Raw genomic sequence first — 56,800 nt, 5'->3', positions numbered from 1 at the left:
ACCGTGGACGCGTGGATCACGCCGTCCGGGGTGCGGCGCCATTCCAGTTCGGTGCCGCCTGCGATCAGTTCGTCGTGTTCGACGTACGTCGCCGGCGTGGCCGGGCCGAGCAGGACGTGGACCGACTCGGGGACCTCGTGTTCCTCGCCCTGTGTCGTCACCTCCGCCGTGACCGTCTCGCTCAGCCGGCGGACCTGGAACAGTTCCGCCAGTTCCGCGGCGCGCGACGGCGTCACCGGGAGCAGCGCGACGCCCGCGGTCAAGGGGAGCAGGTCCGGCGCGTCCGCGACCACCGCGTCCGCCGCGTCGACGACGCGGACCTCGCCGTCCACGACCGCCCGCAGGTCGTCCGGGAGGGTGACCTGCTCCGGGTCGAGATCCGCCAGCGCCGTGTACAGGGCGTGGAGTTGGGCCGCCCGCACCGGGCGCGAAGGGTCGGCCAGGCGGCCGAGGAGTTCCGCCGCGCCGCCCGGCTCGTCGAGGAGTGCGGCGACCGAGGTGCGGACGCCGAGGGCCTGCAGCACCTGGGCGTCCTCGAAGCCCGTGGTGTCGGCGGACTCGTACAGGCCCCGCAGCAGCGGGTCCGCGCCCGAGGCCCGCAGGCCCGCAGGGCGGCGGCCGTCCAGGACCGGATGGTCCCGCAGCCACCACGCCGTGTACGGACGGACCGTCTCCGTCGTGCCGTCCGGCAGCAGGATCCGTACGGACTGGGTGAGCGCGTCCCGCAGCGGCGGCTGTGCCAACAGCGCCAGTGCCTGCGGCCAGCAGTCGTCGTCGACCAGGTCCAGGTCACGGACGGCGACGACCTCCGTGGCGACCGGCGGCACCGGTGTGTCCGGAAGCCGGTCGAGGACGTCCTCGCACCACACGTCGACCGCGTCGAGCAGCCCCGCGTCGTCGGGCTCGGCGAAGTCCCCGTCGCGGGGCTCCAGTTCATCGGGGTCCAGGACGACATCCGTGGCCCGTACGAGCGCGAAGTTCGCCAGCACGCCGCAGGCGGCGAGCGGCTGCTCGCCCCAGCGTTCGGCCAACTCGGCGTCGCAGAGCGCGAGTTCGTCCTCCCGCATGATCGACGCGAACGGGCTGCCGGGCAGCACCAGTTCACCCGCGGGCGCGAGTTCCCCGTCCTCGTCGGACAGGGCCAGCGCCCCCAGCCACGGCTCGTCCCCGGGTTCGAGGCCCGCGTCCCGTACGAGCGCGAGCACCGTCTCCGCGAGCTCGTCCGCGTCCAGCGCGTCCTCGTCCCAGACCTCGCCCGCGTCCAGCGAGCCCGCGACCGCCGCGCGGACCTGCGGCGTCGTCAGTACGGCGCGCGGTGTCGCGGGCAGTGCGCCCAGCTTCTCCAGGAGGGGGTGCGCGGCATCGGGATGGACGACCTTCAGGCCGAGCCGGGCCAGCTGCGGCGGTGTCTCGGCCAGCGGCAGCAGCGTCTGGCGGGGCCCGATCGTCGTACGGCCGTCGGCGAGGGGCACGGGAAGCCCGGACAGCCGGTCGGGATCGACCCCGGCGAGGCTGTCGTACAACCGCTGCCACCAGCCGGGCTCGCGCTCAAGACCCGCGAGCCGGTCGACCGCCTCTGTCAGCGGCACCCGCGCGACACCGAGCGTACGCAGCTCGACACGGCGCTCAAGACCCGCGGGCAGCAGGCTCGGCAGCACCTCGGCCAGCACCTGGACCGTCTCCGTGCCCGCGCCCTCCAGGACCTCCGCCTCGATCGGTCGCAGCCCCGCGGAGATCTCCCGGTCCGGCAGACCGGTGTCCTCGCCGGACACGTCCCGGGGAGCGGCCGCCTCCAGGAACGCCGTACGCGGGAGACGCTCAAGGATCTCCGCCCGCAGCTTGCCGTCCAGCTCACCCTTGCCGAGCGGACCGGGCACCAGGTCGATCGTGCCGACGGTCACCGGCTGCCAGCTGCCGAGCAGTTCGGCGTACGCGTCCGCCGCCTTGCGCACCAGGAAGTCGGTGAGCGGCCCGGGCGCCGGGTGGCGGCGGGTGGTGTCCAGCGGGAGGGACGCGATCAGCAGCGCGGGCACACCGAGGGGTTCGTCGGTGGGCGTGGGCGCGTGCACCACGGGGGCGGTACGCGGCCGGGCCGGCGCGCCCGCATCGTCCACGGGCACGGCCCAGGTGACCGTCCAGTACGGCCGCAGCCGCTCCTCGACCGGCCGGTCCGCGAGCAGTGCGGGCTCGATGCCGCCGCCGTGACTGACGACGCGCCAGCGCCGGTCGCCCTGCACACTGTCCTCGACGTGTACGTACGCCCCGCGCACGGAGCGCCTCAACTCCCGTACGCCGCCCGGAGTTTCGACAATGATCTCGGAGAGTCCGGCCAGCGTGAGCAGCAGCGCGTCGTCGATCCCGGCGAGCAGCCGCTCCACCAGGTCGACCGCGGCACCGTCCCGCAGCGGCAGGACGACCACGGTGTCGTAGCCCTCGGGGGCCGTGCCCTCGGCGGGCAGCGGCAGCCGCAGCAGCGGTACGTGCCCGTCCCGGCGGCGCAGCTCGTCACCGAGGCCGGGGCTCGCCTGGGACGCCTGCTCGGCCAGTCCCCTGGCCTCCGCGAGGGACCAGCGCACGCCGCCGTGGCGTCCGACGACCGCGGGCTCGTCGCTCACCGCGAGGACGGCCGCGAAGCCGACGCCGAAGCGGCCGACTGCGGACTCGTGGCCCTCACGCTTGGCGCTGGCGCGCAGGGTGCTCAGGGACTCGACGCCGGTCGCGTCCAGCGGCGCGCCGGTGTTCGCGGCGGCGAGGACGGCGGGCTGGTCGCCGGTGCCCGGCCGCAGCGTCAGCCGCAGGCGGCCCGGCACCTTGGCGCGGGCGGCCGCGTCGGCGGCGTTCTGGGCGAGCTCGACGACGAGGCGGTCCCGGTAGCCGCCGAGCGCGAGGTCCTCCTCGGCGTTGGCGTCCTCCCGGAAGCGGGCGGGCGAGGCCCCCCACGCGTCGAGCACCCCGCGCCGCAGCCGCGCCGTCCCGAACGGGTCGGCCCACTCGGTCGTCCTGACGCTCACGCTGTGACTCCGCTCTCTCCAGTTGCGGGCGTTTGCCGCGCATGCCTGTGCGGCCGAAGGTACCTCGGTGCGGGGGGTTGTGGTGCGGTGCGGGGCGGGTGCCGCTGCGCGGGGCTGTTCCCCACCCCGCCCGTTCCCTTAACCGGGGCTCCGCCCCGGACCCCGCTCCTCAAACTCCCCCAGACTTCGTCCGGGGGGACCCCCAAGGGGCTGAATTTCAGCCCGTCCGGCGATTGAGGACACGCGCGAAGCGCGTACGGGGGCCTGGGGGCTTGCCCTCAGTTCGGGAAGGGGCGGGCTGGGGAACAAACAAGGCCCGCGCCACGGCCCCGGTGACGTCAGGAGTGGCCCAGGTCCTCAGACGCGCCGTCCGGCTCGGACACCGAGCCGCCGTCCCGCGCCGGGCGCAGCGGGAACTCGTCCGCGCCCATCGTGTCCAGCACCGGCGGCGGCGGCACCGGCGGCTTCGGCATCACGGCCGCCTCGGAGTGCCCTCCGCAGCCGTACGCCAGGGAGACGATCCGCCCGTCCGCCGGCGAGAACTCGTTCGCGCACACGCCGAAGGCCTGCCGCAGCGAGCCCGCGATCGGGACCAGGAAGCCGCATGTCACGCACGCCGCGGGGGCCGCCTGTGCCATCGGGGTCTTCGCGCCGAAGGACTCGTCCCAGCGGTCCGCGGCGATATGGAGCCCGTACCGGGACAGCACTCTGGCCCGGCGCATGCCGAGCTCCTCGGCGAGCGCCGAGATCGAGCCGCGGGAGGGAGCCAGCGGCAGCGAGGCCGGCGGGCCCGCGGTGAGCTCCGCGTCCTCCGCCTCGACCAGTTCGGCCATCTCCTCCGACACCGCGGAGTTCGGCGGCGGCGCGTCCTCGCCGGAGAAACCGGGCTCCAGCCGCAGATCGTCCGCCTCGGTGGGCAGCAGATCCCCGGGGCCCATGTCGCCGGGCCGCAGCCGTTCGCTCCACGGCACCCACTCGGGCGCCAGCAGTGCGTCGGGGCCGGGCAGCAGGACGGTTTCGTCGAGGGTGACGACCTTGGCGCGCGAGGCCCGGGCTACGGTCACCGCCCAGCGCCAGCCCCGGTAGCCGAACTCCTTGCACTCGAAGAAGTGCGTGACGACGCGGTCTCCCTCCGAGACGAGGGACACATGCTCGCCGACCACCCCCGGGGCCGCGGCCTCCTCGGCCGCCGCCCGGGCGAGGTCTACCGCCTCGACGCACAGACGGTCAGGGGTACGGCTTCGCGTCGTCGCAGCACTCACAGGTCTCGCTTCTCTCCTACGCCGTATCACGGGTGCGCCGGCCGATTCGCGAGGTACGGGCCGCAGGCGGAGCGGACCAAGGGGCCGCATCGACGTCCGCGCCCAGACCAACCGTGTCTCGGGCACACCTACCGTCATCCATTCTGCGGGATGCCGAAGAGGCGCGCGGCCGAGAACAACCGCCGGTGGCGCGCTACGCACGCTACCCCCTCCGCCGCCCGCCGCCCACCTGCCCGCCCCAACAAGGGGCTAACAACACCGCATCACCGTTCGCGTGGGCGGTGCTTGGGGCACTATGACGGAGTGGCAGCCGTACGGTCGTCCGAAGGCGCCGGGCAGCTCAGAAGAGCAGGCCGGGCGGTCGGGCGTGCCCTGCATCTCCCTTTCACGGGCACGGCGCGCGGCATCCGCAAGGCGACGCACGCGCACGGCGCGGGCGAGTCCGGCCTCGGCAAACTGATCGAACTCCACGCCGTGAACGGCGCCGGAGATGTCATGATCACCGTCGCGCTCGCGTCGACGGTTTTCTTCTCCGTACCGACGGACGAGGCACGCGGCCGCGTCGCGCTCTACCTCGCCGTCACGATGCTGCCCTTCACCCTGCTGGCCCCCGTCATCGGGCCGCTTCTGGACCGCATCCCGCACGGCCGCCGGGCGGCGATGGCGGCCTCGATGCTCGCCCGTGCGGTGCTCGCGCTCGCGATGTCCGGGGCGGTGGAGACGGGCGGCCTGCAGCTGTATCCGGCCGCGCTGGGTGTGCTGGTCGCCTCGAAGGCGTACGGAGTGGTGCGCAGCGCGGTCGTGCCGCGGCTGCTGCCGCCGACGTTCTCGCTGGTGAAGGCGAACTCCCGGGTGACGCTGGCCGGGCTGCTGGCGACGGGGATCGCGGCGCCGATCGGTATCGGACTGCAGAAGGTCGCGCCCCAGTGGCCGCTGTACGGGGCGTGCGCGCTGTTCCTGCTGGGCGCGTACTGGGCGTTCACCATGCCGCACAAGGTCGACTCGGCGAAGGGCGAGCGCAAGGCGCACATGCTGACGCACGGCGAGACGAAGCCGAGTCTGCGCACGGTCGGGCCCTCCGTACTGCACGGGCTGCAGGCCAATGCGTCCCTCCGCGCGCTGTCCGGCTTCCTGATCTTCTTCCTCGCCTTCCTGCTGCGGGAGCATCCGCTCAACGGGCAGAGCCCTGCCGTCTCACTCGGGATAGTGGGCGTCGCGGCGGGCGTGGGCAACGCGCTGGGCACGACGGTCGGGGCGTGGCTGAAGGCCCGCGGGCCGGAGATGATCATCGCGACGGTGCAGTGTGTGGTGCTGCTGGCCGCGATCAGCGCGGCGCTGTTCTTCGGCGCGGGCATGGTGGCCGTGCTCGGCGCGACGGCGGGTCTGTGCCAGGCCCTCTCCAAGCTGTCCCTGGACGCGCTGATCCAGCGGGACGTCCCGGAACAGGTCCGCACCTCGGCGTTCGCGCGCTCCGAGACGCTGCTGCAGATGGCCTGGGTGGTGGGAGGCGCGATCGGCATCGCGCTGCCGCTGATCGGGACGTTGGGGATGTGGGTGGCGGCGGGGATCGTCGGGCTGGGCCTGGTGTTGTCGGCGCGGGGGCTGGTGGCGGCGCGGCATGGCGGGAGAGCGCCGGCGAAGGTGGCGTAGCGGGGTGCGGTGCCGCTGCGCGGGGCTGTTCCCCCACCCCGCCCTCCCCCAGACTCCGTCCGGGGGGACCCCCAACCTCCGCGCGCCTCAAACTCCCCCAGACTTCGTCCGGGGGGACCCCCACGGGGCTGACATGTGCGGCTGGGCCGCACATGTCAGCCCGTCCGGCGTTGAGGACACGCGCGAAGCGCGTACGGGGGTCTGGGGGCCTGCCCCCAGTTCGGGATGGGGGTATCTCCCACGGCCGCCAGGCCGTAGGGGGAGGGCGGGTAGGGGAACAGGCCCGCCGCAGGCGCAGGGCGCGACGCGCGGTGGACCCCCGCGTGGCGGGGCCCGGCGGGCCCGATAGCCTCGGGACATGACCGTTGCGTTCTTCTCGGGCAAGCGCCGCCGGGCCGCTGCCGCTCTCGGTGCCGTCTCCGCCGGGCTCCTCGTCCTTTCCGCCTGCGACAAGCCGACCCCGCTCGCGACCGTGACGGTCGGGACGGACTCGGTCCACTCCGAGGCGGCCTGCTACAACGACGGCAAGGCGATCAAGGAATCGCTGCTGCAGGGCTGCCTCACCGAGAAGCCCGCCAAGACCATCAAGGTCGCCCTGGACGACAAGGTCCGCATGGGCGTCGACCCGGAGATCGCCGACCACGGCTGGACGCTGCTCTTCGGTGGCCAGCCCGTCGAGCAGGAGCCGTACAAGAAGGGCTACCGGACCATCCCCGGCAACGCCTTCTTCTCCTCGCAGACCGGTGAGCCGACCAGCAAGACCGCCGTCAGCATCATGGAGACCAGCGGCAAGAAGGTCATCGGCATCTGGCACTTCCAGTTCGAGAAGGAGTCCTGACAAGGACCCCGGTCCGGAGGGCAGGGCTGTGCGCGTACTGGTGGTGACCGCGGTGGCGGCGGAGGCCGACTCCGTCGCCGCGGGGCTCACCGGTGCCGGCGCGACGCCCTTCGTTGATGTGCTGGCCGCCGGTGTCGGCCCCGCGGCCGCCGCCGCGACCGCCGCCACCGCGCTCGCCCTCGGCTCGTACGACCTCGTCGTCTCCGCCGGAATCGGCGGCGGTTTCCAGCCACACGCCCCTGTCGGCTCCCTCGTCGTCGCCGACGCGATCGTCGCCGCCGATCTCGGCGCCGACACCCCCGACGGCTTTCTGCCCGTCGACGAACTCGGTTTCGGGCGCAGCGTCCACCTTCCGCCGCCCGAGCTGTCCGCGCGTATCGCCAAGGCGCTCGACGCCGTGTACGCACCCGTCCTCACCGTTTCCACGGTCACCGGCACCGCCGCCCGCGCCGCCGAGCTGAGCGTCCGTCACCCGCGGGCCGCCGCCGAGGCGATGGAGGGCTTCGGGGTGGCGGAGGCCGCCGCGGCCCACCGCCTACCGGTCCTGGAGATCCGCGCGATCTCCAATCCCGTCGGGCCGCGCGACCGTGCGGCATGGCGCATCGGCGAGGCGATGGACTCGTTGCGGTACGCCTTCCAGCTGCTCGCCCCCGTCCTCGAGGAAACGCCGTGACCTTGCAGATCGCGTACTCGCCGTGCCCGAACGACACCTTCGTCTTCGACGCCCTCGCGCACGGCCGGGTGCCCGCCGCGCCCGCCGTCGATGTGAGTTTCGCGGACATCGACATCACCAACGCGATGGCCGAGCGCGGTGAGTTCGACGTGCTGAAGGTGTCGTACGCCGTACTGCCCTGGGTCCTCGACGAGTACGCGCTGCTGCCCTGCGGTGGCGCGCTCGGCCGCGGCTGCGGTCCGCTGGTGCTCACCAAGGAGCCCGGTACGGATCTGACGGGAAAGACCGTCGCCGTGCCGAGCGAGCGCTCGACCGCGTATCTGCTGTTCCGGCTGTGGACCGCGGACGTCGTGCCCGGTGGGGTCGGCGAGGTGGTCGTGATGCCGTTCCACGAGATCATGCCCGCCGTACGGGACGGCAAGGTCGACGCCGGACTGGTCATCCACGAGGCGCGGTTCACCTATCAGAACTACGGGCTGCACTGCCTGGCCGACATGGGCGAGCACTGGGAGTCGACCACCAGCCTGCCCATCCCGCTCGGCGCGATCATCGCCAAGCGCTCACTGGGCGGGGCGACGCTGAAGCTGCTGGCCGACTCGATCCGCATCTCGGTGCGTATGGCCTGGGACGAGCCGGAGGTCTCCCGGCCCTACGTACTGGAGCACGCCCAGGAGATGGACCCGACCGTGGCCGACCAGCACATCGGTCTCTACGTCAATGAGTTCACGGCGGACCTGGGCGACGAGGGGTACGCGGCGGTGCGCGGCCTGCTGACACGCGCCGCGGCCGAGGGACTGGTTCCGCCACTGTCTCCCGACGCGCTGGCTTTCGGCTGACACCGGCGCCGACGGGCGCCGACAACGACCGACGGACGGAGTCCGGCGCAGCCGCTCGAAGCCTGCGAAGCAGTGCGAGAGCGGCAGAAAGAAACAGCTGCGGCGGTGCGCGGCCTGCTGACACGCGCCGCGGCCGAGGGGCTCGTACCTCCCCTCGGCCGCGATGCGCTCGGTTTCGTACAGGCGGCTACACGTCCAGCTGGTCCGCCACCGCCCGCAGCAGGCCCGCGATCTTCGCGCCGTGGACCTTGTCGGGGTACCGGCCGCGCTCCAGCATCGGCGTGATGTTCTCCAGCAGGGTCGTCAGGTCCTGCACGATGGACGCCAGCTCGTCGGGCTTGCGCCGCTGCGCCGCCGCCACGGACGGGGCCGGGTCGAGAACCGTCACCGAAAGCGCCTGGTCACCGCGCTGGCCTGCCACCACGCCGAATTCGACGCGCTGGCCGGGCTTGAGCGACTCGACCCCGGCGGGGAGCACCGACGAGTGAACGAAGACGTCGCCGCCGTCGTCGCGGGAGAGAAAGCCGAAGCCCTTCTCGCTGTTGAACCACTTGACCTTGCCGGTAGGCACGTCTGTCCTCGTCCTCGTACTCGTTGGGGCACTGGGGCACCGGAAATCGGGCACCAACCTGGGCACCGAAAAACGGTCTGGATAGCACTACAGCGGGTCGCCTGACCCGCCACCCCCAAGGCTAATGGTCCAGGGGCTGGTGACAAGACGTTGCCGAACGGTTCCTACGCGCAAGGAACTACCCTGGCCGGATGACTGCTACTCCTCCCGCCCCCGGTGACGGGCTGGTGCGCGTCGGCGCGATCGTCTTCATCGTCGGCGCCGTCGCCACACTGGTCACCGTGGCCCCACTGTTTCTGGGGACCGAACCGTTTCCGCCGATCGCGTACGCGGTGTGCATGCTGATGGGCGCCGGCTTCCTGATCGCCGCGGCGGGTGTGCTGCGCTCGATCGCCGCACAGCGACGACAGGCCAAATCCGCACTCTAGTTCTGGTTGTAGGCGCGCAGCCACGCCGGGAACGCCGTCAGATCATCGATGATCACGTCCGCGCCGGCCGCACGCAGCTCCGCCGCGTCGCACGGCCCCGTCGGCACCGCGACCGACAGCGCCTGAGCCGCCCGCGCACCCCGTACGTCCCCGGTGTGGTCTCCGACGTACACACTCGCGCCGTGCTCGCGCAGCGCCTCCGCCTTCGCCTCTGCCCACAGCCAGCCGATGACCTCGTCCGGGGCGATCCCGAGATGGGCGAGGTGCAGCTTGGCGTTCGGCTCGTGCTTGGCGGTGACGACTATGGCCCGGCCGCCGAGCTCCTGGACGGCTGCGACGGCCTCGCGGGCGCCGGGCAGGGCGAGCGTCGGCGTGATCGCGTACGTGGGATAGATCTCGCGGTAGCGGTCGCACATCCGCTGGATGTCCTCGCCCGGGAACCAGTGCGCCAGCTCCTCCTCCAGCGGCGGCCCCAGCCTCGTCACGGCCAGGTCGGCGTCGATCCACACGCCGGTCTCGGCGGACAGCGCGAGATAGGCGGCGTGGATACCGGGGCGGGAGTCGATGAGGGTCATGTCGAGGTCGAAGCCGACGGTGAGCGGGTGCCTTGCGGAATTCGAAGCCGAGTGCGAAGCCATAGGGGCCATTGTGCCCAGCGGGCCGCGGCGCCCGGCCGCGGTGCTCAGGACCTAGGACGCCCTCAGCCCGTCTTACGCCGCGCCCGCCACACCAGGTAGAGCGCGGAGGCGACCGCCGCCCCCTTCACCACCCAGGGCCAGGTCCCGGCCAGCGCATCACGCATCCCGTCCTGCGGGATCGGCTCGCCCCAGCGCCCGTCGACCCGGCCCCACAGCCAGACGAGGCCGCCCGCCACGACCGCCCCGGGCAGGCCCACGACCGCCCACTTCGCCTCGGCGCGGGACAGCCGGCGCGAGGCGTAGGCGAGAAGCCAGCCGAGGCCGAGGGCGAGGAAGGAGCCGAGGAGGGCGCCCCCGAGCAGCAGAGCGGCGGCGATCAGGAGGAACGGGTTGGCGAACGTGGGCGGTTGTCCTGCCTCTTCCGTACGGCGGCGAAGCCGCGGGAGCCACCGGCGGCGCCCGGTCCCGGCCTCCGCCGCCTCCTCGTCCTCGTACTCCTCCTCCGGCTCCGCCGCGTCCTCGGCGGCCGCCTGCGCCTCCAAGTCCTCCTTGGACGGCGGGGGTTTCAGTATTTCGGGGACCTCCACGCCGCCGACGAAGCCCGCGACGCTCTCGCCCGCGCCGAACGGCCCGGGCTCGACCCGCCACCAGTCGGGCTCACTGCCCGAGGGGCCGAGCTCGTCCATCCCCGCCAGATGCGGCGGCGAGGCGCCGGCCGACATCCGGGGAACCTCCGGCTGTTCCGGAGCCGCTCTGCGCGGCCGCGGGATACGGCGCCGGGCGCGCTGCTCGGGCACGGCGGCCGGGGACGCGGCTCCGGGCGCGGGCCGCTGCGCGGCGGCGCCGCTCTCCTCGAACGCCGCCGCCACGACCTCGTCCGGCGTACCGAGCCGCCCCAGAATGCGCCGTACCGACGCGGGGGTGTCGGAACCGAACCTCGCCCGCTGCCGGTCGATCTCGTTGCGCAGCGTCGACACCAGCCGCATGCGGGTGCCGGACGGCAGTTGCTGTTGCTGAGCCAGGTCCCCGACACGGCTCAGATAGTCGTAGACGAGCTGATCGCTCTCGATCCCCACCGGCGTTCCCCTGACGTTCCCTGCCCGGCCGCCCTGTCGTCCCGGGCCCGCCCTGTCCCCGACGGTAGCGCTCCAGGGACTAACGTGGTGCGGATGGGGACCATGCCCGAAGGAAGCAGTACGGCCGGCCGCGGCGGTCCGCGCACACTGGCCGAGGCCCTGCGCACCCGCGCCGACGAGGAGCTGGCCGCACTGCTGCGCGCCCGCCCCGATCTGCTGACCCCCGTGCCGGGCGACCTGACGCAGCTCGCGACACGGGCCGGTACACGCGCCTCCGTCGTACGGGCGCTGGAGCGGCTCGACCGCTTCACGCTGCAGAGTGCCGAGGCACTGGCCGTGGCCCCCGACCCCGCACCGTACGAGACCCTGCGCGGCCTGCTCACCGGCGACGAGGGCGATCCGGCCGTCGAAGCGGCCCTGCCGCACGCCGTGGATGTGCTGCGGAGGCAGGCGATCATCTGGGGCGGTGAGGACCGGCTACGGCTGGTGCGCACCGCGCGCGAGCTCCTCGCCCCCTCCCCCACCCGGCCCTCGCCGACCGGCCTCGGCCCGACCGTCGCCGAGGCCACCGCCGGGATGTCGCCGACGCGGCTCCAGGAAATCCTCGCCACCGCCGGGCTGCCGACCACGCACGACCCGGTCTCCGCGGTCGCCGCGCTCGTCTCGCTGTTCACCGACCGGACGCGGATGGCCGCGCTCCTCGACACCGCACCGCCCGAGGCGCTGACGGTCCTGGACCGGCTGGTCTGGGGTCCCCCGTACGGGGAGGTGACGGCCAGCCCGACCCCGCCCGTGCGGTGGCTGCGCGACCGTGGACTGCTGCTGCCCGCGTCACCGCGCACGGTCGTGCTGCCGCGCGAGGCGGCACTGCATCTGCGGGGCGGCCGCGCGCACCGAACGGTCGAGCCGCTGCCGCCGGAGGTCAGACCCGCCGCGACGACATCGATCACCCAGGGCCGTCCACAGGTTGTGGACAGTACGGCGGCGGGCCAGGCGTTCACCGCGCTCTCCACCGTCGAGGACCTGCTGAAGGACTGGCACGAGGGCGGGCCGGCGGTGCTGCGGTCCGGCGGCCTTTCCGTACGTGACCTCAAGCGCACCGCCGCCGCACTGGACACGAACGAGCAGATGGCCGGGTTCTGGCTGGAACTCACCTATGCAGCAGGGCTGTTGGCCTCGGACGGCGCGGCGGACGAACGGTACGCGCCGACGCCCGCGTACGACGACTGGCTCACCCTCCCCGCGGCCGAGCGCTGGGCACGGCTCGCCGCGGCCTGGCTCACCGCGACCCGCACGGCGGGCCTGATCGGCGGCCAGGACAGCAAAGGCCGCGCCCTCTCGGCCCTCGGCCCCGAGCTCGACCGCTCCGCCGCGGCCGAGGTCCGCCGCCGGGTCCTCGACCTGCTCGCCACCCTCCCGGCGGGCACCGCGCCCGACCCGGAGTCCGTCCTCGCCCGCCTGCGCTGGGAACGCCCGCTGCGCGGCAGCGGGACAGCGGACCCGGACACCAACGCGGCACGCAACGCGGCCGTGGGCCCCACCGATCTGCGCTCTCGCATCGCGGCCTGGACACTGCGGGAGGCGGAAGTCCTGGGCATCACGGGACGCGGCGCACTGTCGGCACACGGCCGGGCCCTGCTCGGCCACGACACCGCCCCGGCCGCCGGAACGGACGGGACGGGGGCCATCAGGCACGCCCGGGCCGAAGAGCTCGCCGCCGACGCCACAGCCGCACTCGCGCCGCTCCTGCCCGAGCCGCTCGACCACGTACTCCTCCAGGCCGACCTCACCGCCGTCGCGCCCGGCCCCCTTCAGCGACCGCTCGCCGAGACCCTCTCCGTACTCGCCGACGTCGAGTCCAAAGGCGGGGCGACCGTCTACCGCTTCACCCCGGGCTCCGTGCGCCGCGCGCTGGACGCCGGGCGGTCCGCGTCCGACCTGCACACCTTCCTGGCCACACACTCCCGTACGCCCGTGCCGCAGCCGCTCAGCTACCTCATCGACGACGTCGCCCGCCGCCACGGCCATCTGCGGATCGGCGCCGCATCCGCCTACGTACGCTGCGACGACGACGCACTGCTCGGCGAAATCCTCGCCGACAAGCGGTCCCAGGGCCTGCGGCTGCGCCGCCTCGCCCCCACCGTTCTGGCCGCCCAGGCCGACCCGGCGACGCTGCTCGACGGCCTGCGGACGATGGGGTACGCGCCCGCCGCCGAGTCCGCCGAGGGCGACGTCCTGATCACCCGCGCCCACGCCCGCCGCACCCCGCCACGCACCCCGCCCGCCCCCGTCCCGGACGGCCCGCCCCTGCCCGACGCCACGCTCCTCGGCGCGGCAGTGAAGGCGATCCGCGCGGGCGACCTCGCGGCCACGGTGGAGCGCAAACCTGCCCCGGAACCCGCGAAGAACGGCGAGCTGCCGCGCACCACCTCCGCCGAGACCCTGGCCACTGTCCAGGCGGCGGCGATGACGGGCGCGGCGGTCTGGATCGGCTACGTCAACGCGGACGGCGCGGCAAGCCAGCGCGTCATCGCGCCGGTGCGGGTCGAGGGCGGCTTCGTCACGGCGTACGACCACACGGCGGACGAGGTCCGCACGTACCCCCTGCACCGCATCACGGGAGTCGCCGAACTCGCGGACGACTCCGCCTGACGGGCCCCGCGGTGGCGGGCGTCAGACGCTCACATTGCCGGTGAGCAGCATCACGAGGAACACGACGATCGCCACCAGCATCAGGAGCTTCGAGTAGAAGAACGCGAGGCAGCAGGCCAGCAGCCCCAGCGTGATCCGCGTCGGACGCCGCCTCATGGTGTGCTCCGGCAGCCAACTGGCCGCCACCATGGCGAGCGGTACGAGGTAGCCGAGCGTCAGACCGTGGTCGAGCGGTATGCCGGACGAAAGGATGTCGACGTACGCCATCAGCAGCGCGAGCGGCGTGCAGAGCGCCGGTGCCACCCACCAGTACGCGTCGCGGACGACCGCCGGCGCGTACGACGGGGAGGGGACAAGGCCCCCGGCGGCCTGGGGTACGTACGGATTCGGCTGGATTTCCATGCCCTCAGCCAACCGCCCCGCCCCACTTCCCCTGCAGCGTGCGCCTACTCATCCACTCCGGTCCCGGTACTCAGGCCGCGGATCGACCGGCCAAGGACCTGAGGCGCGCCCGTGGCCGCGTACGGCACACTGGAGGTTTGGCCTCACCGAAAGGGCGCAGGTGTGAACGGACCCCTCATCGTCCAAAGCGACAAGACCCTCCTCCTCGAAGTCGACCACGAGCTGGCGGGCGACTGCCGTCGCGCCATCGCGCCCTTCGCGGAGCTGGAGCGCGCCCCCGAGCACATCCACACCTACCGGGTCACCCCGCTCGGCCTGTGGAACGCCCGGGCCGCCGGGCACGACGCCGAGCAGGTCGTCGACGCGCTCGTGGCGTACTCCCGCTACCCCGTCCCGCACGCCCTCCTCGTGGATGTCGCCGAGACGATGGCCCGCTACGGCCGGCTCACCCTCTCCAAGCACCCCACCCACGGACTCGTGCTGACCTCCACCGACCGGCCCGTCCTGGAGGAGATCCTCCGGTCCAAGAAGGTCCAGCCGCTGGTCGGGAACCGGATCGACCCGGACACCGTGGTCGTGCACCCCTCCGAGCGCGGGCAGATCAAGCAGACGCTGCTGAAGCTGGGCTGGCCCGCCGAGGACCTCGCCGGTTACGTCGACGGCGAGGCGCACGCCATCGAGCTGGACGAGACCGGCTGGGCGCTGCGCCCGTACCAGAAGCAGGCCGTCGAGGGCTTCTGGCACGGCGGTTCGGGCGTGGTCGTGCTGCCCTGCGGCGCGGGCAAGACGCTCGTCGGCGCCGGTGCGATGGCGCAGGCCAAGGCAACCACCCTGATCCTGGTCACCAACACCGTCTCCGCCCGGCAGTGGAAGCACGAGCTGGTGAAGCGCACGTCACTGACCGAGGACGAGATCGGTGAGTACAGCGGTACGAAGAAGGAGATCCGCCCCGTCACCATCGCGACCTATCAGGTGCTGACGACGAAGCGGAAGGGGATCTATCCCCACCTGGAGCTCTTCGACTCCCGCGACTGGGGGCTGATCCTCTACGACGAGGTGCATCTGCTGCCCGCCCCGGTGTTCAAGTTCACGGCGGACCTCCAGGCCCGGCGGAGGCTCGGTCTGACCGCCACGCTCGTACGGGAGGACGGGCGCGAGTCGGACGTCTTCTCGCTGATCGGGCCGAAGCGTTTCGACGCGCCGTGGAAGGAGATCGAGGCGCAGGGCTACATCGCGCCCGCGGACTGTGTGGAGGTCCGGGTCAACCTCACCGACGCCGAGCGGCTCGCGTACGCCACGGCCGAGACGGAGGAGAAGTACCGCTTCTGCGCCACCACCGCGACCAAGCGGAAGGTGACGGAGGCGCTGGTCCAGCGCTTCGCGGGCCAGCAGATCCTGGTCATCGGCCAGTACATCGACCAGCTCGACGAGCTGGGCGAGCATCTGAACGCGCCGGTCATCAAGGGCGAGACGTCCAACGCGCAGCGCGAGAAGCTCTTCGAGGCGTTCCGGCAGGGCGAGATCTCCGTGCTGGTCGTCTCCAAGGTCGCGAACTTCTCCATCGACCTGCCGGAGGCGACCGTCGCCATCCAGGTGTCCGGCACCTTCGGCTCCCGCCAGGAGGAGGCCCAGAGGCTCGGCCGGGTCCTCCGCCCCAAGGCGGACGGGCACCAGGCCCACTTCTACTCGGTGGTCGCCCGGGACACGATCGACCAGGACTTCGCGGCGCACCGCCAGCGCTTCCTGGCGGAACAGGGGTACGCGTACCGGATCGTGGACGCGGACGAACTGCTGGGCTAGCAGGACTGCCGGGCGCACCGTCCGCAGCGGTGCCCGTGCCCGGACGGTGATCAGCAGGCAGGGGACGAGCAGATACGTGTGGAGTGCCGGTTCGAGCCAGAGGCCGGCGGCGAGGGTGATGAGCACCAGCGGCGGCCGCGCAGAGCGTCTGGCGAACCGGAAGAGCGCGAGAGTGGCTGCGGAGAGTAAACGCGGGGTCACGTTCCGGAACTTCACGGCGCGACCCTACAAGGTCCTGTCCGGTCGATCAGGCCGGATCAGTGAGCGGCCCGCCGCGGAGCGGCTGATGTCACTGCGGTGCGTGCGATTGCAAGGCGGAGGAAGGAGCCGACGCGGAGCGTCGGCGACTGACGACAACGCGGCAGATGTGCGTGCCAGGGCACGCGAGCCCGGCAAGATCGGCCGGACCGGGCCTGGGGGGATCGGCAACGGCAGGGTCAGCGGCGGCGGACGCCAGCCTCCTCCGCGTACTCGCCGAGGACGGCGACGCTGAAGACGGCCTGGGCGTAGACCTTGACGACGCGCAGCGCGTTGCCGAGGCGATGCGGGGAATGGTGGGTGGAGCCGGTGGCGGTCGCGCCGTGGCTGGGATGGGGGATGTGGGCGCCTGGGGTGAAGGTTGCTGTGCTCATAACTCCATGATGGATTTCCGGCCGGCGTATGGCATCGATCTGCGGTCTGAACCCGGCGGTCGCCGGTGTACGACTCCAGGCATAGGCCGTCCCCTACGGGGAGGATGCGCGGCCTCCACCCGGGCGGGGGCCGGACCGGGCGGCGGGAAAACCATTCGCGCCCGGTGCTCGCCCTGACTAAACTCCCCGTCTTCCCCGCCTCCCTCGCAGGAGCGCCGCCGCCCGGACGGAAACCGGCCGGTCCGCCATGTCGTGATCCACCACGCCGTGATCAACCCTGTCGTGATCCACCATGCCGTGATCAATCACGCCGTGATCCACCACGCCGTGATCCACGCAGCATCCGTCCGGAGGCAAACCCGTGCCCGCGCACGCACCCGACACCGACCCCCTCGCCCGCGAGAGAGCCCATCTCACCGCGTCCCGCTCCGCGTTGCGCGCGATGCGCGAGGACGTCCAGGCCCTCGACATCCGCGACGTCACCGCGAACTGGGTCAACGCCGCCGTCCTCCAGCGCCAGATCGAGGACCGCATCAAGGCGCTCGCCGACCTCTCCCACACCCCGCTCTTCTTCGGCCGCCTCGACTATCTGCACATGGTCGGCGCGGCGCTGGCCGAGGGCGCATCAAGAGGGGCGGCGCGGAGCGCCTCGGGCAAGGGTGGTGGTGGGCGACGGGAGGGCGAACGCTTCTACATCGGCCGCCGCCACGTCCACGACGCGGACGGCGACCCGATGGTGATCGACTGGCGCGCGCCGGTGTCGCAGCCGTTCTACCGGGCGTCCAGGAAGGACCCGCAGGACGTCGGTCTGCGGCGGCGCTTCGGGTACACGGGCGGCGACCTCACGGCGTACGAGGACGAGCATCTGACCGATCCGGCGGAGCAGCAGCGCACCAGCAAACTGCTCCAGGCCGAGATCGAAAGGCCGCGTGTGGGCCCGATGCGGGACATCGTCGCCACCATCCAGCCGGAGCAGGACGAGATCGTACGGTCCGGGCTCGGCGGCACGGTGTGTGTGCAGGGCGGCCCCGGCACCGGGAAGACGGCGGTGGGGCTGCACCGGGTCGCGTATCTGCTGTACGCGCACCGGGAGCGGCTGGCGAAGACGGGGACGCTGGTCATCGGGCCGAACCGTTCCTTCCTGCACTACATCGAGCAAGTCCTCCCGGCGCTGGGCGAGTTGGAGGTCAAGCAGGCCACGGTCGACGACCTGGTCGCGCATGTGGAAGTGCGGGGCACCGACCCGGCGGACGCGGCGGTCGTCAAGGGTGACGCGCGGATGGCGGAAGTGCTGCGGCGGGCCGTCCACTCCCATGTCACGCTGCCGACGGAGCCGCTGATGGTCGTACGCGGCTCGCGCAGGTGGCGCATTCCGGCGTACGAACTCGAAGAGATCGTGCGGGAGTTGCTGGACCGTGACATCCGCTACGGCGCGGCCCGCGAGGCCCTTCCGCAGCGCATCGCGCACGCGGTCCTCGTCCGCATGGAACAGTCGGGCGAGGCCCCGGACGACCGGGTGCAGGACGCGGTGGCGCGCAACACCGCGGTCAAGGCGGCGGTGAAGGCGGTCTGGCCGCCGGTGGACCCGGCGAAACTCGTACTTCGGCTGCTGTCCGACCCGGAATTCCTCGCGGCACACGCGGACGGTGTGCTGACCGCGGACGAGCAGAAGACGATCCTGTGGACCAGGCCCGCACGCAGCGTCCGGGCCGCGACGTGGTCCCTGGCGGACGCGGTACTCATCGACGAGGCGACGGACCTGGTGCAGCGCACGCACTCGCTCGGCCATGTCGTACTCGACGAGGCGCAGGACCTGTCCCCGATGCAGTACCGCGCGGTGGGCCGCCGCTGCACCACGGGCTCGGCGACGGTCCTCGGCGACCTGGCGCAGGGCACGACCCCGTGGGCGACGGGGAGTTGGCAGGAGGCCCTGACCCATCTCGGCAAGCCGGACGCGGCTGTGGAGGAACTGACGGCGGGCTTCCGCGTCCCGCGCGAGGTCATCGCGTACGCGTCCCGGCTGCTCCCGCACATGTCCCCCGGCCTGGCGGAGGTCACATCCGTCCGTGAGTCGCCGGGCTCGCTGTCGGTCCGCGAGGTGGAGGTGGGGGACCTGGACGCGGCGGTGGTGGCGGCGTGCGAGGAGTCCCTGCGGCACGAGGGCTCCATCGGCCTGATCGCGGCGGACGCGCGGGTCCCGTCGCTGGCCGCGGCCCTGACGTCGGCGGGCCATGCGTATCTCGCGCCGGGCGAGGAGACGACGACGGAGTCCCGGCTGACGCTGGTTCCGGCGTCGCTGGCGAAGGGCCTGGAGTACGACTACGTGGTCCTCGACGAGCCGTCGGCGGTCGTTGACGGCGAACCGGACGAACGCACGGGGCTGCGCCGGCTGTACGTGGCGCTGACGAGGGCGGTGTCGGGGCTGAGGGTGGTGCATGCGGCGGGGTTGCCGGGGGAGTTGGGGTAACCGGGGCTCCGCCCCGGACCCCGCGCCTCAAACTCCCCCAGACTTCGTCCGGGGGGACCCCCACGAGGCTGGAAGTTCCGCCGGTCGGCCTGAATTTTCAGGCCGACCGGCGGAAAATCAGCCCGTCCGGCGTTTGAGGACATGCGGCCGAAGGTCCCATCCGGGGTCTGGGGCTTGCCCCAGTTCGGGATGGGGGTACCTCCCACGGCCGCCAGGCCGTAGGGGGAGGGCGGGGTGGGGAACAGGCCCGCCGCAGGCGCAGCCCTACGCGTCCAGCGCGTCCCGCCACCCCCCTACCGCCCCCGGGTCGACCCCCGCCCCCCAACCCCCCGGCCTCGCCGCCCCCCCGATGTGGAACGCGTCCACCCCCGCCCCCCGCAGCACCGGCACATGGTCCAGGCGCAGCCCGCCCCCGACCAGGATCTGCGGCTCGTAGCCCGGCTCGCCCCTCCTCGCCGCCTCCGCGGCCAGCGTCGGCAGGCCGTCGTCGACGCCCGACGCCGAGCCCGCCGTGAGGTAGGTGTCCAGGCCCGGCAGGTCCGCGAGCTGCTTGCGGAGTGCGTCGCGGTCCGCCGCGCGGTCGATCGCGCGGTGGAACGTCCAGCGGCAGCCGTCGAGTTCGGCGAGGAGCCGTTCGACCGTCACCAGGTCGGGCATGCCGTCCTCGCCCAGGAAGCCGAGGACGAATTCGTCGGCGCCCTCCGCACGCAGCCCCCGCGCGGCGCGTACGAGCGCGTCGGCGTCGCCCGCCTCGAAGCCGTCCGCGAGGCGCAGCATCACGCGCAGCGGGATGTCCACGGCCGCGCGGATGCTCGCGAACGTCTCCCTGGACGGTGTCAGCCCGTCCGACGCCATGTCGCTGACCAGCTCCAGCCGGTCCGCCCCTCCGGACTGGGCCGCGACCGCGTCCTCCGCGTCGAGAGCGATCACCTCCAGGACTGCACGGTTGCTCATGGAACCCCATTCCTCATACAGGTCTAGTCCAATGCGAAGCCTAATGCGCATGCACCGCGCAAGCAGCCGTACGAACCTCCCGCATCGGAATCGAGCCTTGCGCCACATACACCCGGGGGGTATACATGAGATCGAGAACTACCCCCTGGGGGTATAGTCCGATACGGGAGGAACCGTGCCACCCACCGCCACCCCCACCCACGTCGAACTCGCCATCGGCGGCATGACCTGCGCCTCCTGCGCGGCCCGTATCGAGAAGAAGCTGAACCGCATGGACGGCGTCGAGGCAACCGTGAATTACGCCACGGAGAAGGCGAAGGTCAGCCTCCACGCCCCGGACGTCTCCGTGGACGACCTGATCGCCACGGTCGAGGCGACCGGCTACACCGCCGCCGAACCGGCGCCCACGCCCCCGGAAGCCGTGCACGAGGACGACGGGCTGCGCGACCTCCGCGAGCGCCTCACCACCGCCGTCGTCCTCGCCGTACCCGTGATCGCCATGGCGATGGTGCCCGCCCTGCAGATCGAGTACTGGCAGTGGCTCTCCCTCACCCTCGCCGCCCCCGTCGTCACCTACGCCGCGTGGCCGTTCCACCGCGCCGCCTTCACCAACGCACGGCACGGCGCCGCGACCATGGACACGCTGATATCCCTGGGCACTTCGGCCGCGTTCCTGTGGTCCGTATGGGCGCTGTTCTTCGGGACCGCCGGTATGCCCGGCATGGTCCACCCCTTCGAGCTGACGATCTCCCGCAGTGACGGCGCCGGGAACATCTATCTCGAGGCCGCGGCCGGCGTCACGGCCTTCATCCTGGCCGGGCGGTACTTCGAGGCCCGCTCCAAGCGCAAGGCCGGCGCCGCCCTGAAGGCCCTGCTCGAACTCGGCGCCAAGGAGGTCACCGTTCTGCGTGACGGACGTGAAGTCACGCTTCCCACCGCCGAGTTGAAGGTCGCGGACCGCTTCCTCGTACGCCCCGGGGAGAAGATCGCCACCGACGGCACCGTCGTCGAAGGCGCCTCAGCCGTCGACGCCTCCATGCTCACCGGCGAGTCCGTACCGGTGGAGGTCTCCACCGGCGACACCGTCACCGGCGCCACTCTCAACGCCGGCGGCCGCCTCGTCGTCGAGGCCACTCGGGTCGGCGCCGACACCCAGCTGGCCAGGATGGCCCGGCTCGTGCAGGACGCGCAGAACGGCAAGGCCGCGGTCCAGCGCCTCGCCGACAGGATCTCCGCGGTGTTCGTGCCCGTCGTGATCGCGCTCGCCATGGCCACCCTCGGCTTCTGGCTCGGCACCGGCGCCGGGCCGGGTGCCGCGTTCACCGCCGCCGTCGCCGTACTGATCATCGCCTGCCCGTGCGCGCTCGGCCTGGCCACACCGACCGCGCTGATGGTCGGTACGGGCCGCGGCGCCCAGCTCGGCATCCTCATCAAGGGCCCCGAGGTCCTGGAGAGCACGCGCCGCGTCGACACGATCGTGCTGGACAAGACGGGCACGGTCACCACCGGCCGGATGACCCTCCTCGCGGTCCACACCAGCCACGACGAGGCCGAAGTGCTGCGCCTGGCAGGGGCGTTGGAGCACGCGTCCGAGCACCCGATCGCCCGTGCCGTCGCCGACGCGGCTCTGCGCAGGACCGGCACACTCCCCGCGCCCGAGGACTTCGTGAACATCCCCGGCCTCGGTGTTCAGGGCAGGGTCGAGGGCCGGGCCGTGCTGGTCGGCCGTGCCCGACTGCTCGACGACCGGGAGATCCGCCTCCCCGCCGCTCTGGAGCGGGCGAAGGCGGAAGCGGAGGCCGCGGGCCGTACCGCCATCGCCGTCGCCTGGGACGGCGAGGCCCGCGCCGTCCTGGAGATCGCGGACGCCGTCAGGCCCACCAGCGCCGAAGCCGTCGGCCGCCTGCGGGGGCTCGGCCTCACTCCGATCCTGCTGACCGGCGACAACAGGGCGGTCGCCGAGTCCGTCGCCGCCGAGGTGGGCATCGGTGAGGTCGTCGCCGAGGTGCTGCCCGAGGACAAGGTCGCCGTCGTCAAGCGTCTGCAGGCCGAGGGCCGATCCGTGGCGATGGTCGGCGACGGTGTCAACGATGCCGCCGCCCTCGCCCAGGCGGACCTGGGCCTCGCCATGGGCACGGGCACGGACGCGGCCATCGAGGCGGGAGACCTCACGCTCGTACGGGGCGACCTGCGGGCGGCCGCCGACGCGATCCGGCTCTCGCGCAGGACGCTCGGCACGATCCGCTCGAACCTCTTCTGGGCCTTCGCGTACAACGTCGCGGCACTGCCGCTCGCCGCCGCGGGCCTGCTCAACCCGATGATCGCGGGCGCGGCGATGGCCTTCTCGTCGGTCTTCGTCGTGGGCAACTCACTGCGCCTGCGCCGCTTCCGGGCGGCCTAGGCCGTGTCTGACAAATAGCGCCGTCCGCCCGCAGGGCGGGGTGCGCGGCGTCCGGTGCGTGCAATCGCAAGGCGGAGGATCATCCTCGTACTGGACGTACTTGGATGACTCCGACAACGCAGCGAGTGTGCGTGCCGGGCGTCGCGCACCAGGCGAGATTTGTCAGACACGGCCTAGGGCGTGTGCGGGGCGGCCTCAGCCGCCCAGGCCGCCGCTCCCGAACGCCCCGCCGCCCGCGTTCTTCCCGTGCTTCGGCCGCTCGTCGGGGCCCTTGCCGGAGTCGTGAGTGCTGTGGGTCTTCAGGTTGTACGGGAGGAGCCGCCCCTCGTGGGGGAAGTCGTCCTCGTCCTCGTCCCGGACCTCCTCGATGTGCTCACGATGGTCGGGGGTGGTCGGCTGCTCCTCGGGGCGGGGCGGAACCAATTGCTCCCGCCGCCTCGCCTCCCGCCACATGGCACCTCCGAGGAGGGCCACGATGACGATTCCGATGAGGACCAGACCGGCTCCGGCCAGGTGCGCACCCTCCGCCAGCTCGATACCCGAGCTGCTCTGGGCGATCATCACAGCGTTCATGTCGGCTGCCTCCGCACAGGGAACGGCACGGCACACATGCCCTTTGCTGCCATTATCGCCCGTTACCGCCACTTCAGCCGAAGTAGACGAGGTCCTTCTCGACGGCACCCGTGAGCTCGTAGCGCGTCCCGGTCAGCGGGCGGCCCGCCACCAGCCGGATCAGCGTGGAGGCCGGTCCCGTGTACGTGGCGGGGTCGGGGCTGTCCGCGCCGAGGACGAGCGGTGCGTCGTGGCCGTCCAGCCGGGCCAGCAGCGGCTGGCTCCTGCGGACCCGGGTCAGCGCGGCGAGCAGCTCCAGCGCGTACGGCAGGCCCTCGCCCTCGTACGCCCCCGGCTCGCCGAAGGCCTCCCGTACATCCCCGGCATGCACCCACTCCCCGAGCGCGACCGCGTCCAGCCTCCCGTGCACCGCCTTCTCGATGACCGGGCCCGCCTCGGTCATGCCGCGCTCCAGCTCGTCCACGACACGGGAGTTGGACCACTCGGCCCGCTCGGCGATGTCGCGGTCGTTGGCCTCGGGGCTGAACACCCCCTCCTCGAACCGCGTCTCCACCACCCGCATCAGCGCCGAACTGCAATGCGCGAGCACATGACGCACGGTCCAGCCGGGGCAGCAGCTACGGAGCGCGAAGTCCTCGTCGGGACGGGCGCGCAGCAAGGGGATCAGGACGTCGCGCTCGGTGCGCAGCAGCCGTCCGGGAAGCTCGGGGTCGCGTACGGATTCCATGGCGCCCAGCCAACCGCATGGAGACGGCCGCCGACAGCTGTCTGCCCGCCGCTTTAGGCTCGCCGTATGACCGCCGCATCCGTGGACCTCCGCGACCGCTGGACGAAGACCCTCATCGCCGCCCGCGGCGGCGCGAGCGCGCCGGATCCGGCGCCGTACGCCGAGAATCTGCTCGCCCGCTGGTCGGAGCCGCAGCGCCACTACCACACGGTGGATCACCTGACGGCGATGCTGCTCCACATCGACGCCCTTCAGGAGTACGCCGCCGACGCGGACCTGGTCCGTCTCGCGGCCTGGTTCCACGACGCGGTCTATCTCCCTGAACGCTCGGAGAACGAGGAACGCTCGGCCCGCCTCGCCGAACGCGCCCTGGCCGAGGCGGGCCTCCCCCCTGAGAGCACGGCCGAGGTCGCCCGCCTGGTCCGCCTGACGATCACCCACGCCCCTGCGCCGGACGACACCAACGGCCAGGTCCTGTGCGACGCGGACCTGGCGATCCTGGCCTCGGCCCCGGAGCCGTACGCCGCATACACCGCCGCGGTCCGCGAGGAGTACGTCTTCGTCCCGGCCGACGCCTTCCGCGCGGGCCGTGCGGCGGTGCTGCGGCAGCTTCTTGACCTGCCGCGGCTGTTCCACACGCCGTACGGGCAGACGCACTGGGAGGCGGCGGCCCGCGAGAACTTGAAGGCGGAGCTGGCGTCGCTCCTCTGACTCTGTGCGGTGATCACACGTTCGTGGGACGCTGACGTAAGCAGCCTCGCGAGGTGGTGGCCGCACCCTACGTTGCCCTGGCAGGGCCACAGAAAGGGGACCTCACGATGACCGCTGCACTGGTCGAGCCCGAGCTGTCGGAGGAAGACATGCCGTCGTGGGACTACCTGCTGAGCACGTGGCAGGAGCTGGACGTGCCAGAGGGTTGGCGCGCCGAGATCGACGAAGGGCTGATCACCTTGGTGCCGCCGCCGGACGACGGACACAATCTCATCGCTGAGCAGGTGCACTGGGCGCTGCGCAACGCCGCCCCCGAGGGCTGGGGGGTGTACCAGACCCTCGGCCTGTTCATCTACCGCCTGGAGCGGCTCTACATCCCGGACCTCGTCGTCGTCCCGAAGAAACTCCTCGCGGAACGCGCGAAGAAGAAGGAGAAGGCCCCGCTGGCCGCGGCCGAGGCAGCGCTGGCGGTGGAGATCACGTCGAAGAGCAACGCCTCGCACGATCGGTCGTCCAAGCTGAGCGCGTACGCGTCCGGGGCTGTCCCGCTGTATCTGCTGATCGACCGTTACGACGAGGGCGGGCCGTCAGTCACGCTCTTCTCCGAGCCGCGCAACGGCATGTACCGCACCGGATTGCGCAAGCCTTTCGGCGAGCCTGTCCCGTTGCCGGAGCCATTCAGCACCGAGCTGGACACCTCGGAGTTCATCGCCTGATCTCCGCCGGGGCGGCCCCTTACACGAGCCGCCCCTTCCGCCTGCGCAGCCCCGCCTTCGTCAGCAGTTCGACCACCTCGCGACTCGACACCTCCACCGCACCCGCCGCCACCGCGTCCCCGTACCGGTGCGACGGGACGTCGTAGTGGTCCCGTTCGAACGCTCGCGCCGGGCAGCCGATCGACGCCGCGAACGCGTGCAGTTCCTCGTGCGAGACGTCGCTGACCAGGTGCGACCACATCCGGCCGTGGCCCGGCCAGGTCGGGGGATCGATGTAGAGGGTCACCGAAGGCCGCCGACCGGCGCGACGACGACGCCCGCCTTCGCGCAGACCCAGTGCGGATCCGGCCCCAGTTCCGGTTCGACGTCCAGCGCGTGCGGGTCGCCCGCGTTGCAGACCGGGCAGAGCGGCCAGCGGCCGTGCCGCTCCAGGAGGGCGTCCTGGACGTCCTGGGCGACCAGGCCGGGGAGGAACTCGATGCCGTCCGGCCACTGCTCGACCCACCAGCGGCGGTGTGTCACCGCGTCCTCGACCAGCGAGACCACCCCGGCGTCGGCCACATCGCGGGCGGCCAGGTCGGCGAGGACCAGCGCGCGGGCGGCGTGCAGGGCCTGCTCCAGGGGGTTCGGGTCGTCCATACAGTCATTGTCCCCCAGCTCCCCGGCCGGGTCCCGAAGGGTTGACGGCGACGGAATCCCGAAAATATCTTTCAAGAGTGACCAATCCAGTGAAGGAAATTTTCAGCGGTGACGCCCCGCCCGCCCCCGCCGCCCTCGCGGCCAAGGTGCGGACCCTGGCGCCGTCCATGACCCGCTCCATGCAGCGGGTGGCCGAAGCCGTCGCCGACGATCCGGCCGGCTGCGCGGCTCTCACGGTCACCGGTCTCGCCGAGCTCACCGGCACGAGCGAGGCCACAGTGGTCCGCACCGCGCGCCTCCTCGGCTACCCCGGATACCGCGATCTGCGCCTCGCGCTCGCCGGGCTCGCCGCCCACCAGCAGTCGGGCCGCGCCCCCGCCGTCACCGCGGACATCGCCGTCGACGACCCCATCGCGGACGTCGTCGCCAAGCTCGCGTACGACGAGCAGCAGACCCTCGCCGACACGGCCGCCGGGCTCGACACCGTACAGCTGGGCGCGGCCGTCGCCGCCGCGGCGACCGCCCGGCGGATCGACATCTACGGCGTCGGCGCGTCCTCCCTCGTCGGCATGGACCTGGCGCAGAAACTGCTGCGTATCGGCCTCGTCGCGCACGCCCACTGCGATCCCCACCTCGCCGTCACCAACGCCGTGCAGCTGCGTTCCGGCGACGTGGCCATCGCGATCACCCACTCCGGATCCACCGGCGACGTCATCGAGCCGCTGCGCGTCGCCTTCGACCGCGGCGCCACGACCGTCGCGATCACCGGCCGCCCGGACGGACCCGTTTCGCAGTACGCCGACCATGTGCTGACCACCTCCACCGCCCGCGAGAGCGAGCTGCGCCCGGCGGCCATGTCGTCCCGTACGAGTCAACTGCTGGTCGTCGACTGCCTGTTCATAGGCATCGCACAACGTACGTACGAGACGGCGGCCCCTGCCCTCGCCGCCTCGTACGAGGCCCTGGCCCACCGGCACAGCCCGCGCAACCGCTGAGACGGCCTAGGTCGTGTCTTCAAAGTCCCGTCTGCCTGGCGACGCCTGGCACGCACCCTCGCCGCGTTGTCGTCAGTCGCCGATGCTCCGCATGGACTCTCCCCCTGCCTTCGGCGGGGGGACCCCCATCCTCCGGCCTGCGATCGCACGCACCAGACGCCGCCAGGCCCGCCCTTCGGGCGGACGACGCTACTTTGAAGACACTCCCTAGCGCACCGACCCCCCACGCAGACCGAGAAAGCAGAGCCGCTCTCCATGACCTCCACGTCCTCCGCCTCGTCGTCCGGGTCGTCCTCCCCGTCCCGGGATTCCGCCTCCTACGGTGAGCTCCGCGCCGAGCTGGCCGCCCTCACCACCGAGGCGTTCCGGCCCGAACTCGCCGACATCGACCGGCTGCCCACGCTCGAAATCGCCCGGATCATGAACGGCGAGGACGAGACCGTCCCCGCCGCCGTCGCCGCGCTGCTTCCGGGGATCGCCGCCGCCATCGACGCCACCGCCGAGCGGATGTCCCGCGGCGGCCGGCTCGTCTACGCGGGCGCGGGCACGGCGGGACGCCTCGGCGTCCTGGACGCGAGCGAGTGCCCGCCCACCTTCAACACCGACCCGGCCGAGGTCGTGGGCCTGATAGCGGGCGGACCCGACGCCATGGTCACGGCGGTCGAAGGCGCCGAGGACAGCAAGGAACTGGCCGCCGCCGACCTGGACGCGCTGCGGCTGACCGCCGACGACACGGTGGTCGGGGTCTCCGCATCGGGCCGTACGCCGTACGCCGTCGGCGCGGTGGAGCACGCCCGCACCCGCGGCGCGCTCACCATCGGCCTCTCCTGCAACGCGGGCAGCGCGCTCGGCACGGCCGCCGACCATGGCATCGAGGTCGTCGTCGGCCCCGAACTGCTCACCGGATCAACCCGGTTGAAGGCCGGTACGGCGCAGAAGCTGGTCCTCAACATGATCTCGACGATCACCATGATCCGGCTCGGCAAGACCTACGGAAACCTGATGGTGGACGTCCGCGCCTCCAACGAGAAGCTGCGCGCCCGGTCGCGGCGGATCGTAGCGCTGGCCACGGGGGCGTCCGACGAGGAGATAGAGGCCGCACTCGCCGCGACGGACGGAGAGGTGAAGAACGCGATCCTCACCATCCTCGGCGGGGTCGACGGCCCCACCGCGGCACGCCTCCTGACCGAGAGCCAGGGCCACCTTCGCGCCGCCCTGCAGTCGGCTCGTATGCACTGAACATCCCCCGGTCACCCCCGGGCACCCCCGCACCCCCCACAGCAAGGGCCCACGCACATGCCCGACGAGAAGAACAGCGCCATCGCCGCCGCCATCCTCCCCCTGGTCGGCGGCGCCCGGAACATCACCTCCGTCGCCCACTGCATGACTCGGCTCCGCCTCGGTCTGCGCGACCGCTCCCTCGTACGGGAAGAGGAGCTGAAGGCGCTCCCGGCCGTACTGGGCGTGGTCGAGGACGACACGTACCAGATCGTGCTGGGCCCGGGCACGGTCGCCCGCGTCACTCCGGAGTTCGAGGCGCTCGTGGCCTCCGTGCCGGGGACCGCGGAGGATCTGGCCGACCGGGGCGCGGCCATCAAGGCAGCCAGGTCGGCCAGGAACTCCACCCCGTTCAAGCTCTTCCTGCGCCGTATCGCGAACATCTTCGTGCCGCTGATCCCGGCACTCATCGGCTGCGGCATCATCGCCGGGCTGAACGGCGTCATGACCAACATGGGATGGCTGCCCGCGGTCGTCCCCGCTCTCACCGCCATGGCCGCCGGATTCATGTCGCTGATCGCGGTCTTCGTCGGCTACAACACGGCGAAGGAGTTCGGCGGCACGCCGGTGCTCGGCGGCGCGGTCGCCGCGATCATCGTCTTCCCCGGCATCGCGGACATCGAGGCCTTCGGCCAGAAGCTCTCCCCCGGCCAGGGCGGAGTGCTGGGCGCACTGGCCGCGGCGGTCCTCGCGGTGTACGTCGAGAAATGGTGCAGGCGCTGGGTCCCCGAGGCTCTCGACGTCCTGGTCACACCCACCCTCACTGTTCTGGTCTCAGGACTGGTCACCATCTTCGGCCTGATGTTCGTGGCCGGTGAGGTCTCCACCGCGATCGGCGGCTTCGCCAACTGGCTGCTGGCCAACGGCGGCGCGGGCGCGGGCTTCGTCCTCGGCGGCCTGTTCCTGCCGCTGGTCATGCTCGGCCTGCACCAGGCGCTGATCCCGATCCACACGACGCTGATCGAGCAGCAGGGTTTCACCGTCCTGCTGCCGATCCTCGCGATGGCGGGCGCGGGCCAGGTCGGCGCGGCGGCCGCGGTCTACGTCCGCCTCCCGCACAACACCTCGATCCGCACCACCATCAAGTCCGCACTCCCGGCCGGTTTCCTGGGCGTCGGCGAGCCGCTGATCTACGGCGTCTCGCTGCCACTGGGCCGCCCGTTCATCACGGCCTGCGTGGGCGGAGCGTGCGGCGGCGGCTTCGTCGGCCTGTTCAACATGCTCGGCGACACGGTCGGCTCCACGGCGATCGGCCCCTCGGGCTGGGCCCTGTTCCCGTTGCTCGACGGCAACAGGGGGGTGGGCGAGACGGTGGCGGTGTATGCGGGCGGGCTGGTGGTGGGTTACCTGGTGGGCTTCCTGGCGACGTACTGGTTCGGCTTTACGCGACCGATGCTGGCGGAGCTGAACGCGGAAAATCAGCCCCTCCGGCGTTTGGGGAGCGGGGTCTCGGGCGGAGCCCCCCACCCGGCGGAGCCGCACAATGTCACGGCGGGAAAGGCGGGCAGGGGCTGAATCGATGTGCGGCTCCGCCGCCCCCGTCGCGGGATCGTGGCCTTCACAGCGTCCCCGCGGACCTCCTGCGTCGCGCCAGCACCCATGCGTACAGCAGATGCGCCACCGCCTCGCCCGCCACCAGCAGAACGACCAGCCAGGGGGCGAGATGCTCCCCGAAGAGAACGACCTTTTCTTCTGGCAGGCAAGCGGCCCGGCCGGTTATGGTGCGTCCCTACGCGATCACTCAGCATCGCTCGCGGCGCCGGATCCCGGCGGCCGCTTCATGACCTGTGGGGGGTCCATTTCATGCGCCCAGCGCGCCTGTTTCCGCATGCCGCCGTGCGTGCGGCGACCGTATTCGCACTTTCGGCGGGGCTGACACTCCCCGTCCTGGCGACAGCGCCCGCCGCGTACGCGGCCGACGCGGCCGAGGTGCCGGTCACCCGTACCGACACCTTCGACGACGGCCGGCTCGATATCGGCCTTCCGTTCAACGCCCTGTGGGTGAAGGTCAATGTGCTCGCTCCCGGCGCACAGCCCGACGCCGCGCCGCTCATCTCCACCGACAAGCTTTCCTGGCACGACCACAGCGGTGGCAAGCCCGGCGGCTGGGCCACCGAACAGCCACTGCGGCTGCCCGAGGGAACCGCGTTCGGCGACTACCCGGTGACGGTGGACTACCGCATGCCCGGGGGAACGGTGCAGCACTGGGCGGGCGACGGCAGGCTCAGCTACAAGCCGCACACCGGCGTGTCCCGCCTCGCCTTCGACCGTGAATCCACCGACTACGACCACCGCGACACCGTGCTGACCGGCACCGCGACCACCCTCGACCCGTCCACCGGCCTGCGCACACCCGCGCCCGAGGGGACGAAGATCAAGGTCAACTTCCGTCTGTACGGCACCGACTGGACCGATCTCCCGAAGACGGCGGCCGTCACCGGCGCCGAGGGCGGCTTCTCGCTGCCCCTCACCCCGGGCGCGTCGGTGCGCGGCGGCGAAGCCACCGTCGAGGCGGCCCCCGGCACCGACCCGGACGAGGGCTTCCCGGTCCCCGAACTGCCGGTCTCCAAGACGAAGTACCGGATCTCCGCCGACCTCGACAAGAGGCGGGTCCACAAAGGGGATGCCGTCACGGTCACCGGACGTGCCGAGCGCCTGACCGCGGGCGGCTGGCAGCCGTTCACCGGCGCGACCGTCATCTCGACCCCGCGGGAGCCGGACACCTGGCACCACGAGACCGGCCCGGTCTGGGGCAGCTCCACGGTGCGCGCGGACGGCTCGTTCACGTACCCGGCGAAGGCGGAGTACTCGACCAGCCTCCACACGTACCTCAAGCCCAGCGTCTACTACACCGATCTGCCGTACGACCGCGGTGACGTCGCGGTCCCGAAGCCGTTCACGTACACCAACGTCAAGATCACGCTCGACCCGTACGGGAAGGTCAGGGCGAGCGGCCGGCTGACAGCCGACTGGTGCTGGGACGAGCGCCTGACCCTGCAGTACTCGGCGGACGGCAAGAAGTGGGCCAACCTGCGCACGGTCGTCGCCGGGAACGGCAATGCGGGCTACTGCCCCTTCACCATCGAGAGCTACGGCTTCGTCAACGCGTACTACCGCGTCGCACACGACGAGACCGACACCTTCCTCGCGCAGACCAGCACACCGGTCCACCTGACCCGGGTCCTGACCCGCTTCACGTCCTTCTCCGTCACCCCCACGCGCCCGGCCAAGAACGCCAGGTTCACCGCGTCGGGCACGCTCCAGCACTACACGGGCGGCAGGTGGCAGAGCTACAAGGGCGCCCAGGTGATGCTGGTCTTCAAGCCCAAGGGCGACACCAAGTGGTACTGGGTGACCAAGGGCTCCACCGGTACGAGCGGCAAGTACAGCCTCAGAGGCATCGGTTACCAGGACGGCAGCTGGGCCGTGGTCCTGCAGCCGGACGCCAAGCACTTCTACAGCGAGACGAAGGCGAAGTACGTCGATGTCCGCTGACCGCCGCACTTCCCGACGGGAGACCCTCGTGCCCAAGCGCACGCTCACCCTGCTCACCGCGGTCGCGGCGCTGTCCGTCTCCGTGCTCCCCATCGCTCCGGCCGCCTTCGCCGAGGAAGCCTCCCCGGTCGGCATCGGCCCGGCCGGCACCCTCGACACCGAGCGCGGGCTGTTCGCTGTGACCGCCTGGACCGATACCGCGGGAGCGGACATCGTTTCCGTGTCCGCGAAGGTGCGCAGCGGGCAGACCGTCGTCGCCGAGGTACCGAGCCTGACCGAACTGTCCTGGCCCAAGGGCCGGTTCCAGGTGCCCGAGAGCGCGGTGCTCAAGCTGGCCGAGGACGGTGGGACCGTCCCGGCGATCGGACGGTACTCGATCGATGTGACCGCCACCGACAGCAAGGGCGGCACGACCACCCGCCAGGACGCCGGCGTCCTCGACTTCACGCTGCGGCCGCAGTTCACGGAGATGCACCCGGACGCGCAGACCAGCCGCGAGGACCGTTCCCTGCGGATGACGACGCGGCTCGTGGGCGTGCAGCCGGGCAGCGGCGACACCGTCCCGCTGGCCAGCCGTGAGGTGAGCTTCACCCGTAAGTACGACAACGCCAAGCCGGAGCGGGACACGACGCTGAACGCGGTCACCGGTGAAACGGGCGAGGTCGCGAGCCCCGAGTTCGGTATGGAGAACTGGGCGAGCTTCGAGGCCCGGTACACCGAGGACAGCGAGGTGGCGCGCGGCTCGGCATACGAGTACGAGCGTCCCTCCATCACCCCGTACAAGGTCGAACTGACCGCCCAGGCGGACAAGACCCGCGCCCTGCCGGGCGAGACGGTCACGGTCACCGGCCGGGCGACGCATGAGGGGGTCGCGGTGCCCGGCACCTCGGTCCGCGTCAGCCTCGGCAACGACGGGCGTGGCACCGCGTGGGGCGAGACGGTCACCACGGACACCGACGGCCGCTTCACCGCGAAGCTGACCGGCACGCCCGGCATCCGGCTGAGCGGCTGGGTCGCGGAGGCCGCCGAGTTCTACGTCACCGGGCACGTCTCCGGGCCGCTCGCGCTGCCCGCCGAGTCACGGATCGACAAGGTGGTCTCCAAGCTCGCGGCAGACGGCAAGGTGACGGTCACGGGCACCTTCCGGAACACCTACGACCGGGAAGACCGCTTCGACTACGAGCCGGTCCAGCTCGACTTCTCGGCGGACGGCAGGACGGGCTGGAAGAAGGTCGCCGTCACGAAGGCGTCCTACTACTACCAGGCGATGACGCTGAACACGGGCACCACGACCGGCGGTTACTACCGGGTGCACCACGTGCTCAGTGACAACTTCACCGAGAGCTTCGGCCCGGTCGTCCGGCTCAGCCGCACCCAGACCCGCGTGGTATCTGTGAACGCCTCACCCGAGCCGGTGGCGAAGGGCGCCACGGTCACTGTCACGGGCGTGCTCCAGCAGAGCGCCGGCGGGTGGAAGGCGTACGCGTCGCAGCCCGTGAAGCTCTACTTCCTGGCGAAGGGCTACAAGACCTGGTCCCTGGTCGCCTCGGGCAAGACGGACTCCAAGGGCCGGGCCACGCTCAAGGGCAAGGCGGGCAAGGACGGTTCGTGGGTGATCCGCTACGCCGGGGACACCGCGCATTTCAACAGCACGGCGGTGGCCGACTTCGTCGACGTCCGCTGAGGCCATACCGACAGCCGAGGGCGGCACCCCACCTCGGGGGGGGCCGCCCTCTGGGACGCCCTCCTCCTGAGCCGCCTACAGGCTGAGCGCGTCCTCCGCGTTGCTCATCCAGGCAGTCACGGAGTTCTTGTCGGGCGACACGTACAGGCCGGGAGTCGACGCCTTGAGCGGCTTCTGCTCCAGGTCGGACTCGGTGTTCATGGTCATGGCGATCGAGTTGACGGTCTTGCCCTTGCCGTCGTTGGCGCCGCCCATGAGCCCGGCGTAGGCCGACTCGCCGGGCTTGAGCCTGATCGCGTCCGCGATGCCTGGGGCCTTTCCGCGCTCCGTCGCCGCGCCGTCCAGGTCGCCGAAGGTCACGATCGGGTGGCCCAGCACCTTGCACGGCTTGCCGCTCTTGTTGGTGATCTTCAGCAGGTAGCTGCTGGTCGTGGGCTCCGCCAGGGTCGCGATGAACGTCACGTCGTACGTGCTGCACGGAAAGACGGCGTAGTCGGGGTCCGCCGACGAACCGCCATCGCCGCCGGAGGCGCCCTTGCCCGGGGACTTGGACGGGGTTGCCGGCTTCGCCGGGGTCACGGGCTTCGACGGGCCGGCGGTCGCCTTGTCGGCTCCGCTCGGCTTCCCTCCCGAACCCTCGGCTGCGGGCTCACAGGCCGTCAGGGCCAGTGCCGATACGGCGGCGAGCGCGACGGCGGCTCTGCGAACGTTGGTCCTCATCTGATGTCCCCCCGATTGAGAAGCGCGAGTGCGCTGACAGAGCACGAGCTTCCCGTACGACCTTCACAGATTGGTGACGGCGTCTTGCCGAAACCACCACGAAAGCGCACGCCGGCCGGCAACTGGGGTGTGCGCCACCGCCAGGCGTTTCTCAGAAACCGTTATGGCGTCGTCCTCAGCCGCTCTCCCCTATGCCGGACCGACCGGCGGAGTACGGATGAGAGCGGAGACTCCATGCACCACCGAGACGAGGACACCCGGTTCCTGGACCCGGCGACCGGCCGCGACAGCACCCGCGAGGGCCGGGGCGGACGACGGAGAGCGGGCGCGGGGCGCCACGGGCGTCGGGGCAGGGCAGGCGGTCGACCGGTGGCCGCAATCGCGGTGGCCGGCACCGTCGCGGTCGCGGTCGTCGCGGGCGGAGTCTTCGCCCTGAGCGGCAGTGACGAAGACTCCGCCAGTACCCGGGCCGCAGCCTCCGTGCAGCAGGCGCCGGCGGATGCCTCCGTCGGCGGCGTCTCGAAGGCTTCGCCCACGCCCACGGCATCCGTCCCGCCGTCCGCCGTTCCTTCCGCAACTTCCCGTAAGACAAAGGGCCCTACCGCCAAGCCCAGCGCCGCGGCCCGCCGCACGGCCGGGCCAAGGACCGCTCCCGCGCAGCGCAGGCAGCAGTCCGCCCCGGCCCGTGCGGGCGCGGGCGCCCCCGCCGCGGGAACCCCCGCAACCGGCAAGGCCGCCGACTACGTCCAGCGGATCGCCGCCCTGGTCAACGCCGAACGCGCCAAGGCCGGTTGCTCGCCCCTGCGCGTCGACCGCCGGGTTCAGGCCGCCGCCCAGGCGCACGCCGACGACATGGCAGCCCGCAACTACTACGAGCACGTCAGCCCGGAGGGGCGGCATGCCGACGACCGGATGAAGACCGCCGGCTATCCCGCAGGCAAGTGGGGGGAGAACATACACAAAGGACCGAAGGACCCGGTCTCCGCGATGCGTGACTGGATGGACAGCCCCGGGCACCGCGAGAACATACTGGACTGCGGGTTCAAGGATCTCGGCGTCGGCGTGAACTTCAGCGCGAACGGCACCTGGTGGGTACAGAACTTCGGCGGCTGACCGGACAGGACCTAAGCACCCTGACGGACGGTGCGGGCTCAGGCCGGCGCGGCGAGGTTCTGGACCCACACCGTCCCGTCGGGACCGGGTACGGCAGCCACGCCGGTGTCCCGGTACCGGCAGTCGAGCATGTTGTCCTGATGGATCGAGCCGTCCATCCAGTCACCGACCACCGTCGCGGGTTCGCCGGGACCCTGGTCCAGATTCTCGGCCCACGGGCCCACTTCGTATCCGGCTGCCGAGATCCGCGCGTCGGCATGGCGTCCCTCCAGGTCGGCATGGTCGAAGTAGCCACGCGCCACCATGTCCTTGGCGTGCTTGCGGGCCGCGGCGCTGAGTCGCGGATCGATCCGCAGCGGCGCGCAGCCGGCCTCGGCACGCCGGGAGTTGACCAGGGCGGTGAGGCGTTCCTCAAGGCTCGCCGCGGACGGGGACGGCTTGGGGGGCTTCGGGGGCTTCGGGACGGGTGAGGCGGTGGGGGTCGGCGTGGGTGTCGGACTGGGGCTGCGGGTGGGTTTCGGGGCCGTGGCAGAGGGCGGAGCCGCCACCGGGGCCGGGTCGGCCGGGGTCTTCGCCGTGGGCCACACCAGGGCGAGGAGGAGTCCGGCGACCACGACCCCGCCTACCGCCGCCGCCACAGCGGGTACTTTCAGCCCTCCGCCTGCTGCGGCGGTCGGGTCCCCGGGCTGCCCCGTCCCGGCGAAGTCCCCGTGGCCGGCCGCCCCGAACTGGCCGTGCGGAACGGGAGGGTAGCCGTCGCGCGGGACCACCATCGCCATGCCGGCCAGCAGTCCCTCTGCGGGTACGAGCTCCGACCAGTGCCCCGAGCAGCCGGCGCACCCGCGAACATGCCTGGCGATCCGCTTGCGCCACACCGGCGAGGGCTGTCCGTCCCAGGCCGCGGTGACATCGGCCAATTCGGAGCAGCACGGCTCGGTGGCCAGCGCACGGGCGACGACGCGGCCCAGTTCCAGCTGGGTCTTCATCCGCTGGATGCGGACCGCGGCGTGCTGCGGAGTGACGCCCAGCGCCTCGGCCAGCTCGGCACGGCTCAGTTGTCCCGCGGCCTCCTGCCACCACAGGGCCAGCAGTTCACGATCGCTCTCGTCGAGCCAGCGGGTCGCCTCGGCGACCTCGCGGCGCTGGCCGGACAGCCCCAGCCGCAGGATGGTGAGATCCACGAAGTCACCAGTCGGGTCGGCGGTCTCCGCCACGCGGTCCAGCGGTGCTGTCGCCGTCTGCTGCTGGAGCGTCCAGCGCCGGCGTATCTGATTCATCGCGATCGCGACCAGCCAGGAGCGGAAACGGGAGGGGTCGCGCAGCCCGCCGAGTCCGTCGAGCGCGCGGAACATGGTCTCCTGCACCACGTCGTCGACGTCCGCATGGCCGTCCAGTGCCCGGCCGACGATGTTGTAGACAAGGGGAAGGTAGTCGGCGACCAACCGCTCGCGGGCCTGCTGGTCCCCCGCCCTCGCATCCGTCACCAGTTCCGGACGGTACCTGTCGTCCCTGTGCATACGTGCCCTCGCCCATTGCCTGTTCGACCCCGTCGCTCAGGGTCCTGCCCCCGAGGAGACCCGTCGGCGCCGATCGGATAACACAAACCCGGCTGGGGCGTGTTTTGGAAGTAGCGCCGTCCGCCCGAAGGGCGGGCCCCGCGGCGTCTGGTGCGTGCAGTCGCAAGGCGGTGGGGGCACCCCCGGACGAAGTCTGGGGGAGATCGCCCTCGTACTGGACGTACTTGGGCGACTCCGACAACACCGCGAGTGCGCGTGCCAGGCGTCGCGGGGTGGGGGTACCTCCCAGGCGAAGCTCTGGGGGAGAGACTTCTCAAACACGCCCCAGCCCTCCCCGGGCCGGGATCCTGAAACGCCCGAGGGCGGTACCCCCCTGGGAGTGGGGGTACCGCCCTCGGTCAGGACCGGGTCCGAGCCGTCAGGCTCAGAAGTCCATGTCACCGCCCGGCATGCCGCCCGGAGCGGCGGCGCCCGCCTTCTCCGGCTTGTCGGCGATGACGGCCTCGGTGGTCAGGAACAGCGCCGCGATGGAGGCCGCGTTCTGCAGGGCAGAGCGGGTCACCTTCGCGGGGTCGATGATGCCCTCGGCGATCATGTCGACGTACTCGCCGGTCGCGGCGTTCAGACCGTGGCCGACAGCCAGGTTGCGCACCTTCTCGACCACGACGCCGCCCTCGAGACCACCGTTGACGGCGATCTGCTTGAGCGGGGCCTCCAGCGCGAGCTTCACGGCGTTGGCGCCGGTCGCCTCGTCACCCTCGAGGTCGAGCTTCTCGAAGACCGAGGAAGCCTGGAGCAGAGCCACGCCACCACCGGCGACGATGCCCTCCTCGACGGCCGCCTTCGCGTTGCGAACGGCGTCCTCGATGCGGTGCTTGCGCTCCTTGAGCTCCACCTCGGTCGCGGCACCGGCCTTGATGACGGCCACGCCGCCGGCCAGCTTCGCGAGGCGCTCCTGGAGCTTCTCACGGTCGTAGTCCGAGTCGGAGTTCTCGATCTCGGCACGGATCTGGTTGACGCGACCGGCGACCTGGTCGCTCTCACCGGAGCCGTCGACGATCGTGGTCTCGTCCTTGGTGATGACGACCTTGCGGGCGCGGCCCAGCAGGTCCAGGCCGGCGTTCTCGAGCTTGAGACCGACCTCCTCGGAGATGACCGTGCCGCCCGTGAGGATGGCGATGTCGTTCAGCATCGCCTTGCGGCGGTCGCCAAAGCCCGGAGCCTTGACGGCGACGGACTTGAAGGTGCCACGGATCTTGTTCACGACGAGCGTGGACAGGGCCTCGCCCTCGACGTCCTCGGCGATGATCAGCAGCGGCTTGCCGGACTGCATGACCTTCTCCAGCAGCGGAAGGAGGTCCTTCACGTTGCTGACCTTGGAGTTGACGATCAGGATGTACGGGTCGTCGAGCGACGCCTCCATACGCTCCATGTCGGTGGCGAAGTACGCCGAGATGTAGCCCTTGTCGAAGCGCATACCCTCGGTGAGTTCCAGCTCCAGACCGAAGGTCTGGGACTCCTCGACGGTGATGACGCCTTCCTTGCCGACCTTGTCCATCGCCTCGGCAATGAGCTCGCCGATCTGGGTGTCGGCGGCGGAGATGGAGGCCGTCGAAGCGATCTGCTCCTTGGTCTCCACGTCCTTGGCCTGCTCCAGCAGGGCGCCGGAGACGGCCTCGACGGCCTTCTCGATGCCGCGCTTGAGGGCCATCGGGTTGGCGCCGGCCGCCACGTTGCGCAGGCCCTCGCGGACGAGCGCCTGGGCGAGAACGGTCGCGGTGGTCGTACCGTCACCGGCGACGTCGTCCGTCTTCTTGGCGACTTCCTTGACCAGCTCGGCGCCGATCTTCTCGTACGGGTCCTCGAGCTCGATCTCCTTGGCGATGGATACACCATCGTTGGTGATCGTGGGGGCGCCCCACTTCTTCTCGAGGACGACGTTGCGGCCCTTGGGGCCAAGGGTGACCTTGACGGCGTCGGCGAGCTGGTTCATCCCGCGCTCGAGACCGCGCCGTGCCTCCTCGTCGAACGCGATGATCTTGGCCATGTGAAGTGGTCCTCCCGGACTGGGGTGGATTCTCCGGACCGCGCTGGCGCCCGCGACGGACGGCCTGAGAGCCGTGCGGTTCCTTGCCCCGCCGACCCTTCGGGCCTCACCGACCCGGTCCTTAAGCTGTCACTCTCACCTGCAGAGTGCTAACGCCAATGATTAGCACTCGGCACATGAGAGTGCAAGCGGCTCGAAGAGCCTCGATGAGGGGTGGTGGTCGGGCGACGGGTGGGCGCAAGCGGCTCCGACACATCGTGGACACGGCCGGGGACGCACGAAGGGCCCGCATCCCCCTAGGATGCGGGCCCTTCGTGCGTGAGTGTGTCGCGTGAGTGCGTCGGTGGCCGATCGCGCCGAGATCAGACGGCGAGCTTGACCATGTCCGCCTGCGGCCCCTTCTGGCCCTGCGAGATCTCGAACTCGACCCGCTGACCCTCTTCAAGGGTGCGGTATCCGTCCATCTGGATCGCGCTGTAGTGGACGAAAACATCCGCACCACCGTCGACCGCGATGAAGCCGTACCCCTTCTCCGCGTTGAACCACTTGACGGTGCCCTGAGCCATGCCTAACTCCCCTATTACTGGCCCTTGCACAGGACCGCACTTCGCGGACCCGGGTCAGACCTCACCCTCCCGACAGGAAGGAGAGTGTGCGCCGGAACGCGTCGACCGCGGCTGAATGTATCTGCCCAACTGCCCTCTGCAACAGGTCAATCAGACGAGAAATCTGGGCACGCGCGATCGGATGATTGAACTGAATTCAAGAAATTCCGGGGCAAGTCGGGCCCGGCAAATGGCACTTGAGGGTGCATTTCGATCGAACACATTGGCTGCTTCTTGATGGGCCAGGGCGCATTCTCATATGCGGTCGGCACAAGCAGCGGAGGGGGCTTCCCCAACTGTACCGCGCTCAACCATACAGAATTGCCCCCTCCGCTTCTCTTGCGGAGGGGGCACTGTGTCGATTAGCGGCTGACGCCGCGGGTGCTCACGCTGGGTAGCTCAGCCGCCGGCGACGGCGGGAATGATCGAAACGCCCGCACCGTCCGGGGTCGCCGTCTCGAGACCCTGCTCGAAACGGACGTCGTCGTCGTTCACGTACACGTTCACGAAACGGCGCAGCTTGCCCTGGTCGTCCAGGACGCGCGCGGCGATGCCCGTGTGGTTCTTCTCCAGGTCCGCGATCACCTCGGAGAGCGTCGCGCCCTCCGCCGGGACCTCGGCCTGACCGCCCGTGTACGTACGGAGAATGGTGGGGATGCGGACGTTCACGCTCATGGTGTTCTGCCTTCCGTAGGTAGTCAGCGGGCCAGGCCGGCGTCGCGGAACGCCTCGAGGCTCGGGCGGATGGTCGCCGTGGGGCCGGTCGTCGGGGCAACGGCGTCAAGGGTCTTGAGACCGTCGCCGGTGTTGAGCACGACCGTGGTGAGCGCCGGATCGAGCAGGCCCTGCTCGATCAGTTTCTTCGCCACGCCCACGGTCACGCCACCCGCGGTCTCCGCGAAGATGCCCTCGGTCCGCGCGAGCAGCTTGATCGCGTCGACGACCTGCTCGTCATTGACGTCCTCGACCGCACCGCCCGTGCGGCGCGCGATGTCCAGTACATACGGGCCGTCGGCGGGGTTGCCGATGGCCAGCGACTTGGCGATGGTGTTCGGCTTCTGCGGCCGTACGACATCGTGCCCGGCCTTGAAGGCCGTCGACACCGGAGAGCAGCCCTCGGCCTGCGCGCCGAAGATCTTGTAGGGCTTGTCCTCAACGAGGCCGAGCTTGATCAGCTCCTGCAGTCCCTTGTCGATCTTCGTGAGCTGCGAGCCGGAGGCGATCGGGACGACGATCTGGTCGGGCAGCCGCCAGCCGAGCTGCTCACAGATCTCGTACGCCAGCGTCTTGGAGCCCTCGCCGTAGTACGGGCGGAGGTTGACGTTGACGAAGCCCCAGCCCTCGCCCAGCGGGTCGCCGATGAGCTCGGAGCAGAAGCGGTTGACGTCGTCGTAGTTGCCCTCGATGCCGACCAGCTCGCCGCCGTACACCGCGGCCATGACGACCTTGCCCTGCTCCAGGTCGTGCGGGATGAACACGCAGGAGCGGAAGCCCGCCCGGGCCGCGGCCGCGCCCACCGCGCCGGCGAGGTTGCCGGTGGAGGAGCAGGAGAGCGTCGTGAAGCCGAAGGCGCGCGCGGCCTCGACGGCGATCGCGACGACACGGTCCTTGAAGGAGTGCGTCGGGTTGCCGGAGTCGTCCTTGATGTACAGGCCGCCAGTGACGCCCAGCTCACGGGCGAGGTTGTCGGCCTTGACGAGCTTGGTGAAGCCGGGGTTGATGTTCGGCTTCTCGGCCACGTCGGCGGGGACGGGCAGCAGCGGGGCGTAGCGCCAGATGTTGTTCGGACCCGCTTCGATCCGCTTCCTCAGCGCCTCGGGGTCGTCCGCCGGCAGGTCGTAGGCGACTTCGAGCGGCCCGAAACAGGAGGCACAGGCGAAGATCGGGCCGAGGTCGAAACGCTCTCCGCACTCGCGGCACGAGAGCGCCGCGGCGGGACCGAGATTCACGGGGGTGGTGCTTGCGACAGTCTGCACAGCCATGGTGGCGAGGCCCTTTCTCCTCATCTTCCTCGCGACGCATTTCGCCACGAGACGGAATTGGCACCTTCCCCACCGTGACCTCGCGGTCGGCGGGAGGGTTGCCGGGGCTTCAACGGGCCGTTCCCTCTGCCCCTCTGGATGAGCGGTATTCGATTGTCAGCGCGATGACCCCGGCATGCGACGGTCATCCGCGTTGTTCAAGACTGTAACCGAAGGCCTGCATGGTTGAGATAGTCGTCCGAACCGCGAGACGGATCACAGGATCTCGATGTCAGAGGGAGACGCGCACGTGCTGGAAGAGGTGGAACGCTGGCTGAGCAGGCGTTCCTGGTCTGCGGCCGACCGCCCGCTCGGCCGGCTGATGGCCGCCAAGCACGGTACGACCATCAGCGTCGTCCTGCCCGCGCTCGACGAGGAGGAGACGGTCGGCGAGATCGTCTCCGTGATCCGGCGTGAGCTGATGGAGGCCGTGCCGCTCGTCGACGAGCTCGTCGTCGTGGACTCGGGATCGAGCGACCGCACGGGCGAGGTGGCCGCGGCGGCCGGCGCGCGCGTGGTGCACCGGGACGCGATCCTGCCCCGGATACCCGCGGTCCAGGGCAAGGGCGAGGTGCTGTGGCGCTCGCTGATGGTCACCAGCGGCGACATCGTCTGCTTCGTCGACGCGGATCTGCGCGAGTTCTCGGCCGATTTCGTCTCCGGGATCGTGGGACCGCTGCTGACCGACCCCGATGTGCAGTTCGTCAAGGCGATGTACGACCGGCCGCTCGGCGAGACAGCAGGTCAGGGCGGGCGGGTGACGGAGCTGGTGGCGCGGCCGCTGCTGAATCTGCACTGGCCGCAGCTGGCCGGGTTCGTGCAGCCGCTGGGCGGGGAGTACGCGGTGCGGCGCTCGCTCCTTGAGCGGCTGCCCTTCCCCGTGGGTTACGGAGTCGAGCTGGGCCTGCTCGTCGACGCGCTGCACACCGTCGGTCTCGACGCGCTGGCGCAGGTGGACGTCGGCTCGCGCAAGCACCGCCACCAGGACGGTCAGGCGCTGGGCCGGATGGCCGCGGCGATCTACCGGACCGCCCAACTGCGCCTGTCCAGGGGCCATTTGGTGCGGCCTGCGCTCACACAGTTCGAGCGGGCCGAGGAGGGCTTCGTACCCCGGACGCATGCGGTGGACACGCAGGAGCGGCCTCCGATGCGCGAGATCGGCGAGTACGCGGCGCGGCGCGCGGCATGAGCACGCAGAGTGGCACACCGGGTGGCGCGCCTAGGTCCTGTCCGGTCGATCGAGCCCGGCAAGATCGGCCGGACAGGGCCTAGTGGCGCAGTCCGGCCGTACGCACGTTTGAGGGTTTACCGGAAGGGCTAGGTTTCGGCACATGGTCTCCGAGCAGCCTGCCGCCCAGGTCCTAGTCGCCTCGAACCGCGGCCCGGTCACATACACACGTCAGCAGGACGGTTCGCTGGACGCCCGCCGGGGCGGAGGCGGCGTGGTCTCCGGCCTGTCGGCGATCGACTCCGAGTCGGACTCGGTGTGGGTGTGCGCCGCTCTCGGCGACGGCGATCGCGAGGCGGTCCGGCGCGGGGTGGCCGAGCCCGGGGTGCGGATGCTCGACATCGACGCCGGGGTGTTCGCCGACGCGTACAACGGGATCGCGAACTCCGTGCTGTGGTTCGTCCACCACATGCTCTACCAGACGCCGCTGGAGCCGGTCTTCGACGCGGAGTTCCGCCGCCAGTGGGCCTCCTACGAGGCGTACAACCACGCCTTCGCCGATGCGCTGGCCGAGGCGGCCGCGCCGGGCGCGGCCGTTCTGGTGCAGGACTACCACCTGGCGCTGGTGCCCCGGATGCTCCGCGCCCACCGCCCGGACCTGCGCATCGGCCACTTCTCGCACACGCCGTGGGCCCCCGTCGACTACTTCCGGATGCTGCCCGACGACATCGCGGCCCAGTTGCTCGGCGGCATCCTCGGCGCCGACCGGGCCGCCTTCCTCACCCACCGCTGGGCCGAGGCCTTCACCGACTGCTGCCACACCGTGCTGGGCCCCGGCATCCCCTCCGGCACGCGGATCGGAGTGCACGGCCTCGGCGCGGACGCGGAATTCCTGCGGGAGCGTGCGCACCGGCCCGATGTGGAGGAACGGCTGGCCGCGCTGCGCGAACAGGTCGGCCCGGGGCGCAGGACGATCGTGCGCGTGGACCGTACCGAGTTGTCCAAGAACATCGTGCGCGGGCTGCTCGCCTACCGGCACCTCCTGGACACCAGGCCCGAGTGGCGCGAGCGGGTCGTCCATGTCGCCTTCGCCTACCCCTCGCGGCAGGATCTGGCCGTTTACCGCGACTACACGGCGCAGGTCCAGCGCGTCGCCGACGAGATCAACTCCACCTACGGGACGGCGACTTGGAGCCCGGTCGTCCTCCATGTGAAGGACGACTTCGCCCGCTCCCTGGCCGCTTACCGGCTCGCGGACGTCGCCCTCGTCAACCCGATCCGGGACGGTATGAACCTGGTCGCCAAGGAGATCCCGGTCGTCTCGGACGACGGCTGCGCGCTGGTGCTGTCGCGCGAGGCGGGGGCGCACGAGGAGCTGGGTGAGGACGCGGTCACGGTCAATCCGTACGACGTGACGGGCACCGCCGACGCGCTGCACGAGGCGCTGACGATGCCCCACGACGAACGGGCCCGGCGCACCAAGCGGCTGGCGGCCGCGGCGACCGCGCTGCCGCCGCAGCAGTGGTTCCTCGACCAGCTACAGGCGCTGCGCGAGGGCTCCTAGGAATTCGACGACGGCCGCCGGACCCGGCAGCAGCAGGTCCGCGCGGTCCGCGACCTCCGGCACCTCCGCGCTGCCGCTGCACACCAGCAGGCCGGGAATGCCGTCCGAGCGGAGCTTCTCCACGGCGGCGAAGGCGGGCAGATCGCCGAGGTCGTCCCCGGCGTACAGGACCGCTTCGGCCTCCACTTCGCGTACGTACTCGGCCAGCGCCACGCCCTTGTCCATGCCCGGCGGGCGCAGTTCCAGGACCATGCGGCCCGGCTCGACGATCAGTCCGTGCCGGGCGGCGAGCTCGCCGAGAGGGTCGCGCAGGGCGTCGAAAGCCGCCTGCGGGTCGGCGGCGCGGCGCGTGTGGACAGCGACGGCCTGGCCCTTCTCCTCGATCCAGGCGCCGCGCCAGGCTCCGATGTCGTCGAGGAAACCGGGCAGTTCGGCGCGGGCGGCCGCGACGCCGGGGTGCGCAGCCGGGGTTTTGACCGTGCCGGACACGGCGTCCCAGCGCTCGGCGCCGTAGTGCCCGAGGACCACGAGGTGGTCCAGGCCCGGCACTCCGGCGAAGCCGCCGTACCGTACGGCAACGCCCGCCGGGCGTCCGGTGATCACGGCGACGGACGCCACACGTGGCGCGAGCGCGGCGAGCGCGGGGACGGTGCCGGGGTGGGCTCGGGCCTGTTCGGGGTCGGGCACGATCTCGGCGAGAGTGCCGTCGAAGTCGAGGCCGACGACGGTTTTGTGCGGCCGGCCCAGAATCGCGGCGAGACCGTCACGGCCGGCGGGGGTGGACGGCGTCGGCAGGGAATGCGCGTACGGGGAGCTGCCCATGCCTCCGACCCTATCGGCGACTTCGTCTGTCGTCCCTGACTCGGCGGAGACGGTTGACCGTGACGGGGTCGTGGGCGAGGGCGCGCTCGTCGTCGATGAGGGCGTTGAGCAGCTGGTAGTAGCGAACCGGGGAGATCCCGAGCTGCTCCCTGATGGCGCGCTCCTTGGCGCCGGGTCCCGGCCAGGAGCGGTGCTCCATGGCCAGAACGGCGCGGTCGCGCTCGGAGAGCGTCTGGTCGTCGGTCATACGATCCAACATATCTGCGGCCGGTCGATGCGGTCTCTGGACTACTCGGCGTTCTCGGCGACGGAGGCGGCGCGGCCTATGCGGCCGAGGACTGCCGCCGGGCTGGCGCCGGGCTCCACGGCCTTGCCGATGTTCTTCTTGATGTTCTCGCTCACGGCCGCCCACGAGGTCTTGCCGACCGGCGGAAGCACCGAGGTGGGCAGCTCCTCCAGGAACGCCTTGAGGTCCTTGTGCTCGGGGTCGGCGGCCATCGCCTCGGACGCCGAGACCGTCACCGGCAGCAGGTCGTTCTGGCCCGCGAAGTCGAGGACGTTCTTGTCGCTGAAGACAAAGTCCAGGAACTTGCCGATCTCGGCGCGGTGGCCGTTCTGCTTGAAGCCCATGATCCAGTCGGCGACGCCCATCGCCGCCTTGGGCTTGCCGCTGGTGCCGGGCAGGGCCACCTTGCCGACGTCGATGTTGGCCGCCTCGGCCGCCTGCATCAGGGACGGGTGGCCGTTGAGCATGCCGACCTCGCCGCGCGTGAAGGCGGCGAAGGCGTCCTTGCGGTTCAGCTTGCCGGGGGCGACAGGGCCGGTCAGCTTCTTGTCGACCAGCTTCGTCTTCAGCCAGGCGAAGGTGGCGATGTTCTGCTCGGAGTCGATGCCGTAGTTGCCGCTGGTGTCGGTGTACCCGTCACCGCCGCTGAGCAGCCACATCATGGTCTCGGCCTGAGCTTCCTCCGGCCCCAGCGGCAGCGCGAAGGGGTACTTCGCGTCGGTGTTGTCCTTCAGCTTCTCCGCGTCCTCGACGAGGTCGTCCCAGGTCTTGGGGTCGTTCTTGATCCCGGCCTCTTTGAAGAGCTTCTTGTTGTAGAAGAGCAGCCGGGTGGAGGCGACGAACGGCAGTCCGTACTGCACGCGCTTCATCTCGCCGGCGTCGGTGAGCGGTTGGAGGAAGTTGGACTGCACGGGTATGGAGAGCAACTGGTCGGCGGAGTACAGCTTGTCGGCCGCGGCGTAGTCGGCGTACGCGCCGATCTGGGCGATGTCGGGGGCCTTGCCGGCCTTGACCATCTCGCCGACCTTGCGGTCGATGTCGTTCCAGGACTCTATGCGGACATCGATCTTGATGCCGGGGTTCGTCTTCTCGAACTCGGCGGCGAGGTCGGCCCAGTACTTCTTGCTGCTCTGGCCGCCGGAGACGTCGTAGTCCGCCGCAACCAGCTTGAGGGTGACGTCGCCGGAACCGCTGGAGGTGCCACAGCCCGCGAGGGCCACCGTCATGCCCAGTGCGGCGAGTGCCGCGGTCAGACCCAAGAAGCGCTGATGCACAGCTCTTCCCCCACCCTCTGCTGTTTGTTTGCCCGTCTTGTCCCAGTCGGTCCCCCGTGACGTCCTGTTGAGATGGGCTGCGATTTTCCACTGTCCGGGGGATGAGGTCTACTCCAATCGGTATCGCTTCCGCAACGTCTGTCCCAAGGCGTGCGGGCATTGCCCGGGTACGCCGCGGGCTGCTAAGCACGTCCCTTGGCACGAAGTGGTCGATGCCGGTCCCGACTTACGCGTACGTCGCGAGGAGCCCAGTCGCATGTCCCGTACCGCAGCAGAGATTGCCACCCAGCCCGCCTGCTGGCGCCGAGCGGCGAAGGCCGCGGCCGCCTTCCCAGGACTGCCACAGCCGGGCGAGCGGGTCGCCGTCACCGGGTGCGGTACGTCCTGGTTCATGGCGATCGCGTACGCGGCGCTGCGGGAGGCGGCGGGGCAGGGCGAGACCGACGCGTTCGCCTCCTCGGAGTTCCCGGCGGGGCGGACCTACGACCGTGTCGTCGCGATCACCCGCTCGGGCACGACGACGGAGGTCCTCGACCTGCTGACCGCGCTGCGCGGCAAGGTCCCGACGCTCGCACTGACCGCGGACCCCAAGACCCCGGTCATGGACGCGGCGGACGACGTGGCGGTGCTGGACTGGGCGGACGAGGAGTCGGTCGTCCAGACCCGTTTCGCCACGACGGCGCTCGCCTTCCTGCGGGCGGGTCTGGGTGACATCCTCGGCGTGAAGTCGGTCACCGAGGCGGCGGTCGACGCGGAGCTGGCGATCACGGAGCCGCTGCCCGAGGCGGTGGTGGGCGCGGAGCAGTGGACGTTCCTGGGCCGCGGCTGGACGTACGGGCTGGCGCTGGAGGCGGGCCTGAAGATGCGCGAGGCGGCGGGCGCGTGGACGGAGTCGTACCCCGCGATGGAATACCGCCACGGCCCGATCTCCATCACCGGCCCCGGCCGCGTGACCTGGGTCTTCGGCCCGCTCCCGGAGGGCCTGTCGCTGGACGTGTCCCGAGTGGGCGGCACGCTGGTGGCCCGCCAGGAGACGGACCCCCTGGCCGACCTGATCCGCGCGCAGCGGCTGGCGGTGACACTGGCGGAGTCGAAGGGCTTCGACCCGGACAGGCCGAGGAATCTGACGCGGAGCGTGATTCTGGGCTGACGGGGTTCGGGGTGCGCCGGTGCCGCGGGGCGCGGGCCTGGGCGGTCCGGGGTGCGGGGCCCCCCGCGGGGCGCGGGCCTGGGCGGTCCGGTGGCGCCCGGTGCCGCGGGGCGCGGGCCTCGGGGTCCGGTGGGGCCCGGTGCCGTGGAGTGCGGGTTCCGGGCCCCTACGGGCTCGACTCCTCGGCGTCGGCGGCAATGAGGCGTCCGCACTGGTCACCCGGTGCTGGCCGCCAATCGCCTGCGGGGACGACCCTGCACGGCCCCTGCCCGGGCCCAGGGGCTGCGGGGCGCGGGGGTTCGCCCGCGAAACCACCCACGGGCAGCAACCACCAACGCCCCCTGGCCCACGGTGGCCACGAACGCGGTACAGGCCCCGTCGGGCTCGACTCCTCGGCGTCGGCGGCGATGAGGCCGTCCGTATTGATCACCGGGTGTTGGCCGCCAATCGGGGGTTCGCCCGCGAAACCACCCACCGGAGAGCAACCACCAACGCCCCCTGGCCCACGCTCACCACGGACGCTGGAAACGCGGGGACGACCCTGCACGGCCCCTCCCCACGCACGGGCTGCGGTGCGCGAGGGTTCGCCCTCGCCCCCTGGCCCACGCTCACCACGGCCGCTGGAAACGCGCGGACGACCCTGGCGCGGGCCCGCCAGGCGGCCACGGACTCCACACGGACACCCTGCCCGCGGGGCGCGGGGCGCGAGCCCCGCGTCTCGTTCTGCGGCGAAGCCGCCGGAGTCCCGCGTGCGGCGCGGAGCTGCCGCGAGGGGGTGCGGGCGGGCCCGCATGTTCCGCTCCGCGGCGAAGCCGACGGAGTCCCGGGCAATGCCGGGCTCTCTCCGCGGCGGAGCCGCTGGAGCTTCGGGGTGTGGGGGCGTCAGCCCCCGGTCCCCTTCCCCCAACGGGTCTGGGGGCGCAGCCCCCAGGTTCGGGAAGGGGCGGGGTGGGGGACAACCCGTTCCGCCGTTTGTATGGGCGCGCAACAATCCGGAGTAGTGGACTAGACCTTTCCACCGTCCACCCGCCAGACTGTCCACGTGAGACACGTCATCGCCCTCGATGTGGGCGGCACCGGCATGAAGGCCGCCCTCGTCGCCCCCGACGGCACCCTGCTGCACGAGGCCCGTCGCGCCACCGCGCGCGAGCGCGGGCCCGACGCCGTCGTCGAGTCCATCCTCGGCTTCGCCGGCGAGCTACGCGCGTACGGCCAGGAGCACCTCGGCCACAGCGCCCTCGCCGCCGGCGTCGCCGTCCCCGGCATCGTCGACGCCGAGAACGGGATCGCCGTGTACGCCGCCAACCTCGGGTGGCGCGACGTACCACTGCGCGACCTCCTGCGCGAGCGGCTCGGCGCCCCCGTCGCCCTCGGGCACGACGTCCGTACCGGCGGCCTCGCCGAGGGGCGGATCGGCGCGGGCAAGGGCGCCGACCGGTTCCTGTTCGTGCCGCTGGGCACCGGGATCGCCGGAGCCATCGGCATCGCCGGTCGGATCGAGGCCGGGGCCCACGGATACGCCGGCGAGATCGGGCACATCGTCGTCCGCCCCGACGGCCCCGCCTGCGGCTGCGGCCAGCGCGGCTGCCTGGAGACCCTCGCCTCCGCCGCCGCAGTCACCCGCGCGTGGGCGACGGCAAGCGGCGACCCGGACGCCGACGCCGCCGACTGCGCGAAGGCCGTCGAGTCCGGCGACGCCCGCGCCCGGGAGGTCTGGCTCGACGCCGTCGACGCGCTCGCCGCCGGGCTCGTCACCGCGCTCACCCTGCTGGACCCCCGCACACTGATCATCGGTGGCGGTCTCGCCGAGGCGGGGGAAACCTTGTTCACACCGCTGCGGGCCGCGGTCGAGGAGCGCGTCACGTTCCAGAAGCTGCCCGCCATCGTCCCGGCAGCCCTCGGGGACACCGCCGGATGCCTCGGCGCGGGACTGCTCGCCTGGGATCTGCTCGCCACCGACTCGGAGGTAACCGCCTAATGGCCGACCGCATGGTTCTCACGGGCGCCCGGGTGGTGCTGCCTACCGGGATCGTCGAGAGCGGACGGGTGATCGTCGAGGGCGCGAGGATCACCGGCGCCGCTGGCGCCGACGCGCCCGCCCTCGACCTCACCGGTCACTGGGTCGTGCCCGGCTTCGTCGACATCCACAACCACGGCGGCGGCGGCGCCTCCTTCACCTCCGGCAGCGCCGAGGACGTTCTGAGGGGCGTACGGACCCACCGCGAGCACGGCACGACCACCCTCGTCGCCTCCACCGTCACCGGCGAGATGGACTTCCTCGCCCACCGCGCGGGCTTCCTGTCCGAGCTGGTCGAGCAGGGCGACCTCGCCGGCATCCACTTCGAGGGCCCCTTCATCTCCCCCTGCCGCAAGGGCGCGCACAGCGAGGAGCTGCTGCGCGATCCCGACCCGACGGAGGTGCGCAAGCTGATCGACGCGGCCCGCGGTACGGCGAAGATGGTCACTCTCGCCACCGAACTCCCCGGCGGCATCGACTCCGTACGCCTCCTCGCCGAGCACGGCGTGATCGCCGCGATCGGCCACACGGACGCGACGTACGAGCAGACCGTCGAGGCGATCGACGCGGGCGCGACCGTGGCGACGCACCTGTACAACGCGATGCCCGGCCTCGGTCACCGCGCGCCGGGACCGATCGCCGCGCTCCTGGAGGACGAGCGGATCACGGTCGAGCTGATCAACGACGGCACGCATCTGCACCCCGCCGCCCTCGAACTCGCCTTCCACCGCGCGGGTGCGGCCCGCGTCGCGTTCATCACCGACGCCATGGACGCGGCGGGCTTCGGCGACGGCCGCTACCAGCTCGGTCCGCTCGAAGTCGAGGTCAGGGAAGGGGTTGCCCGGCTGGTGGAGGGCGGGTCCATCGCGGGCTCGACGCTGACGCTGGACACGGCGTTCAGGCGTGCGGTCACCATCGACCGGCTGCCCGTGGAGGACGTCGTCCAGGCCATTTCGGCCAATCCCGCCAAGCTGCTCGGCGTGTACGACAGGGTCGGCTCGCTGGAGCCGGGCAAGGACGCCGACCTGGTCGTCCTCGACGCCGAGTTCACGCTGAAAGGCGTGATGCGCAAGGGCGAATGGGTGATTGAGCCGCACGTAGGGTGATTTCCACGCAAGCCACTCAAGGCGGTTGGCCGGGGGTCTGGGCCAACCGCCTTCCGTTTGGCATGATCAGGGCCCGTACGAGCACGGCAAGCGCGTTCTGTGGGGGTGTGTACGGGTGATCCTGACGGTCACGCTCAACACCGCCCTCGACATCACCTACCGGGTCCCCGCACTGACCCCGCACGCGAGCCACCGCGTCAGCGAGGTCCGCGAACGCCCCGGCGGCAAGGGCCTCAACGTCGCCCGCGTCCTGTCCGCGCTGGGTCACGAGAGCGTGGTCACCGGTTTCGCGGGCGGGCCCACCGGAGCCGTACTGCGCGATCTGCTGGCCCCGCTCGCACCGCGCGACGCGCTCGTCCCCGTCGCCGGGACCACCCGCCGCACGATCGCCGTCGTCGACGACGCGAGCGGCGACACGACCCAGCTGAACGAGGCGGGCCCCCTCGTCACCGCCGGGGAATGGGCGACGTTCCTCACCTCGTACGACTCCCTGCTGCCCGGCGCCAACGCCGTCGCCCTGTGCGGCAGCCTGCCGCCCGGCATCCATGTGGGCGCGTACGCCGAACTGATCCGCAGGGCCCGCGGCGCCGGCGTCCCCGTACTCCTGGACACCAGCGGCGAACCGCTGCGCCGCGGCATCGCCGCCCGCCCCGACCTGGTCAAGCCCAACGCCGATGAGCTCGCGCAACTGACGGGCTCGCGCGAGCCGCTGCGCGCCACCCGCGACGCCCGCCGACGGGGCGCGCACACCGTCGTCGCCTCGCTCGGCCCCGACGGCCTCCTCGCGGCCACCGCGGACGGCGTCTGGCAGGCGGCCCCGCCGGCACCGGTGAAGGGCAACCCGACAGGCGCGGGCGACTCGGCGGTGGCCGGGCTGCTCTCCGGCCTCGTGGAAAAACTCCCGTGGCCGGACCTGCTCGTCCGCGCGGTGGCCCTGTCGGCGGCGACCGTACTGGCCCCGGCGGCGGGCGAGTTCGACGCCGCTGCCTACGAGGAGCTGCTGCCGCACATCACGGTGACCGAGCTCGCGGCCGCGGCGTGAAGGCCCACACACAGCGCACAATCGGGCCCAGCCGCCCGGGAATTGGGGTGCAGCATGCCACTCGTCAGCACCGGTGAACTCGTCTCGGCCGCAGCGGCCGACGGCCGCGGCATCGCCGCCTTCAACGTCATCACCCTGGAGCACGCCGAGGCGATCGCCACCGGCGCCGAGCAGGCTGGGGCGCCCGCGATCCTGCAGATCTCCGAGAACGCCGTGAAGTTCCACGGCGGACAGCTCGCCGCGATCGCCGCCGCGGCGGCCGCCGTGGCCCACGCGTCGACCGCGCAGCTCGCCCTCCACCTCGACCATGTCGTCTCCGTGGACCTGCTCCGGTCGGCGGACGACGAGGGCTTCAGCTCGGTGATGTTCGACGCCTCGAAGCTGCCGTACGAGGAGAACGTCCGGGTCACGGCGGATGCGGTGCGCTGGGGCCACGAGCGCGGCATCTGGATCGAGGCCGAACTGGGCAAGGTCGGCGGCAAGGAGGGCGAGGCCCCGCTCGACGCCCACGCACCGGGCGTCCGCACCGACCCGGCCGAGGCTGCCGCCTACGTCGCCGCCACCGGCGTGGACGCCCTGGCCGTCGCGGTCGGCTCCTCCCACGCGATGACGCAGCGCACGGCCGCCCTGGACCACGCCCTCATCGCCCGCCTGCGCGACGCGATCCCCCTCCCGCTGGTGCTGCACGGCTCCTCGGGCGTCCCGGACGAGGAGATCCGCCGCGCGGTCGCCTCCGGCATGGTCAAGATCAACGTCGGCACAGCCCTGAACACGGCCTTCACGGGCGCGGTCCGGGCCTTCCTGGACACGACCGACCCGTCCACGGTGGACCCCCGGAAATACCTCGCCCCGGCTCGCGCTGCGATGGCCGGGACGGTGGCGGGGTTCCTGACGCTCGTCAGTGGCTGATCAGCCTTCCTTGACCTCGAGCCAGTCGAGGATGACGTTGCACTGATTGCCCGCCTCGCAGGAGATCTTGAGCTCGTTCTCGCCCTTGTTCAGGTTGACCGGCGCCCAGGTGGTCTGCCAGTTCTTCTCCCACGCGGGGTCCGAGGAGTGGATGAAGTTCTTCAGGCCCAGCGGGTTGGTGTTCGCCTTGCCGTTGACCGTCAGCGTGGCGTTGGCGTCCTGCGCGGGGATGGCGTAGCGCACATACAGCCGGTACTGGCCCGCCTCCGCGATCTTGGCTTTCCAGGTGACCGAGGCGCCGACCGCGTTGAAGCCGGTCACAAACGCGCCGCCCGCACCCTCCGCGCCCTTGATGTCCTTCGCCAGCGCGGCCGGCGCACCCAGCTGGAGCGTCGCCGCGTCCTGCTTCGGCAGGGGCTCCTGCGGGTCCTGGGACGTGGAGGGCTCGCCGCTCGGCTTGACCGACTGGCCCGCGCTCGTGCCGCCGTCGCCGCCGGACTGGCCGCCCGCCTTGTCGTCCTCGCCGCCGCTCGTGATCAGTGCCGCCGCGATACCGATCACGACCACCGCGACCACCGCGATCGCGCCGATCAGCAGGCCCTTGGTGTTGGGTCCGCCACTACGGCCGCCGCCGTGGCCGCCGGCCTGGGGCGCGACCGGGCGGGTGGGGGCGCCGCCGGGGTAGGTCTCGGGTGCCGCGTACTGCGCGGTCGGCTGGCCCTGCGGGGCGTGCGCCTGCTGCTGCGGGACCTGCTGGCCGTACTGGCGCTCGCCGACCGTCCGGACCTGGTTGTACGAGGTTCTGGGGACGCCGGGCTGTGCGGCAGGACCCGGATAGCCGTAGCCGCGGCTCTGGCCGGGCGGTGTCGCACCCGCTGCCCGTCCGTCCTCGTACAGGTAGCCGAACGGATCGTCGTCCTCGGGCGTGCTCGCGCCGTTGTTCGCGGCCGTCATCCCCATTCACTCCTCACCATGTCGTCAGCACATCGCCGACGCGGGCGAGCCTACCCGGTTCGGGGTATTCCATAGGGTGTCGTTGACCTCAGCCGGCCCGCCGGTGCACTTTCGCCCGGGACCGCTTCTCGACGTACATCCGCTGGTCGGCACTCTGCAGGACCTCCTCGACGGACATTCCGCAGCTCGCCCAGCCGATCCCGAAGCTCGCCCCGACGCGCACGCCCCTGCCGCCGACCCTGATCGGCAGGATGATCGCGTTCCGCAGGCGTACTGCCAGGTCGGCGGCGTCCGCAGCGCCCAGGCCGTCGGCGAGCACGACGAACTCGTCACCGCCGAGCCGGGCGACCGTGTCGTTGTCGCGCACGCCGGTGGTGAGCCGGCGCGCGACCTCGACGAGCACGGCGTCGCCCGTCTGGTGCCCGAACCGGTCGTTGATCGACTTGAAGCCGTCCAGATCGCAGAAGAGGACCGCGAGCCCTTTCGTGCCGTCGTCGACCTCGCTGTCGGGCGCGATCGTGTGGACGTGGTGGTCGTAGGGCACGCCGGTGGTCTCGAAGTCGAAGCCGTCGCTGCCGAAGATGCCCTCGCTGTCAGACCCGTACGCGGCGTCCAGGGCCTCGATGGCGCTCTCCCGCGCGGTCTGCGGCCGCTCGCACAGCCGGGCGCTGAGCCGGGCGCGCAGCTCGGCGCTGTTGGGCAGCCCGGTCAGCGCGTCATGGCTGGCCCGGTGCGCGAGCTGGAGCTCGTGCCGCTTGCGGTCCTCGATGTCCTCGACATGGGTGAGCAGGAAACGGGGGCCGTCCGCGGTGTCCGCGACAACGGAGTTGCGCAGCGACACCCAGACATACGTCCCGTCCCGGCGGCCCAGCCGCAGCTCGGCACGCCCGCCCTCGGCGGACGTACGCAGCAGCGTGCCGACGTCCTCGGGATGCACGAGATCGGCGAAGGAGTAGCGGCGCATCGCGGAGGCGGGTCTGCCGAGCAGCCGGCACAGGGCGTCATTGGTGCGCAGCAGCCGACCGTGCTGGTCGCCGCCCATCTCGGCGATGGCCATGCCGCTCGGCGCGTACTCGAACGCCTGCCGGAACGACTCCTCACTGGCGCGCAGGGCCTGCTGCTCACGCTCCAGACGGACCAGGGCGCGCTGCATGTTTGCTCGCAGGCGGGCGTTGCTGATCGCAATCGCCGCCTGGGAGGCGTACATCTGGAGCGCTTCCTGGCCCCAGGGCCCGGGCCGCCGTCCGTTGCGCGGCCGGTCGACGGAGATGACGCCGAGGAGCTCGCGGCCGCCGCCCGATGCGTACATGGGGGCGTAGAGACGGTCCTGCGGGTGCCACTCGTCCTCGAAGCGCGGGTCGGGGCCCTCGGTGTGCCACTGCGGGACGTCGTCCTCTATGAGCACCCAGCCCTCGGTGTGCGGGATGAAGCGCAGCTCGCCCCAGGCCTCGCCCATCGACAGACGGCGTTCCCAGGACGGGCGGGAGCCGACGCGGCCCGTGATCAGGGCTTCCGCGGCGGCGCTGCCGGCGAATGCGGCGACGACGAGATCTCCGTCGGGGCGTACGAGATTGACGCAGGCCAGCTCGTAGCCGAGTCCCGCGACGATTCCGTCAGCGACGGTCTGCAGGGTGTCGGCCAAGCTCCGGGCCGTGTTGAGGTCCGCGACCACCTGGTGCAGCTGCCGCAGGGTCGCAAGACGGACGTAGGGCTCCGACTCGGTCTCCATCGCTCGCTCTCCCCGAGACCTCGACAGCAAACTCCAGGGTTCTCATCGACGTTCTTGTTGCGGTATCACGGTCACTGAATCACAGCGAGCTGCCCACTCGGTACACAGGGTCAACAATTACTGCACTCTGTGACTCAAGTCACAGTGGATGATGATGCGTTGCCTGCGTGAGCTGCAATGACCCTCGCTTTCCTGAACGCAAATATGGGTGCGCCGCCGGTCCCAGGACCTGCCGTCGGTCTTAGGTCCTGGCTGGTCCCCCGGCCCGATGCGGGCGCGGGTCGGCCGAGACTAGCGTTCCTCGTGTGTTGCAGACGACCCCCGCCACCGGTCCTGTTGCCATCCCCCATGCTGAGGGGGTGAGCAACGAGGAGTTCCGCGCCGCCATGTCCCGGCTGGCCGCGGGTGTGGTGCTGGTGACCGCGCACGATCCGGACGACGGCCCGCGCGGCGAGGACGTCGGCATGACGGCGACCGCCTTCATGTCGGTGTCACTGGACCCCCCGCTGGTCCTGGTGAGCCTGCGCAACGACTCCCGCATGGACGACCTGCTCGCCGAAGAGCCGCTGTGGGCCGTCTCGGTGCTCTCGGAGAGCCAGCGGCACATCGCGGGCCGCTTCGCGATGAAGGGCCGGGTCAGCGACCGGCTCCTGTTCGAGGACATTCCGTACACGAGGGGCGAGGTGAGCGGCGCGCTGCTGGTGAGGGGCGCGCTGGCGACGCTGGAGTGCCGTACGGAACAGAGGGTGGTGGCCGGGGACCACACGCTGGTGATCGCGCGTGTGCTGTCGGTGGGTCTGCCGAGCGCGGACGGGGGTCCGCTGACGTACTTCCGGGGCCGCTACCGCCAGTTGGACTGAGGTCCCGCCGCCGACCAGGCGGGGTACTACCAGTCGCGGCCGCTGCGGCCGCGCTTCGTCTGCGCGCGCTGCTTCTTCTCCTGCAGCCGGCGCTCGTTGATGCCCCGCGGAATCCTCGTCGCCCGGCGCGGCCGCGGCGGCGGCGCCGTCGCCTCTGCCAGCAGGGAGGCCAGCCGCACCGCCGCGGTCTCGCGGTTGCGCCACTGCGAGCGGTGTGCCGACGCGCGGACCGCGATCACACCGCCCACCATCCGGCCGGCCAGACGCTCCAGCGCGCGGTCCTTCCAGACCTGGGGCAGCGCCTCGGTCCTCGCGAGGTCGAAGCGGAGCTCCACCTGCGAGTCGCTGGTGTTGACGTGCTGGCCACCCGGTCCCGACGACCGCGAGAAACGCCACATGAGCTCGGCCTCCGGCAGGGAGACCGAACCGCGGATGATGTAGGGACCGGACATGCGTCCATGGTCCCGTGCCCGCGCCGTCCGCGTCACCCGCTTTTCGGGCGTCCGCGCTCCCCCGTGTCCTCGCGAGGCGGCAAAGGAAGCACAGACGGATGGAACCTGGCAGTCCCCTGCCTGCGTTATGACGGGTGACGGTAGCTTCGGGAGGGCTCGAAGCCCGCACAGTCGACACGAAGGGGACTTCCCAATGGCAGTAAGCCTGTCCAAGGGCGGCAACGTCTCGCTCACCAAGGAGGCACCGGGCCTGACCGCCGTCACGGTCGGCCTCGGCTGGGACGTCCGTACGACCACCGGCACCGACTTCGACCTCGATGCCTCCGCGATCGGTG

The 56,800-nt window shown here is 71.5% G+C and carries 50 protein-coding genes and 1 riboswitch (2 of these 51 running past the window's edge); of the genes, 26 read left to right on the top strand and 24 right to left on the bottom strand.

The features are described from left to right. Both OOK40_RS15995 and OOK40_RS15990 read right to left on the bottom strand, forming a co-directional pair. A protein-coding gene (locus OOK40_RS15995) for a sacsin N-terminal ATP-binding-like domain-containing protein (RefSeq protein ID WP_266481314.1) crosses the window boundary here: on the bottom strand, positions 1–3,011 show its 5' portion. 124 nt of this gene lie to the left of the window's left edge; the window shows 3,011 of its 3,135 coding nt (coding positions 1–3,011); its start codon is at positions 3,009–3,011; the stop codon falls past the left edge of the window. Between the two features lie 338 nt (positions 3,012–3,349). After that, a complete protein-coding gene (locus OOK40_RS15990) occupies positions 3,350–4,273 on the bottom strand; it encodes a DUF3027 domain-containing protein (RefSeq protein ID WP_266481312.1) in 924 nt (307 codons plus the stop codon). A gap of 303 nt (positions 4,274–4,576) precedes the next feature. Between OOK40_RS15990 and OOK40_RS15985 the strand changes: the two genes are divergently transcribed. The 4 genes from OOK40_RS15985 to OOK40_RS15970 all read left to right on the top strand — a co-directional run bounded on the left by OOK40_RS15985 (position 4,577) and on the right by OOK40_RS15970 (position 8,270). Beyond that, positions 4,577–5,923, top strand: coding sequence for an MFS transporter (locus OOK40_RS15985; RefSeq protein ID WP_266481310.1), 1,347 nt, complete (start codon positions 4,577–4,579; stop codon positions 5,921–5,923). Between the two features lie 358 nt (positions 5,924–6,281). Further along, the gene (locus OOK40_RS15980) at positions 6,282–6,761 is read left to right on the top strand and encodes a DUF2771 domain-containing protein (RefSeq protein ID WP_266481308.1); all 480 of its coding nucleotides are present in this window, start codon (positions 6,282–6,284) and stop codon (positions 6,759–6,761) included. Positions 6,762–6,789: 28 nt separating this feature from the next. After that, positions 6,790–7,434: a futalosine hydrolase gene (locus tag OOK40_RS15975; protein WP_266481305.1), complete on the top strand. Its 645-nt coding sequence runs from the start codon at positions 6,790–6,792 to the stop codon at positions 7,432–7,434. Then, on the top strand, positions 7,356–8,270 hold the full coding sequence (locus OOK40_RS15970) for a 1,4-dihydroxy-6-naphthoate synthase (RefSeq protein WP_266481303.1): 915 nt from the start codon (positions 7,356–7,358) through the stop codon (positions 8,268–8,270). The genes OOK40_RS15975 and OOK40_RS15970 overlap by 79 nt, the downstream gene beginning before the upstream one ends. A 187-nt stretch (positions 8,271–8,457) precedes the next feature. Here OOK40_RS15970 and OOK40_RS35255 read toward each other — a convergent pair whose 3' ends face one another. After that, the gene (locus tag OOK40_RS35255; protein ID WP_323136066.1) at positions 8,458–8,841 is read right to left on the bottom strand and encodes a cold-shock protein; all 384 of its coding nucleotides are present in this window, start codon (positions 8,839–8,841) and stop codon (positions 8,458–8,460) included. A gap of 191 nt (positions 8,842–9,032) precedes the next feature. Here OOK40_RS35255 and OOK40_RS15960 point away from each other — a divergent pair, with 191 nt between their 5' ends. Next, positions 9,033–9,269 carry a hypothetical protein gene (locus tag OOK40_RS15960; RefSeq protein ID WP_266481301.1) on the top strand — a complete coding sequence of 79 codons (237 nt, stop codon included), beginning with the start codon at positions 9,033–9,035 and terminating at the stop codon, positions 9,267–9,269. Here OOK40_RS15960 and OOK40_RS15955 read toward each other — a convergent pair. Both OOK40_RS15955 and OOK40_RS15950 read right to left on the bottom strand, forming a co-directional pair. Further along, the gene (locus OOK40_RS15955; RefSeq protein ID WP_266481299.1) at positions 9,266–9,916 is read right to left on the bottom strand and encodes an HAD family hydrolase; all 651 of its coding nucleotides are present in this window, start codon (positions 9,914–9,916) and stop codon (positions 9,266–9,268) included. The two genes, OOK40_RS15960 and OOK40_RS15955, sit on opposite strands and share 4 nt — an antisense overlap. Positions 9,917–9,969: 53 nt before the next feature. Then, a complete protein-coding gene (locus OOK40_RS15950; protein WP_266481297.1) occupies positions 9,970–10,983 on the bottom strand; it encodes a hypothetical protein in 1,014 nt (337 codons plus the stop codon). A gap of 102 nt (positions 10,984–11,085) precedes the next feature. Between OOK40_RS15950 and OOK40_RS15945 the strand changes: the two genes are divergently transcribed. Beyond that, positions 11,086–13,635, top strand: coding sequence for a helicase C-terminal domain-containing protein (locus OOK40_RS15945; protein WP_266481775.1), 2,550 nt, complete (start codon positions 11,086–11,088; stop codon positions 13,633–13,635). Positions 13,636–13,656: 21 nt separating this feature from the next. Here the strand turns inward: OOK40_RS15945 and OOK40_RS15940 are convergent, their stop codons facing one another. Then, on the bottom strand, positions 13,657–14,037 hold the full coding sequence (locus tag OOK40_RS15940) for a hypothetical protein (RefSeq protein WP_266481295.1): 381 nt from the start codon (positions 14,035–14,037) through the stop codon (positions 13,657–13,659). Between the two features lie 162 nt (positions 14,038–14,199). Here OOK40_RS15940 and OOK40_RS15935 point away from each other — a divergent pair, with 162 nt between their 5' ends. Beyond that, positions 14,200–15,837, top strand: coding sequence for a DNA repair helicase XPB (locus OOK40_RS15935; RefSeq protein ID WP_266481288.1), 1,638 nt, complete (start codon positions 14,200–14,202; stop codon positions 15,835–15,837). 437 nt (positions 15,838–16,274) lie between these two features. On the opposite strand, the gene OOK40_RS15930 is transcribed toward OOK40_RS15935, so the two are convergent. Continuing rightward, positions 16,275–16,469 carry a hypothetical protein gene (locus OOK40_RS15930; RefSeq protein ID WP_266481270.1) on the bottom strand — a complete coding sequence of 65 codons (195 nt, stop codon included), beginning with the start codon at positions 16,467–16,469 and terminating at the stop codon, positions 16,275–16,277. Positions 16,470–16,830: 361 nt separating this feature from the next. Between OOK40_RS15930 and OOK40_RS15925 the strand changes: the two genes are divergently transcribed. Next, a complete protein-coding gene (locus tag OOK40_RS15925; protein WP_266481268.1) occupies positions 16,831–18,936 on the top strand; it encodes a UvrD-helicase domain-containing protein in 2,106 nt (701 codons plus the stop codon). Between the two features lie 264 nt (positions 18,937–19,200). Here OOK40_RS15925 and OOK40_RS15920 read toward each other — a convergent pair whose 3' ends face one another. Beyond that, positions 19,201–19,890, bottom strand: a complete 690-nt coding sequence (locus tag OOK40_RS15920; protein ID WP_266481266.1) for a copper homeostasis protein CutC — start codon at positions 19,888–19,890, stop codon at positions 19,201–19,203. A 175-nt stretch (positions 19,891–20,065) separates the two neighbouring features. Between OOK40_RS15920 and OOK40_RS15915 the strand changes: the two genes are divergently transcribed. Then, positions 20,066–22,291, top strand: a complete 2,226-nt coding sequence (locus tag OOK40_RS15915) for a cation-translocating P-type ATPase (protein WP_266481264.1) — start codon at positions 20,066–20,068, stop codon at positions 22,289–22,291. Positions 22,292–22,486: 195 nt separating this feature from the next. Here the strand turns inward: OOK40_RS15915 and OOK40_RS15910 are convergent, their stop codons facing one another. Continuing rightward, positions 22,487–22,864 carry a DUF6479 family protein gene (locus OOK40_RS15910; RefSeq protein WP_266481263.1) on the bottom strand — a complete coding sequence of 126 codons (378 nt, stop codon included), beginning with the start codon at positions 22,862–22,864 and terminating at the stop codon, positions 22,487–22,489. Between the two features lie 73 nt (positions 22,865–22,937). After that, positions 22,938–23,591 carry a maleylpyruvate isomerase family mycothiol-dependent enzyme gene (locus OOK40_RS15905; RefSeq protein WP_266481261.1) on the bottom strand — a complete coding sequence of 218 codons (654 nt, stop codon included), beginning with the start codon at positions 23,589–23,591 and terminating at the stop codon, positions 22,938–22,940. Positions 23,592–23,657: 66 nt separating this feature from the next. On the opposite strand from OOK40_RS15905, the gene OOK40_RS15900 reads away from it, so the two are divergent. Next, complete coding sequence (locus tag OOK40_RS15900) at positions 23,658–24,302, top strand: hypothetical protein (RefSeq protein ID WP_266481259.1); 645 nt, start codon at positions 23,658–23,660, stop codon at positions 24,300–24,302. A 107-nt stretch (positions 24,303–24,409) separates the two neighbouring features. After that, the gene (locus OOK40_RS15895; RefSeq protein ID WP_266481256.1) at positions 24,410–25,018 is read left to right on the top strand and encodes a Uma2 family endonuclease; all 609 of its coding nucleotides are present in this window, start codon (positions 24,410–24,412) and stop codon (positions 25,016–25,018) included. A 19-nt stretch (positions 25,019–25,037) separates the two neighbouring features. On the opposite strand, the gene OOK40_RS15890 is transcribed toward OOK40_RS15895, so the two are convergent. After that, entirely contained in the window at positions 25,038–25,304 is a 267-nt protein-coding gene (locus tag OOK40_RS15890; RefSeq protein WP_266481253.1) for a DUF4031 domain-containing protein, read from the bottom strand. Continuing rightward, the gene (locus OOK40_RS15885) at positions 25,301–25,657 is read right to left on the bottom strand and encodes a hypothetical protein (protein WP_266481250.1); all 357 of its coding nucleotides are present in this window, start codon (positions 25,655–25,657) and stop codon (positions 25,301–25,303) included. The genes OOK40_RS15890 and OOK40_RS15885 overlap by 4 nt, the downstream gene beginning before the upstream one ends. Positions 25,658–25,734: 77 nt before the next feature. Here OOK40_RS15885 and OOK40_RS15880 point away from each other — a divergent pair, with 77 nt between their 5' ends. From OOK40_RS15880 to OOK40_RS15860, 5 genes are all read left to right on the top strand, one after another. Beyond that, positions 25,735–26,652 (top strand): MurR/RpiR family transcriptional regulator, encoded by a 918-nt coding sequence (locus tag OOK40_RS15880; protein ID WP_266481247.1) that lies wholly within the window; start codon positions 25,735–25,737, stop codon positions 26,650–26,652. 255 nt (positions 26,653–26,907) lie between these two features. Further along, entirely contained in the window at positions 26,908–27,891 is a 984-nt protein-coding gene (gene murQ / locus OOK40_RS15875) for an N-acetylmuramic acid 6-phosphate etherase (RefSeq protein WP_266481244.1), read from the top strand. A gap of 57 nt (positions 27,892–27,948) precedes the next feature. Continuing rightward, the gene (locus OOK40_RS15870; protein ID WP_266481242.1) at positions 27,949–29,445 is read left to right on the top strand and encodes a PTS transporter subunit EIIC; all 1,497 of its coding nucleotides are present in this window, start codon (positions 27,949–27,951) and stop codon (positions 29,443–29,445) included. Between the two features lie 288 nt (positions 29,446–29,733). Beyond that, complete coding sequence (locus OOK40_RS15865) at positions 29,734–31,425, top strand: hypothetical protein (RefSeq protein ID WP_266481239.1); 1,692 nt, start codon at positions 29,734–29,736, stop codon at positions 31,423–31,425. Between the two features lie 28 nt (positions 31,426–31,453). Next, the gene (locus tag OOK40_RS15860) at positions 31,454–33,109 is read left to right on the top strand and encodes a hypothetical protein (RefSeq protein ID WP_266481237.1); all 1,656 of its coding nucleotides are present in this window, start codon (positions 31,454–31,456) and stop codon (positions 33,107–33,109) included. Positions 33,110–33,184: 75 nt separating this feature from the next. Here the strand turns inward: OOK40_RS15860 and OOK40_RS15855 are convergent, their stop codons facing one another. Continuing rightward, a complete protein-coding gene (locus tag OOK40_RS15855) occupies positions 33,185–33,829 on the bottom strand; it encodes a DUF4232 domain-containing protein (protein WP_266481235.1) in 645 nt (214 codons plus the stop codon). A gap of 234 nt (positions 33,830–34,063) precedes the next feature. On the opposite strand from OOK40_RS15855, the gene OOK40_RS15850 reads away from it, so the two are divergent. Further along, positions 34,064–34,942, top strand: a complete 879-nt coding sequence (locus tag OOK40_RS15850) for a CAP domain-containing protein (protein WP_266481232.1) — start codon at positions 34,064–34,066, stop codon at positions 34,940–34,942. Between the two features lie 38 nt (positions 34,943–34,980). Here the strand turns inward: OOK40_RS15850 and OOK40_RS15845 are convergent, their stop codons facing one another. The 5 genes from OOK40_RS15845 to thrC form a co-directional block, all read right to left on the bottom strand. Continuing rightward, on the bottom strand, positions 34,981–36,426 hold the full coding sequence (locus OOK40_RS15845) for a sigma-70 family RNA polymerase sigma factor (protein WP_266481229.1): 1,446 nt from the start codon (positions 36,424–36,426) through the stop codon (positions 34,981–34,983). Between the two features lie 457 nt (positions 36,427–36,883). Then, positions 36,884–38,506 carry a chaperonin GroEL gene (gene groL / locus OOK40_RS15840; protein WP_266481227.1) on the bottom strand — a complete coding sequence of 541 codons (1,623 nt, stop codon included), beginning with the start codon at positions 38,504–38,506 and terminating at the stop codon, positions 36,884–36,886. Between the two features lie 362 nt (positions 38,507–38,868). Further along, positions 38,869–39,072, bottom strand: coding sequence for a cold-shock protein (locus OOK40_RS15835; RefSeq protein ID WP_005315736.1), 204 nt, complete (start codon positions 39,070–39,072; stop codon positions 38,869–38,871). Positions 39,073–39,510: 438 nt separating this feature from the next. Continuing rightward, positions 39,511–39,786 (bottom strand): MoaD/ThiS family protein, encoded by a 276-nt coding sequence (locus OOK40_RS15830; protein WP_142217854.1) that lies wholly within the window; start codon positions 39,784–39,786, stop codon positions 39,511–39,513. A 23-nt stretch (positions 39,787–39,809) separates the two neighbouring features. Beyond that, positions 39,810–41,093, bottom strand: a complete 1,284-nt coding sequence (gene thrC, locus OOK40_RS15825) for a threonine synthase (RefSeq protein ID WP_266481214.1) — start codon at positions 41,091–41,093, stop codon at positions 39,810–39,812. A gap of 17 nt (positions 41,094–41,110) precedes the next feature. Next, positions 41,111–41,238, bottom strand: a riboswitch (SAM riboswitch). 144 nt (positions 41,239–41,382) lie between these two features. Between thrC and OOK40_RS15820 the strand changes: the two genes are divergently transcribed. Together OOK40_RS15820 and OOK40_RS15815 are read left to right on the top strand one after the other, a co-directional pair. Beyond that, entirely contained in the window at positions 41,383–42,321 is a 939-nt protein-coding gene (locus OOK40_RS15820; protein WP_266481773.1) for a glucosyl-3-phosphoglycerate synthase, read from the top strand. A gap of 142 nt (positions 42,322–42,463) precedes the next feature. Beyond that, the gene (locus OOK40_RS15815; protein ID WP_266481212.1) at positions 42,464–43,864 is read left to right on the top strand and encodes a trehalose-6-phosphate synthase; all 1,401 of its coding nucleotides are present in this window, start codon (positions 42,464–42,466) and stop codon (positions 43,862–43,864) included. Here OOK40_RS15815 and otsB read toward each other — a convergent pair. From otsB to OOK40_RS15800, 3 genes are read right to left on the bottom strand one after another with little or no spacing between them, the layout of a single operon-like run. Then, entirely contained in the window at positions 43,838–44,686 is an 849-nt protein-coding gene (otsB, locus tag OOK40_RS15810) for a trehalose-phosphatase (RefSeq protein ID WP_266481210.1), read from the bottom strand. The genes OOK40_RS15815 and otsB overlap by 27 nt on opposite strands. Positions 44,687–44,696: 10 nt before the next feature. Then, positions 44,697–44,945, bottom strand: coding sequence for a DUF3263 domain-containing protein (locus tag OOK40_RS15805; RefSeq protein ID WP_323136065.1), 249 nt, complete (start codon positions 44,943–44,945; stop codon positions 44,697–44,699). A 29-nt stretch (positions 44,946–44,974) separates the two neighbouring features. After that, positions 44,975–46,198 (bottom strand): ABC transporter substrate-binding protein, encoded by a 1,224-nt coding sequence (locus tag OOK40_RS15800; protein WP_266481770.1) that lies wholly within the window; start codon positions 46,196–46,198, stop codon positions 44,975–44,977. Positions 46,199–46,502: 304 nt separating this feature from the next. On the opposite strand from OOK40_RS15800, the gene OOK40_RS15795 reads away from it, so the two are divergent. The 5 genes from OOK40_RS15795 to OOK40_RS15775 all read left to right on the top strand — a co-directional run bounded on the left by OOK40_RS15795 (position 46,503) and on the right by OOK40_RS15775 (position 52,470). Further along, positions 46,503–47,396 (top strand): SIS domain-containing protein, encoded by an 894-nt coding sequence (locus OOK40_RS15795; protein WP_266481207.1) that lies wholly within the window; start codon positions 46,503–46,505, stop codon positions 47,394–47,396. 1,042 nt (positions 47,397–48,438) lie between these two features. Further along, entirely contained in the window at positions 48,439–49,374 is a 936-nt protein-coding gene (locus OOK40_RS15790; RefSeq protein WP_266481205.1) for an ROK family protein, read from the top strand. Then, positions 49,374–50,519, top strand: coding sequence for an N-acetylglucosamine-6-phosphate deacetylase (gene nagA / locus OOK40_RS15785; RefSeq protein WP_266481203.1), 1,146 nt, complete (start codon positions 49,374–49,376; stop codon positions 50,517–50,519). The genes OOK40_RS15790 and nagA overlap by 1 nt, the downstream gene beginning before the upstream one ends. 115 nt (positions 50,520–50,634) lie before the next feature. Beyond that, positions 50,635–51,561, top strand: a complete 927-nt coding sequence (locus tag OOK40_RS15780; RefSeq protein ID WP_266481201.1) for a 1-phosphofructokinase family hexose kinase — start codon at positions 50,635–50,637, stop codon at positions 51,559–51,561. 54 nt (positions 51,562–51,615) lie between these two features. Then, positions 51,616–52,470 (top strand): class II fructose-bisphosphate aldolase, encoded by an 855-nt coding sequence (locus OOK40_RS15775; protein ID WP_266481198.1) that lies wholly within the window; start codon positions 51,616–51,618, stop codon positions 52,468–52,470. On the opposite strand, the gene OOK40_RS15770 is transcribed toward OOK40_RS15775, so the two are convergent. Then, positions 52,471–53,424 carry a CBM35 domain-containing protein gene (locus tag OOK40_RS15770; RefSeq protein ID WP_266481196.1) on the bottom strand — a complete coding sequence of 318 codons (954 nt, stop codon included), beginning with the start codon at positions 53,422–53,424 and terminating at the stop codon, positions 52,471–52,473. Between the two features lie 88 nt (positions 53,425–53,512). Continuing rightward, positions 53,513–55,153 (bottom strand): diguanylate cyclase CdgB, encoded by a 1,641-nt coding sequence (cdgB, locus tag OOK40_RS15765; protein ID WP_266481194.1) that lies wholly within the window; start codon positions 55,151–55,153, stop codon positions 53,513–53,515. Between the two features lie 305 nt (positions 55,154–55,458). Here cdgB and OOK40_RS15760 point away from each other — a divergent pair, with 305 nt between their 5' ends. Then, entirely contained in the window at positions 55,459–56,013 is a 555-nt protein-coding gene (locus tag OOK40_RS15760) for a flavin reductase family protein (protein ID WP_266481192.1), read from the top strand. Positions 56,014–56,039: 26 nt separating this feature from the next. On the opposite strand, the gene arfB is transcribed toward OOK40_RS15760, so the two are convergent. Beyond that, the gene (gene arfB / locus OOK40_RS15755) at positions 56,040–56,465 is read right to left on the bottom strand and encodes an alternative ribosome rescue aminoacyl-tRNA hydrolase ArfB (protein ID WP_266481189.1); all 426 of its coding nucleotides are present in this window, start codon (positions 56,463–56,465) and stop codon (positions 56,040–56,042) included. 193 nt (positions 56,466–56,658) lie between these two features. On the opposite strand from arfB, the gene OOK40_RS15750 reads away from it, so the two are divergent. Continuing rightward, positions 56,659–56,800: the 5' portion of a TerD family protein gene (locus tag OOK40_RS15750; protein ID WP_215094963.1), read on the top strand. 434 nt of this gene lie beyond the right edge of the window; 142 of the gene's 576 nt are visible here — the first part of the coding sequence; the start codon lies at positions 56,659–56,661; its stop codon lies off the right edge, out of view.

The sequence above is a fragment of the Streptomyces sp. NBC_01481 genome (genome assembly GCF_026339995.1).
Taxonomy (GTDB): Bacteria; Actinomycetota; Actinomycetes; order Streptomycetales; family Streptomycetaceae; genus Streptomyces.
The sequence above is the reverse complement of the archived record's forward strand: the minus strand, read 5'-3'. Positions and strand labels throughout refer to the sequence as shown.

Excerpts from the sequence above, each read along its gene's own strand:
- OOK40_RS15920 (WP_266481266.1), bottom strand. The coding sequence starts at position 19,890 with ATGAGCAACCGTGCAGTCCTGGAGGTGATCGCTCTCGACGCGGAGGAC.
- OOK40_RS15795 (WP_266481207.1), top strand. The coding sequence starts at position 46,503 with ATGTCCCGTACCGCAGCAGAGATTGCCACCCAGCCCGCCTGCTGGCGC.
- OOK40_RS15940 (WP_266481295.1), bottom strand. The coding sequence starts at position 14,037 with ATGGAAATCCAGCCGAATCCGTACGTACCCCAGGCCGCCGGGGGCCTT.
- OOK40_RS15865 (WP_266481239.1), top strand. The coding sequence starts at position 29,734 with ATGCGCCCAGCGCGCCTGTTTCCGCATGCCGCCGTGCGTGCGGCGACC.
- OOK40_RS15830 (WP_142217854.1), bottom strand. The coding sequence starts at position 39,786 with ATGAGCGTGAACGTCCGCATCCCCACCATTCTCCGTACGTACACGGGC.
- murQ (WP_266481244.1), top strand. The coding sequence starts at position 26,908 with ATGACCTCCACGTCCTCCGCCTCGTCGTCCGGGTCGTCCTCCCCGTCC.
- groL (WP_266481227.1), bottom strand. The coding sequence starts at position 38,506 with ATGGCCAAGATCATCGCGTTCGACGAGGAGGCACGGCGCGGTCTCGAG.
- OOK40_RS15960 (WP_266481301.1), top strand. The coding sequence starts at position 9,033 with ATGACTGCTACTCCTCCCGCCCCCGGTGACGGGCTGGTGCGCGTCGGC.
- OOK40_RS15900 (WP_266481259.1), top strand. The coding sequence starts at position 23,658 with ATGACCGCCGCATCCGTGGACCTCCGCGACCGCTGGACGAAGACCCTC.
- OOK40_RS15770 (WP_266481196.1), bottom strand. The coding sequence starts at position 53,424 with ATGACGGCCGCGAACAACGGCGCGAGCACGCCCGAGGACGACGATCCG.
- OOK40_RS15910 (WP_266481263.1), bottom strand. The coding sequence starts at position 22,864 with ATGAACGCTGTGATGATCGCCCAGAGCAGCTCGGGTATCGAGCTGGCG.
- OOK40_RS15815 (WP_266481212.1), top strand. The coding sequence starts at position 42,464 with ATGGTCTCCGAGCAGCCTGCCGCCCAGGTCCTAGTCGCCTCGAACCGC.
- OOK40_RS15885 (WP_266481250.1), bottom strand. The coding sequence starts at position 25,657 with ATGGACGACCCGAACCCCCTGGAGCAGGCCCTGCACGCCGCCCGCGCG.
- OOK40_RS15805 (WP_323136065.1), bottom strand. The coding sequence starts at position 44,945 with ATGTTGGATCGTATGACCGACGACCAGACGCTCTCCGAGCGCGACCGC.
- OOK40_RS15955 (WP_266481299.1), bottom strand. The coding sequence starts at position 9,916 with ATGGCCCCTATGGCTTCGCACTCGGCTTCGAATTCCGCAAGGCACCCG.
- OOK40_RS15775 (WP_266481198.1), top strand. The coding sequence starts at position 51,616 with ATGCCACTCGTCAGCACCGGTGAACTCGTCTCGGCCGCAGCGGCCGAC.
- thrC (WP_266481214.1), bottom strand. The coding sequence starts at position 41,093 with ATGGCTGTGCAGACTGTCGCAAGCACCACCCCCGTGAATCTCGGTCCC.
- OOK40_RS15835 (WP_005315736.1), bottom strand. The coding sequence starts at position 39,072 with ATGGCTCAGGGCACCGTCAAGTGGTTCAACGCGGAGAAGGGGTACGGC.
- OOK40_RS15980 (WP_266481308.1), top strand. The coding sequence starts at position 6,282 with ATGACCGTTGCGTTCTTCTCGGGCAAGCGCCGCCGGGCCGCTGCCGCT.
- otsB (WP_266481210.1), bottom strand. The coding sequence starts at position 44,686 with ATGGGCAGCTCCCCGTACGCGCATTCCCTGCCGACGCCGTCCACCCCC.
- OOK40_RS15970 (WP_266481303.1), top strand. The coding sequence starts at position 7,356 with ATGGCGCATCGGCGAGGCGATGGACTCGTTGCGGTACGCCTTCCAGCT.
- OOK40_RS15945 (WP_266481775.1), top strand. The coding sequence starts at position 11,086 with ATGCCCGAAGGAAGCAGTACGGCCGGCCGCGGCGGTCCGCGCACACTG.
- arfB (WP_266481189.1), bottom strand. The coding sequence starts at position 56,465 with ATGTCCGGTCCCTACATCATCCGCGGTTCGGTCTCCCTGCCGGAGGCC.
- cdgB (WP_266481194.1), bottom strand. The coding sequence starts at position 55,153 with ATGGAGACCGAGTCGGAGCCCTACGTCCGTCTTGCGACCCTGCGGCAG.
- OOK40_RS15850 (WP_266481232.1), top strand. The coding sequence starts at position 34,064 with ATGCACCACCGAGACGAGGACACCCGGTTCCTGGACCCGGCGACCGGC.
- OOK40_RS15870 (WP_266481242.1), top strand. The coding sequence starts at position 27,949 with ATGCCCGACGAGAAGAACAGCGCCATCGCCGCCGCCATCCTCCCCCTG.
- OOK40_RS15905 (WP_266481261.1), bottom strand. The coding sequence starts at position 23,591 with ATGGAATCCGTACGCGACCCCGAGCTTCCCGGACGGCTGCTGCGCACC.
- OOK40_RS15800 (WP_266481770.1), bottom strand. The coding sequence starts at position 46,198 with ATGACGGTGGCCCTCGCGGGCTGTGGCACCTCCAGCGGTTCCGGCGAC.
- OOK40_RS15855 (WP_266481235.1), bottom strand. The coding sequence starts at position 33,829 with ATGAGGACCAACGTTCGCAGAGCCGCCGTCGCGCTCGCCGCCGTATCG.
- OOK40_RS15895 (WP_266481256.1), top strand. The coding sequence starts at position 24,410 with ATGACCGCTGCACTGGTCGAGCCCGAGCTGTCGGAGGAAGACATGCCG.
- OOK40_RS15930 (WP_266481270.1), bottom strand. The coding sequence starts at position 16,469 with ATGAGCACAGCAACCTTCACCCCAGGCGCCCACATCCCCCATCCCAGC.
- nagA (WP_266481203.1), top strand. The coding sequence starts at position 49,374 with ATGGCCGACCGCATGGTTCTCACGGGCGCCCGGGTGGTGCTGCCTACC.